General features: G+C 64.2%; 55 protein-coding genes and 1 pseudogene (1 of these 56 only partly in view). 36 read left to right on the plus strand and 20 right to left on the minus strand.

Annotated features, from left to right (window positions below; translation table 11 throughout):
- Positions 1-171: the 3' end of an aspartate/glutamate racemase family protein gene (locus JQ604_RS05730; RefSeq protein WP_212354176.1), read on the plus strand. 573 nt of this gene lie to the left of the window's left edge; the window shows 171 of its 744 coding nt (coding positions 574-744); its start codon lies off the left edge, out of view; it ends in the stop codon at positions 169-171.
- A 98-nt stretch (positions 172-269) separates the two neighbouring features.
- Positions 270-959 carry a GntR family transcriptional regulator gene (locus tag JQ604_RS05735; RefSeq protein ID WP_349631057.1) on the plus strand — a complete coding sequence of 230 codons (690 nt, stop codon included), beginning with the start codon at positions 270-272 and terminating at the stop codon, positions 957-959.
- Positions 960-1,085: 126 nt separating this feature from the next.
- Here JQ604_RS05735 and JQ604_RS05740 read toward each other — a convergent pair whose 3' ends face one another.
- Both JQ604_RS05740 and JQ604_RS05745 read right to left on the minus strand, forming a co-directional pair.
- Positions 1,086-1,844: a hypothetical protein gene (locus JQ604_RS05740; protein ID WP_212354180.1), complete on the minus strand. Its 759-nt coding sequence runs from the start codon at positions 1,842-1,844 to the stop codon at positions 1,086-1,088.
- 1,066 nt (positions 1,845-2,910) lie between these two features.
- Positions 2,911-3,888, minus strand: coding sequence for an NADPH:quinone oxidoreductase family protein (locus JQ604_RS05745; protein ID WP_212354182.1), 978 nt, complete (start codon positions 3,886-3,888; stop codon positions 2,911-2,913).
- 273 nt (positions 3,889-4,161) lie between these two features.
- On the opposite strand from JQ604_RS05745, the gene JQ604_RS05750 reads away from it, so the two are divergent.
- From JQ604_RS05750 to JQ604_RS05785, 8 genes are all read left to right on the plus strand, one after another.
- Complete coding sequence (locus tag JQ604_RS05750) at positions 4,162-4,935, plus strand: motility protein A (protein ID WP_212354184.1); 774 nt, start codon at positions 4,162-4,164, stop codon at positions 4,933-4,935.
- 29 nt (positions 4,936-4,964) lie between these two features.
- Entirely contained in the window at positions 4,965-5,795 is an 831-nt protein-coding gene (locus JQ604_RS05755) for an OmpA/MotB family protein (RefSeq protein WP_212354186.1), read from the plus strand.
- 164 nt (positions 5,796-5,959) lie between these two features.
- Positions 5,960-7,858, plus strand: a complete 1,899-nt coding sequence (locus tag JQ604_RS05760; RefSeq protein ID WP_212354195.1) for a potassium transporter Kup — start codon at positions 5,960-5,962, stop codon at positions 7,856-7,858.
- A gap of 154 nt (positions 7,859-8,012) precedes the next feature.
- Positions 8,013-9,944 (plus strand): potassium transporter Kup, encoded by a 1,932-nt coding sequence (locus tag JQ604_RS05765; RefSeq protein WP_212354197.1) that lies wholly within the window; start codon positions 8,013-8,015, stop codon positions 9,942-9,944.
- Positions 9,945-9,994: 50 nt separating this feature from the next.
- Positions 9,995-10,420: a GNAT family N-acetyltransferase gene (locus JQ604_RS05770; RefSeq protein WP_212354199.1), complete on the plus strand. Its 426-nt coding sequence runs from the start codon at positions 9,995-9,997 to the stop codon at positions 10,418-10,420.
- A gap of 153 nt (positions 10,421-10,573) precedes the next feature.
- Positions 10,574-10,903, plus strand: a complete 330-nt coding sequence (locus JQ604_RS05775; protein ID WP_212354201.1) for a rhodanese-like domain-containing protein — start codon at positions 10,574-10,576, stop codon at positions 10,901-10,903.
- Positions 10,904-10,910: 7 nt separating this feature from the next.
- The gene (locus tag JQ604_RS05780; protein WP_212354203.1) at positions 10,911-12,080 is read left to right on the plus strand and encodes an aminotransferase; all 1,170 of its coding nucleotides are present in this window, start codon (positions 10,911-10,913) and stop codon (positions 12,078-12,080) included.
- 7 nt (positions 12,081-12,087) lie between these two features.
- Entirely contained in the window at positions 12,088-13,197 is a 1,110-nt protein-coding gene (locus tag JQ604_RS05785) for a polyamine ABC transporter substrate-binding protein (protein WP_212354205.1), read from the plus strand.
- A gap of 123 nt (positions 13,198-13,320) precedes the next feature.
- Here the strand turns inward: JQ604_RS05785 and JQ604_RS05790 are convergent, their stop codons facing one another.
- The 6 genes from JQ604_RS05790 to JQ604_RS05815 form a co-directional block, all read right to left on the minus strand.
- Positions 13,321-14,256, minus strand: a complete 936-nt coding sequence (locus tag JQ604_RS05790) for a lipid A biosynthesis lauroyl acyltransferase (RefSeq protein WP_212354206.1) — start codon at positions 14,254-14,256, stop codon at positions 13,321-13,323.
- 19 nt (positions 14,257-14,275) lie between these two features.
- Positions 14,276-15,553 (minus strand): beta-ketoacyl-ACP synthase, encoded by a 1,278-nt coding sequence (locus tag JQ604_RS05795; RefSeq protein WP_212354208.1) that lies wholly within the window; start codon positions 15,551-15,553, stop codon positions 14,276-14,278.
- A 27-nt stretch (positions 15,554-15,580) separates the two neighbouring features.
- Entirely contained in the window at positions 15,581-16,768 is a 1,188-nt protein-coding gene (locus JQ604_RS05800; RefSeq protein ID WP_212354210.1) for a beta-ketoacyl-ACP synthase, read from the minus strand.
- Positions 16,761-17,234 carry a 3-hydroxyacyl-ACP dehydratase FabZ family protein gene (locus JQ604_RS05805; protein WP_212354212.1) on the minus strand — a complete coding sequence of 158 codons (474 nt, stop codon included), beginning with the start codon at positions 17,232-17,234 and terminating at the stop codon, positions 16,761-16,763. Before JQ604_RS05805 ends, JQ604_RS05800 begins: the two co-directional genes overlap by 8 nt.
- Before the next feature lie 9 nt (positions 17,235-17,243).
- Complete coding sequence (locus tag JQ604_RS05810) at positions 17,244-17,543, minus strand: acyl carrier protein (protein WP_212354214.1); 300 nt, start codon at positions 17,541-17,543, stop codon at positions 17,244-17,246.
- 189 nt (positions 17,544-17,732) lie between these two features.
- Positions 17,733-18,074 (minus strand): hypothetical protein, encoded by a 342-nt coding sequence (locus tag JQ604_RS05815; RefSeq protein WP_212354661.1) that lies wholly within the window; start codon positions 18,072-18,074, stop codon positions 17,733-17,735.
- A 310-nt stretch (positions 18,075-18,384) separates the two neighbouring features.
- On the opposite strand from JQ604_RS05815, the gene JQ604_RS05820 reads away from it, so the two are divergent.
- A complete protein-coding gene (locus JQ604_RS05820; protein ID WP_212354216.1) occupies positions 18,385-19,008 on the plus strand; it encodes a ParB-like protein in 624 nt (207 codons plus the stop codon).
- Here the strand turns inward: JQ604_RS05820 and JQ604_RS05825 are convergent.
- The 3 genes from JQ604_RS05825 to JQ604_RS05835 all read right to left on the minus strand — a co-directional run bounded on the left by JQ604_RS05825 (position 18,969) and on the right by JQ604_RS05835 (position 21,908).
- A complete protein-coding gene (locus JQ604_RS05825; protein WP_212354218.1) occupies positions 18,969-19,475 on the minus strand; it encodes an MgtC/SapB family protein in 507 nt (168 codons plus the stop codon). The genes JQ604_RS05820 and JQ604_RS05825 overlap by 40 nt on opposite strands.
- A gap of 9 nt (positions 19,476-19,484) precedes the next feature.
- Positions 19,485-20,063 (minus strand): peroxidase-related enzyme, encoded by a 579-nt coding sequence (locus tag JQ604_RS05830; protein ID WP_212354221.1) that lies wholly within the window; start codon positions 20,061-20,063, stop codon positions 19,485-19,487.
- A 96-nt stretch (positions 20,064-20,159) separates the two neighbouring features.
- Positions 20,160-21,908 carry an ATP-binding protein gene (locus tag JQ604_RS05835; protein ID WP_212354223.1) on the minus strand — a complete coding sequence of 583 codons (1,749 nt, stop codon included), beginning with the start codon at positions 21,906-21,908 and terminating at the stop codon, positions 20,160-20,162.
- A 547-nt stretch (positions 21,909-22,455) separates the two neighbouring features.
- Here JQ604_RS05835 and JQ604_RS05840 point away from each other — a divergent pair.
- From JQ604_RS05840 to JQ604_RS05850, 3 genes and pseudogenes are all read left to right on the plus strand, one after another.
- Positions 22,456-24,213, plus strand: a pseudogene (locus JQ604_RS05840) (putative bifunctional diguanylate cyclase/phosphodiesterase); the annotation flags it as partial.
- A gap of 95 nt (positions 24,214-24,308) precedes the next feature.
- Entirely contained in the window at positions 24,309-24,500 is a 192-nt protein-coding gene (locus JQ604_RS05845; RefSeq protein ID WP_212354225.1) for a hypothetical protein, read from the plus strand.
- Between the two features lie 214 nt (positions 24,501-24,714).
- A complete protein-coding gene (locus JQ604_RS05850) occupies positions 24,715-25,671 on the plus strand; it encodes a catechol 2,3-dioxygenase (protein ID WP_212354227.1) in 957 nt (318 codons plus the stop codon).
- Positions 25,672-25,673: 2 nt separating this feature from the next.
- Here the strand turns inward: JQ604_RS05850 and JQ604_RS05855 are convergent, their stop codons facing one another.
- The gene (locus JQ604_RS05855; protein ID WP_212354229.1) at positions 25,674-26,351 is read right to left on the minus strand and encodes a formyltransferase family protein; all 678 of its coding nucleotides are present in this window, start codon (positions 26,349-26,351) and stop codon (positions 25,674-25,676) included.
- Positions 26,352-26,500: 149 nt separating this feature from the next.
- Between JQ604_RS05855 and JQ604_RS05860 the strand changes: the two genes are divergently transcribed.
- From JQ604_RS05860 to JQ604_RS05870, 3 genes are all read left to right on the plus strand, one after another.
- Complete coding sequence (locus JQ604_RS05860) at positions 26,501-27,709, plus strand: cytochrome P450 (protein ID WP_212354231.1); 1,209 nt, start codon at positions 26,501-26,503, stop codon at positions 27,707-27,709.
- 87 nt (positions 27,710-27,796) lie between these two features.
- Positions 27,797-29,074, plus strand: a complete 1,278-nt coding sequence (gene soxC / locus JQ604_RS05865) for a sulfite dehydrogenase (RefSeq protein ID WP_212354233.1) — start codon at positions 27,797-27,799, stop codon at positions 29,072-29,074.
- Positions 29,061-29,600 (plus strand): c-type cytochrome, encoded by a 540-nt coding sequence (locus JQ604_RS05870; RefSeq protein ID WP_212354235.1) that lies wholly within the window; start codon positions 29,061-29,063, stop codon positions 29,598-29,600. The genes soxC and JQ604_RS05870 overlap by 14 nt, the downstream gene beginning before the upstream one ends.
- On the opposite strand, the gene JQ604_RS05875 is transcribed toward JQ604_RS05870, so the two are convergent.
- Positions 29,539-30,855 (minus strand): acyltransferase family protein, encoded by a 1,317-nt coding sequence (locus tag JQ604_RS05875; protein WP_212354237.1) that lies wholly within the window; start codon positions 30,853-30,855, stop codon positions 29,539-29,541. The two genes, JQ604_RS05870 and JQ604_RS05875, sit on opposite strands and share 62 nt — an antisense overlap.
- A gap of 141 nt (positions 30,856-30,996) precedes the next feature.
- On the opposite strand from JQ604_RS05875, the gene JQ604_RS05880 reads away from it, so the two are divergent.
- A complete protein-coding gene (locus JQ604_RS05880; protein WP_212354239.1) occupies positions 30,997-31,458 on the plus strand; it encodes a hypothetical protein in 462 nt (153 codons plus the stop codon).
- Here the strand turns inward: JQ604_RS05880 and glgA are convergent, their stop codons facing one another.
- Positions 31,459-32,907 (minus strand): glycogen synthase GlgA, encoded by a 1,449-nt coding sequence (gene glgA / locus JQ604_RS05885; RefSeq protein ID WP_212354241.1) that lies wholly within the window; start codon positions 32,905-32,907, stop codon positions 31,459-31,461.
- Positions 32,904-34,166, minus strand: coding sequence for a glucose-1-phosphate adenylyltransferase (glgC, locus tag JQ604_RS05890; RefSeq protein ID WP_212354243.1), 1,263 nt, complete (start codon positions 34,164-34,166; stop codon positions 32,904-32,906). The genes glgA and glgC overlap by 4 nt, the downstream gene beginning before the upstream one ends.
- A gap of 436 nt (positions 34,167-34,602) precedes the next feature.
- Here glgC and JQ604_RS05895 point away from each other — a divergent pair, with 436 nt between their 5' ends.
- Both JQ604_RS05895 and JQ604_RS05900 read left to right on the plus strand, forming a co-directional pair.
- The gene (locus tag JQ604_RS05895) at positions 34,603-35,172 is read left to right on the plus strand and encodes a TetR/AcrR family transcriptional regulator (RefSeq protein ID WP_212354245.1); all 570 of its coding nucleotides are present in this window, start codon (positions 34,603-34,605) and stop codon (positions 35,170-35,172) included.
- A 53-nt stretch (positions 35,173-35,225) separates the two neighbouring features.
- On the plus strand, positions 35,226-35,684 hold the full coding sequence (locus tag JQ604_RS05900; protein WP_212354247.1) for a nuclear transport factor 2 family protein: 459 nt from the start codon (positions 35,226-35,228) through the stop codon (positions 35,682-35,684).
- A gap of 104 nt (positions 35,685-35,788) precedes the next feature.
- Here JQ604_RS05900 and JQ604_RS05905 read toward each other — a convergent pair whose 3' ends face one another.
- On the minus strand, positions 35,789-36,772 hold the full coding sequence (locus JQ604_RS05905; RefSeq protein WP_212354249.1) for a phosphotransferase enzyme family protein: 984 nt from the start codon (positions 36,770-36,772) through the stop codon (positions 35,789-35,791).
- A 73-nt stretch (positions 36,773-36,845) separates the two neighbouring features.
- Between JQ604_RS05905 and JQ604_RS05910 the strand changes: the two genes are divergently transcribed.
- Positions 36,846-37,241: a nuclear transport factor 2 family protein gene (locus tag JQ604_RS05910; RefSeq protein ID WP_212354251.1), complete on the plus strand. Its 396-nt coding sequence runs from the start codon at positions 36,846-36,848 to the stop codon at positions 37,239-37,241.
- A 212-nt stretch (positions 37,242-37,453) separates the two neighbouring features.
- Complete coding sequence (locus JQ604_RS05915) at positions 37,454-39,946, plus strand: penicillin-binding protein 1A (protein ID WP_212354253.1); 2,493 nt, start codon at positions 37,454-37,456, stop codon at positions 39,944-39,946.
- 35 nt (positions 39,947-39,981) lie between these two features.
- Here the strand turns inward: JQ604_RS05915 and JQ604_RS05920 are convergent, their stop codons facing one another.
- Positions 39,982-40,206, minus strand: a complete 225-nt coding sequence (locus JQ604_RS05920) for a hypothetical protein (RefSeq protein WP_212354255.1) — start codon at positions 40,204-40,206, stop codon at positions 39,982-39,984.
- A gap of 125 nt (positions 40,207-40,331) precedes the next feature.
- On the opposite strand from JQ604_RS05920, the gene JQ604_RS05925 reads away from it, so the two are divergent.
- The 3 genes from JQ604_RS05925 (at position 40,332) to JQ604_RS05935 (ending at position 43,454) form a co-directional block, all read left to right on the plus strand.
- Complete coding sequence (locus JQ604_RS05925; RefSeq protein ID WP_212354257.1) at positions 40,332-40,829, plus strand: hypothetical protein; 498 nt, start codon at positions 40,332-40,334, stop codon at positions 40,827-40,829.
- 50 nt (positions 40,830-40,879) lie between these two features.
- A complete protein-coding gene (locus JQ604_RS05930; RefSeq protein ID WP_212354258.1) occupies positions 40,880-41,953 on the plus strand; it encodes a helix-turn-helix domain-containing protein in 1,074 nt (357 codons plus the stop codon).
- A gap of 124 nt (positions 41,954-42,077) precedes the next feature.
- On the plus strand, positions 42,078-43,454 hold the full coding sequence (locus tag JQ604_RS05935) for a serine hydrolase domain-containing protein (RefSeq protein ID WP_212354260.1): 1,377 nt from the start codon (positions 42,078-42,080) through the stop codon (positions 43,452-43,454).
- 9 nt (positions 43,455-43,463) lie between these two features.
- Here JQ604_RS05935 and JQ604_RS05940 read toward each other — a convergent pair whose 3' ends face one another.
- From JQ604_RS05940 to JQ604_RS05950, 3 genes are read right to left on the minus strand one after another with little or no spacing between them, the layout of a single operon-like run.
- Positions 43,464-44,351, minus strand: a complete 888-nt coding sequence (locus JQ604_RS05940; RefSeq protein ID WP_212354263.1) for an SMP-30/gluconolactonase/LRE family protein — start codon at positions 44,349-44,351, stop codon at positions 43,464-43,466.
- Positions 44,348-45,520 (minus strand): M24 family metallopeptidase, encoded by a 1,173-nt coding sequence (locus JQ604_RS05945; RefSeq protein ID WP_212354265.1) that lies wholly within the window; start codon positions 45,518-45,520, stop codon positions 44,348-44,350. The genes JQ604_RS05940 and JQ604_RS05945 overlap by 4 nt, the downstream gene beginning before the upstream one ends.
- 50 nt (positions 45,521-45,570) lie before the next feature.
- Positions 45,571-46,239, minus strand: a complete 669-nt coding sequence (locus JQ604_RS05950) for a GntR family transcriptional regulator (RefSeq protein ID WP_212354267.1) — start codon at positions 46,237-46,239, stop codon at positions 45,571-45,573.
- A gap of 226 nt (positions 46,240-46,465) precedes the next feature.
- Here JQ604_RS05950 and JQ604_RS05955 point away from each other — a divergent pair, with 226 nt between their 5' ends.
- From JQ604_RS05955 to JQ604_RS06005, 11 genes are all read left to right on the plus strand, one after another.
- The gene (locus JQ604_RS05955; RefSeq protein WP_212354270.1) at positions 46,466-47,485 is read left to right on the plus strand and encodes a TRAP transporter substrate-binding protein; all 1,020 of its coding nucleotides are present in this window, start codon (positions 46,466-46,468) and stop codon (positions 47,483-47,485) included.
- Between the two features lie 72 nt (positions 47,486-47,557).
- Positions 47,558-48,067: a TRAP transporter small permease gene (locus JQ604_RS05960; protein ID WP_212354272.1), complete on the plus strand. Its 510-nt coding sequence runs from the start codon at positions 47,558-47,560 to the stop codon at positions 48,065-48,067.
- A 46-nt stretch (positions 48,068-48,113) separates the two neighbouring features.
- The gene (locus JQ604_RS05965) at positions 48,114-49,394 is read left to right on the plus strand and encodes a TRAP transporter large permease subunit (protein ID WP_212354274.1); all 1,281 of its coding nucleotides are present in this window, start codon (positions 48,114-48,116) and stop codon (positions 49,392-49,394) included.
- Positions 49,395-49,411: 17 nt separating this feature from the next.
- A complete protein-coding gene (locus JQ604_RS05970) occupies positions 49,412-49,909 on the plus strand; it encodes a type II 3-dehydroquinate dehydratase (protein WP_212354277.1) in 498 nt (165 codons plus the stop codon).
- Between the two features lie 10 nt (positions 49,910-49,919).
- Positions 49,920-50,576, plus strand: a complete 657-nt coding sequence (locus tag JQ604_RS05975; RefSeq protein WP_212354279.1) for a hypothetical protein — start codon at positions 49,920-49,922, stop codon at positions 50,574-50,576.
- A gap of 245 nt (positions 50,577-50,821) precedes the next feature.
- A complete protein-coding gene (locus JQ604_RS05980; RefSeq protein WP_212354281.1) occupies positions 50,822-51,775 on the plus strand; it encodes a sugar-binding protein in 954 nt (317 codons plus the stop codon).
- 14 nt (positions 51,776-51,789) lie between these two features.
- On the plus strand, positions 51,790-53,289 hold the full coding sequence (locus JQ604_RS05985) for a sugar ABC transporter ATP-binding protein (protein WP_212354283.1): 1,500 nt from the start codon (positions 51,790-51,792) through the stop codon (positions 53,287-53,289).
- Positions 53,290-53,301: 12 nt separating this feature from the next.
- A complete protein-coding gene (locus JQ604_RS05990; protein WP_212354285.1) occupies positions 53,302-54,279 on the plus strand; it encodes an ABC transporter permease in 978 nt (325 codons plus the stop codon).
- A 206-nt stretch (positions 54,280-54,485) separates the two neighbouring features.
- Positions 54,486-55,325: a hypothetical protein gene (locus JQ604_RS05995; protein WP_212354287.1), complete on the plus strand. Its 840-nt coding sequence runs from the start codon at positions 54,486-54,488 to the stop codon at positions 55,323-55,325.
- A 38-nt stretch (positions 55,326-55,363) separates the two neighbouring features.
- Positions 55,364-55,585 (plus strand): hypothetical protein, encoded by a 222-nt coding sequence (locus JQ604_RS06000; protein ID WP_212354289.1) that lies wholly within the window; start codon positions 55,364-55,366, stop codon positions 55,583-55,585.
- 25 nt (positions 55,586-55,610) lie between these two features.
- A complete protein-coding gene (locus tag JQ604_RS06005) occupies positions 55,611-56,027 on the plus strand; it encodes a hypothetical protein (RefSeq protein WP_249158047.1) in 417 nt (138 codons plus the stop codon).
- Positions 56,028-56,171: the final 144 nt, after the last annotated feature.

Genomic DNA, 56,171 nt, shown 5'->3' on the forward strand with positions numbered 1-56,171 from the left:
GGCAAGGAACTGGTGGCGCGCCATCCGGATGTCGGCGCCATCGTGCTCGAATGCACCAACATGCCGCCATACGCGGCCGCGCTGCAGGCCGAGGTCGGGCTGCCCGTCTACGACATCTACTCCATGATCACCTGGTTTCACGCCGGCCTGCGCCCGCGTGTGTTCGGCTGAAAAGGCGCTGAACAACGGCGCCGGTCGCGTTGCCAGCGGGAGCAGGGCGTCGATATATTGAGCTGTGTTCGCCAATGCATGCAATCGCGAAGGGTCCCGTGGAACTGAACTCCGACAGCATCGTCGACCGCGTCTATGAGCAGCTCAAGGCGATGGCGATCAGCTATGAGTTCAAGCCCGGCGAACGGCTGAACGAGGGCGAGCTGGCCAAGCGGCTCGGCGTCAGCCGCACGCCGCTGCGCGAGGCGCTGAACCGCCTCAACACCGAAGGCTTCCTGCGCTTCACCCCGGGCAAGGGCTTCTTCTGCCGCGAGCTCGACGCCCACGAGATCTTCGATCTCTACGAGCTGCGCAAGTCGATCGAGATCGCCTCCATCCGCCTCGCGATCAAGCGCGCCAGGGACGAGGACATCGACGCGCTGCTGGCGTTCCTGCAGGCGACCGGCCCCGATCCCGGCGAGCGCTCTTCCGTCGAACTGGTCGAGCTCGACGAAACCTTCCACGAGCGGCTGATGGGCATGTCGGGGAATACCGAGATGCTGCGCGTGCTGCGCAACGTCAACGCCCGCATCCGCTTCGTGCGCTGGATCGACATGGACCGGATCAACCGCTCCAACACCCAGGCCGAGCACCGCGCCGTCGTCGAAGGCCTCAAGGCGCGCGACGAGGAGAGGTGCGTCTCCGTGCTGGAGAAGCACATCGACCGAAGGCTCGACCGCATCACGTCAGCCATCAAGGAAGGCTACGCGCAGATCTACATGCCGGCCGCGCGCGCCGGCGCGAATTGACGATTGGTACTTGAGTACAGCGAAGGGCGGATTAGCGCAGCGTAATCCGCCGTTCTTCGCCGTAGATGCCGCGGCGGATTACGCCTCCGGCTAATCCGCCCTACAGCTACGTCGCGTTAGATTCCTTCAATGACGGTCGAGTGCGTCTGCCTCCTCCACCCCGTCCGCAGGTGCCGCGGTTTTTGGCCGTGCGAACAGGAAACGGGATGCCGCGGATATTTGTGCGCCGGCGCTGCCATCCTGGCCAATGAGGGCTAGTCCCGCTCCACCATTGGCTACGTTCAGGATGACAGGCTCGCCCGTCCAGGTCCTGATTGGCTTCATTGCGACGATGAGAAATTCACCGATCGGCTGATCAAAATATTGCAGCCTCAGCTGCGGACCGACCTCCGCTTCCGCAAGTCCAAAACCCAACTGTTGAGCGCGCGCATAAATGTCCGCCAGCGATGCGGTATCGGTCTGAAGGCCGAGTTCGGCCGCCGACACTGAAAAAAGATCCAGTCTGGTTCTCGTGGAGCGGAGGGTAAAGGCCGGTCGAGCCAGAATTTCCGCAGCCGAACCCCCGACGCTGCAACCCACTGCATCGAGCGCGTTACGGAGGGCGAGCGAATTTGCAAAAGTCCCGATTGTGATCGTCTTCCACACCGACACATCGGCAGCGGATGTGATTGCAATTTGCGGCGCACGAGCTGACGGAGTTTTCTTCAGCCTCAGCTGGTTCTGCAAACTGTCTCGCGCCGTGCATTGAGCCTCGGCGCCGGTCGCGAACAGAAGGATGCCCGCGGCGCTGATCATGGCAACAGCGAGACTGCGGCCACGACGCCATCCCATCGAATAATGCGGTATGGCGCGGCAATCGACGTCCTTGTCAGCGGTTCGGTCCATAGCAATCTCTCACGCGTGCTATGGTGTATGCTGAATAGAATTCGACAAATCGGCCCAGGCGAATCGCGCCTTCGCCGTATGTGGTCTGGTCAACATCCGCAGAAAAGTTGCCTTGCCGAGATGTCGCCTGTTGACCCGATCAATTGATGGAGCTTGGTCTGTTCAGCAGTTGATTCAAGACAGTGGCGCTGTCGGGTCGTGCAATTTTGGGTCGATTGTCGAGTACTGGTATGCGCCGATGATTGAATAGTGCTGTTTGCTGCGGGGCGGGCGCGGCCAAGGCGGTGCCGTAGCCCGGAGCTCGCAGAGCGAAGGCGGAAACGACATTCCGGGGACAGCGGTCCGCATATCGCGGGATACGGGCCTGCGAGCATCCGTCGTTCCACGGATCGAATATTTTTCAGAAATGCTCTTCTGATTCGACGAATAATGCTTGACGTGCGACCCAAATCAGGTGTCTAATGTGTCCGTCTCACCCGATACGAGGGGCGTTTCGCGAACGTCACGGACGTGGGTGCAGATGCGGTGGCCGCCGAGCGTGCAATTGACGTGTGTGCGCAAGGCGGACGGCGAAGTCGTGTGGGCCTGCCGCCCCGATGTTGGTGGTAAGCACGCGAAAGGTCCAAAGCCGATCGCGGATGATGGTGGCACAAAAGCAGAGTCTCACCAGGGCGAGCACGTATAAGCCGTAAAGCCATCGCGCAGGGAAGGCCGGCGTGCCTCCGCTGCATTTGTATGCTCGTGTGCGCCACTTTCTACCCATTGCACACGGGACCGCGGGTGCAGCGTGCACCCGGCTTTCCCTGCGCCCTCGATCTAGAGAGAGGGCGAAACGAAATGAAAGACTCGGGCAAATCATGTCGCGAGAATGCGAAACCATGTCGAACTGCCGTAGGGTGGGCAAAGCGACCCCGTCTGCCGTAGCTCAACGAACGAAGGCGGAAGCGTGCCCACCATCACGAGCGCGCCGAGGATGGTGGGCACGGCGCGAGGGCGCCTTTGCCCACCCTACGGCAGTCGTGATCGCTGATGGTGCGCAACACATTCGCCAACACGACGGAAAGAGCTACCCAATCCGCACCACCATCTTCCCCAACGCCGCGCGTGTCTGCATCGTCTTGAACGCCTCGCGAAAATCGGTGAACGCGAACACCTTGCCGACCACCGGCTTGAGCTGTCCGTCGCGCAGCCACGCCGACAGTTGCGTCAGCACCCGCGCCTGGGCCTCCGGCTCGCGCTTAGCGATTTGCGCGACGTCGACGCCGATCAGAATGCCGCCTTTGAGCAAGGGCAAATTGAACGGCAAGGCCGGAATGCTGCCGGCGGCGAAGCCGACCACGAGATGACGGCCGTTCCAGGCGATCGAGCGGAAGGCCTGCACCGACACCTCGCCGCCGACGGGGTCGAAGATCACGTCGGCGCCATCGCCGCCGGTGAGATCCTTCAGCGCGTCGCGCCAGTCGGCGCGCGTGTAGTCGATGACATCGTCGGCGCCAAAGCTTCTGGCGAACGCGCGCTTCTCTTCCGTCGACGCAGCGGCGGTGACGCGCGCGCCGAGCAGCTTGCCGACCTGGATCGCCGCGATGCCGGTGCCGCCGGCGGCGCCGAGCACGAGCAGATGCTCGCCGGCGCGCAGCGTGCCGCGCTCGCCGAGCGCATAGAGCGCGGTGAGATAGTTGGTGCGGAAGGCAGCACCAGCCTCCGGCGCAAGTCCCTCGGGCATGATTTCGACCGCGGCGGCCGGCACCACGATGTATTCGGCAAGCGCACCCGAGCGCGCCATGCCCAGCACCGGCGTACCGGGTGCGAAGCCCGTCACGTCGCCCGCGGCTTCATCCACGATGCCGGCGAATTCCGCGCCGGGCGTGAAGGGCAGCGAATCCCTGGTCTGGTAGCGGCCTTCGACCTTCAGCCCGTCGACAAAGCCGATGCTCGCGGCCTGCACCTTGATGCGGAGCTGGCCGGCGCCGACAGCGGGCACCGCGATCTCCTTCAGCGCGATCTGATCGATCGGCGCATACTGCTCGACGACAACGGCTTTCATCTGATCCTGCTCGCTGCTGCGTTTCCTCAAGGGTCTATCCCACATCCGTTCTACTACGGGGAGGGTTTTTGCCGCTTCGGCGCCGGCGGCCGGCGGGGAAATCGAGCATCTTCAACGACATCGTCCGCCGTCGTTCGTTTACCTGTTGTTATCCCTACCGAATTCGGTAACCCGTCCTTAATCGCATCAACCTTAAGGTCTTCCCAACGCGGTCCGTCTCGGGCCGTGCGCCGTCCAGGACAGGCGGGGGTCGCGTATGCGTTGGAGTGCTCCATGGATATCATGACAGGCGCGGGGCTGGTGGCCGGCGTCGCCGTTATCGCGTTGATGATGTTCATGGGCGGCGACCTGCACATGTTCATCTCCGAGCACGCCATGATCATCATCTTCGGCGGTTCGATCTCGGCGACCATGATCCGTTTTCCGCTCGGCGTGATGCTGCACGGCCTGCCGCTCGGCTTGAAATTCGCTTTCACGATGAGCCGGCTGTCGGCCCGCGACCTCGTCGACGAGCTCGCCCGTATTGCCGAGATCGCCCGCAAGCAGGGCCCGGTCGGGCTCGAAAAGGTCGAGACCAACGAGCCGTTCCTGGCCAAGGGCATCCGTTACGTCGCCGACGGCTACGACCTCGAATTCATCCGCGACAATCTCGAGCGCGACCGCGACAACTTCCTGATGCATCTCGACGAGGGCAGCAAGATCTACCGCGCGATCGGCGACTGCGCCCCGGCGTTCGGCATGATCGGCACGCTGATCGGCATGGTGCAGATGTTCGCCAACATGACCGACCCCTCGAAGCTCGGCCCGTTCATGGCGACCGCGCTGCTCGCCACGCTGTACGGCGCGCTGGTCGCCAACCTGTTCTGTCTGCCGATCGCCGACAAGCTGCACGGCAAGCTGCTCGACGAAGAGACCAACCGCACGCTGATCATCGACGGCATTCTGATGATCCGCGATTCCAAGAGCCCGGCGCTGGTGCGCGAGATGCTGCTGGCCTATCTGCCGGAGAAGCATCGTCACGAGGAAGGCGAGCCGGTCCCGGCCTGACGGTCGCGGCGCGTTCGGAAGTTTAGGCGATGGCCAAGAAAAAGCGCGGCGATGCACATGGCGGCGGTCACGGCTGGTTCGTGACCTTCGCCGATCTCATGGGCCTGATGATGAGCTTCTTCGTGATGCTCGTCGCGTTTTCGACCATGGACAACAACAAGCTGAAGATCGTCGCCGGCTCGATGCGCGACGCCTTCGGCGTGCAGACCAATGTGCGCTATTCCGGCATCATCGAATCCGACGGCCTGCCGACCCGGCCGAAGCTGAAGAACGTCGAGCACATCTCGCCGGAGGAATCCTCCGCCAATCCGACGCCGGACGAGCAGGAGCGCAGCCAGGTCAACGGCGCGCGGCTGAAGATCGATCGCGAATTCGCGCTGGCGTCCGCATCGTTGCGGCAGGCGCTGCAGGACATGCCGGAGCTGACCGAGATGTCCAAGCACATCATGTTCGAGGAGACCAAGGAAGGCCTCAACCTCGAGATCGTCGACCAGGACGGCCGCTCGATGTTCGCCGACGGCTCCAAGGTGCCGTATGACCGCACCCGCCGGCTGATCCAGAAGCTCGCCGCGCCGCTCAAGGCGACGCCGCTGCGGGTCGCGATCATGGGGCATACCGCCGCGGGCTTCGTGCCGACGCGCAGCGACTACGGCGCGTACGATCTCTCGGCCGACCGCGCCAATGCGGTCCGGCAGATTCTGGAGCGGGAGGGGCTGCCGGCCTCCCACATCTTCTCGGTCGGCGGCAAGGCCGATGGCCAGCCGCTGTTTCCTGACGATCCGACCTTGCCGGCCAATCGTCGCGTCACCATCACATTGATGCGCGAAAATCCGCCGCTGCCGCCGGATCTCAAGCCGTAAGCAATTGAAGTTACGATATTACCACCTCATCGTCCTGTGGTGAACCGGCGCAGTCCGGGGCCTCTCGCCGCATGCAATGATATGATGGTTTGGTTGACAGGCCGCGCGGAAGCGACGATCACCGCGCGGATCAAAATCAACCGTGAGAGCGTTCCACCTTCGCCATGGCTGTCAGCGTCTCAACCAGTGAAGCCCACGAAGGTCAGGCGTCCTCGAGCTTCTGGGCCCTGACGCTCGGGAGCATCGGCGTCGTGTTCGGCGATATCGGCACCTCGCCGTTGTACGCCTTCCGCGAAGCCGTCACCCACGCAGCCCATGGCGAGGAGGTCACGCGCACCATCGTGCTCGGCGTGCTCTCGCTGATCCTGTGGTCGCTGTTCATCGTCGTCACCGTCAAATATGTGCTGCTGCTGCTCCGCGCCGACAACAACGGCGAGGGCGGCACGCTCTCCTTGATGGCATTGGGGCAGCGGGCGCTCGGCCACCGAAGCTGGGTGTTGCTGGCGCTCGGCGTGGTCGGCGCCTCGATGTTCATCGGCGATTCCATGATCACGCCGGCCATCTCGGTGCTCTCGGCGGTCGAAGGCCTCAAGCTGGTCACCCCGGCGTTTGAGCATTATGTGGTGCCGCTGACCATCTTCATCCTCGTCGTGCTGTTTTCGGTCCAGAGCAGCGGCACCGCGCGCGTCGCCTCGGCCTTCGGGCCGGTGATGGTGGTCTGGTTCGCGACATTGGCGACGCTGGGGCTCATTCATATCAGCGACGATCCCACCGTGCTGGCGGCGATCAATCCCTGGTACGCGATCCAGTTCATGCTGTCCCACGGGACCATCGGCCTGGTGACGATGGGCCTGGTGTTTCTGGCGGTGACCGGCGGTGAGGCGCTCTATGCGGACCTCGGTCATTTCGGACGCAAGCCGATCCAGGTCGGCTGGCTCTATTTCGTGATGCCGGCGCTGCTGATCAATTATTTCGGGCAGGGCGCGCTGGTGCTGTCCGATCCGGCGGCGATCGAAAATCCGTTCTACCGGCTGGTTCCCGGGGTGCTGCTGTTGCCGATGGTCGTGCTCGCCACTGCCGCAACCGTCATCGCGAGCCAGGCGGTGATCACAGGCGCGTTTTCGCTGATCCGCCAGGCGGTGCAACTCGGTCTCCTGCCGCGCTTCGAGGTGCGCTATACGTCGGAGACGCATGCCGGCCAGATCTACCTGCCGCGCGTCAATCGGCTGCTGCTGGTCGGGGTCGTGCTGCTGGTGCTGTTGTTCCGCACCTCGAGCGGCCTTGCATCCGCCTATGGCATCGCCGTCTCCACCACCATGGTGGTCGACGGCATCATGGGCTTCGTCGTGATCTGGAAGCTGTGGAACTGGCGCGCGGCCACCGCGGCGGCCCTCGTCCTGCCGCTCGTTGTGGTCGACACCAGCTTCTTCGCCGCCAACCTGCTCAAATTGTTCGAAGGCGCCTGGGTGCCGCTGCTGTTCGGCGTGGCGGTGGCGGTGATGATCTGGACGTGGCGCCGGGGGGCTGCGATCCTGACTGCGAAGACCCGGCGCATCGAGGTGCCGCTGGCGGACCTGATCAAGAGCCTGGAGAAGCGTCCGCCGCACATCGTCAAGGGCACCGCGGTGTTCCTGACCAGCGATCCCGGCTTCGTGCCGACGGCGCTGCTGCACAATCTCAAGCACAACAAGGTGCTGCACGAGCACAACGTGATCATCACCATCGAAACCGCGCAGACGCCGCGCGTCGATCCCTCCGATCGCGTGCAGATGGAGAGCATCAGCGACAAATTCTCCAAGGTGCGGCTGCGCTTCGGTTTCATGGAGTCGCCGAACGTCCCGAAGGCGCTCGCGATCGCGCGCAAGCTCGGCTGGCAGTTCGACATCATGGCGACGTCGTTCTTCGTGTCGCGCCGCTCGTTGAAGCCCTCCGCGCAATCGGGCATGCCGCAATGGCAGGATCATCTGTTCATCGCGATGAGCCGGTCCGCGAACGATGCCACCGATTATTTCCAGATCCCGACGGGGCGGGTGGTGGAGGTCGGTACTCAGGTAACTATCTGATCCGTCTGCGGGATTCGGCAGCTAGCGGGCGTGAAGATATGCGCTCGTTGCATACCTGAGGCCAAAATCCGCGCTAACCTATGCATTCGCGGTAGGAGTATAGCCCTGCAACCCCGCATTGTGCAGCGCGGTAGAAGATAGAGGCGCGTCTTCCATGTCATCCGAGAGTGCGATCACCGCGGCGGAAACGCCCGCGGCCAATGGTCATGGCGAGGCGCATTCCACCGCGGGCTTCAAAGCGCTCCTGATCGGCAGCATCGGCGTCGTCTACGGCGACATCGGCACCAGCCCGCTCTACGCGCTGCGCGAAGCCGTCGTTGCCGCGAGCGGCCCCGATGGTGGCACCGCAACGGCGGCGGCGGTGCTTGGCGTGCTCTCGCTGATCCTGTGGGCGCTGATCGTCGTCGTCACGCTGAAATACGTCGTGATCCTGCTCCGCGCCGACAACAATGGCGAGGGCGGCACGCTAGCGCTGATGGCGCTGGCGCAGCGCGCCGTGAGCTGGGGCGGCGGCACGATCGTGCTGCTCGGCATCATCAGCGGCGCGCTGTTCTATGGCGACGCCGTGATCACGCCTGCGCTGTCGGTGCTGTCGGCGATCGAAGGCATCAAGCTCGTCACGGCGACCTTCGACCCCTACGTTGTCCCGATCACGGTGGTGATCCTGGTCGCGTTGTTCGCCGTACAGTCGCGCGGCACCGCGCGCGTCGCTGCATTCTTCGGCCCGATCATGTGCCTGTGGTTCGCGATCATCGCGGTCGCGGGCATTCCCCAGATCATCGCGCATCCCGAGGTGCTGCAGGCGTTCAATCCGCTCTACGCCGTGTCGTTCATGCTTCATCACGGCATTATCGGCTTTGTGACGCTCGGTGCCGTGTTCCTGGCGGTGACCGGCGCGGAAGCCCTCTATGCCGACCTCGGTCATTTCGGCAAGCGCCCGATCCAGACCGCATGGCTGTTCATCGTGCTGCCGTCGCTGGCGCTGAATTACATGGGGCAGGCGGCCCTGGTGCTGTCCGATCCGAAGGCGATCGAGAACCCGTTCTTCCTGCTGTTTCCGCCGGGCTGGCCGCTGATCGCGATGGTCATCCTCGCCGCGATCGCCACCGTGATCGCGAGCCAGGCGGTGATCACCGGCGCCTATTCGCTGACGCGGCAGGCGATCCAGCTCGGCCTGATGCCGCGCTTCGAGATCCGTCACACGTCGGAAGCGCATTCGGGGCAGATCTACATTCCCCGCATCAACCGCATGCTGCTGATCGCGGTGATCCTGCTCGTTCTGCTATTCCGCTCGTCCAGCGCGCTCGCCTCGGCCTACGGCATCTCGGTCACCGGCACGATGGTCGTCACCGCCATGATGGGCTTTGTGGTGATCTGGCGCGTGTGGAAGTGGTCGCCGATCGCGGCTGGTGCACTAATCGCACCGTTCCTGTTCCTCGACCTGACCTTCCTGTCGGCCAACCTGCTCAAGGTGTTCGAAGGCGGCTGGGTGCCGCTCGCGCTCGGCGCGGCCATGATCATCCTGATGTACACGTGGCGCCGCGGCAGCCGGCTGTTGTTCGAGAAGTCGCGCAAGCTGGAGTTCCCGCTCGCCGATCTCGTGGCCATGCTGGAGAAGCGGCCGCCGCAGCGGGTCTCCGGCACGGCCGTGTTCCTGACCAGCGATCCGCTGAGCGCGCCGACCGCGCTGATGCACAGCCTGAAGCACTACAAGGTGCTGCATGAGAAGAACGTCATCCTGACCATTGAGACCGCGCCGACGCCGCGCATCGATCCGTCGGAGCGGGTGCGGATGGAGCAGATCAGCCCGACCTTCTCCAGGGTGACGCTGAAGTTCGGCTTCATGGAGTCCCCGAACGTGCCGAAGACGCTGGCGATCGCCCGCAAGCTCGGCTGGCAGTTCGACATCATGTCGACCTCGTTCTTCCTGTCCCGTCGTGCCCTCAAACCCGCCGCGCATTCCGGCATGCCGCGCTGGCAGGACCATCTGTTCATCGCGCTGACCCGCTCGTCCAACGACGCCACCGACTATTTCCAGATCCCGACCGGCCGTGTGGTCGAGGTCGGCACGCAGGTCACGATCTGATGGAACGGCCCTCTCAGGAGGGCAGGGATCGAATGAGGGCTATTCATCGCTTGGCCACGCCGGCCGATGCGAAGCGCCTGTTCGAGATCAGGCGCACGTCGATCCTCGGGCTGGCGCCGAGCGGAATGTCGGTCGAGGCGGTCGAGCTCTGGGCGACCTCACTGACCCTCATCGGGATGAAGCGAAAGCTGCGCGACCTCGAGATCTGGGTGGCCGAGCATGACGGCACGACCGCGGGGTGGGGCGCTATCCGTGGCGACACTTTGGAGGGGCTGTACACCGCTCCCGAATGTGCCGGTCGCGGCGTTGGCGCTGGTCTGCTTGCCATGCTCGAGGACCAGATGCGCAAGCGCGGCGTCGCGGCGGTCTGCGCCGAAGCCAGCTCGAACGCGCTCAATTTCTACCTCCGGCGGGGCTATCGGGCGAATGGACCGCAAACTCCGGAAGGGGCGTGGCCGATCGTCAAGCAGCTCTGATTACTGCCGTTCCAGTGCAGGCGATTGAGGCTTTGGTGGAAGATTCAGACCGCGCTATAAGCCGCTCTCAGTCCTTGATTTTCCCCGCGCGAGAGGCGACTTTGCGCACCGGCTGGCGGGGCTCAGGCTAAGCCCATCTGGGAGGATTTTTCCGTGGCGGACCACAAGGTGCAAGATTTGTTTCCGGACGAGGTGTCGAAGGGAATAGCCGATGGGCGCTATCTTCTGGTCGATGTCCGCGAGCCCAATGAGGTCGCAGCCGAGGCCTATCCCGACAGCGTCGTGGTGCCGTTGTCGACATTCGACCCGGCCGCGATTCCGGATCCGCAGGGCAGGCAGGTGGTGTTCGCCTGCCGCTCCGGCAAGCGTTCGGTGACGGCGTCGCTGGCGGCGCAGGCCGCGGGCCTGCCTTACGACAAGCATCTGGCGGGCGGCATCATCGGCTGGAAGGCGGCGGGCATGCCGACCAAGGTGGGCGGCTGATCCTTCCATGACCTCCATGAACAAGGTCTTCGCGGACCTTCCCGTCACCATCTTCGAGGCGATGTCGCAGGCCGCGCGCGACAACAACGCCATCAATCTCGGCCAGGGTTTTCCGGACGATCCCGGACCGGAAGATATCCGCCGCGCGGCCGCGGAGGCCTCGGTGAACGGATACAATCAGTACCCGTCGATGATGGGCATTCCGGAACTGCGGCAGGCGATCGCCACGCATTACGGACACTGGCACGGGCTCAAGCTCGACCCGATGACCGAAGTGATGGTCACCTCCGGGGGTACCGAGGCGCTGACGTCCTCGATCCTGGCCATGGTCGAGCCGGGCGACGAGGTCGTGTGCTTCCAGCCGGTCTATGATTCCTATCTGCCGATCATCCGCCAAGCCGGCGGCATTCCGCGCCTGCTGCGGCTTGAGCCGCCGGAGTGGCGGCTGAACGAGGAGATGCTGCGCAGCGTCTTCAACCACAAGACCAAGGCGGTGCTGTTCAACAATCCGCTCAATCCGGCCGCTGTGGTCTATCCGCGCGAGGACCTCGAACTGCTGGCGCGGTTCTGCCAGGAGTTCGACGTTGTCGCGATCTGCGACGAGGTCTGGGAACACGTCACCTTCGACGGCCGCGAGCACATTCCGCTGATCACGATTCCCGGCATGCGCGACCGCACCATCAAGATCGGCAGCGCCGGCAAGATCTTTTCGCTGACGGGCTGGAAAATCGGCTTCGTCTGCGCCGCGCCGCCGCTGCTGCGGGTCGCGGCCAAGGTCCATCAGTTCCTGACCTTCACCACTGCGCCGAATTTGCAGGCCGCGGTGGCCTATGGTCTCGGCAAGCCCGACGACTATTTCCTCACGATGCGCCAGGACATGGCGCGCAGCCGCGATCGCCTCACCAAGGGGCTGGAGAGCCTCGGCTTCCCCGTGCTGAAATCGCAGGGCACCTACTTCCTCACCGTCGACCTGTCGCCGCTCGGACTCAACGAGAGCGATACGGATTTCTGCTGGCGCATCGTCCGGGATTACAAGGTCGCGGCGATTCCGGTGTCGGCGTTCTACGAAAAGGATCCCGTGACGTCGGTCGTTCGTTTCTGTTTCTCCAAGAAGGATGCCACGCTGGACACCGCGCTCGAGCGTCTGTCCGACGCGATCCATCGCCGCAAGAGGTAAGAGACACATGCATCTGCAGAGCCGTCGTCACGTCAGTTTCATCGGCGCGATCGCCGCGGTTCTGCTGCTCTCGTCATCCGCGCAGGCGGAAGAGCGCACGGTCAATTTCTACAATTGGTCGAACTATATGGCGCCGGATGTCCTTGAGGACTTCACCAAGGAGACCGGCATCAAGGTGGTCTACGACACCTTCGACGCCAACGAGACGCTGGAGACGCGGCTGCTCGCCGGCAAGTCCGGCTACGACGTCGTGGTGCCCACCGGTTATTTCCTCCAGCGCCAGATCACCGCAAAAGTCTTCCTGAAGCTCGACAAGTCGAAGCTGCCGAACCTCGCCAACGCCTGGCCGGTGGTCGCCAAGGAGCTTGCCACCTACGATCCCGGCAACAATTACGGCGCCAACTACATGTGGGGCACCACCGGCATCGGCTACAACGTCAAGATGGCGCAGCAGATCCTCGGCGCTGACGCGAAGATCGACAGCTGGGACATCGTCTTCAAGCCGGAGAATCTCGCGAAGTTCAAGGACTGCGGCATCCACATGCTGGACTCCGCCGACGACATCCTGCCGGCGGCGCTGAGCTATCTCGGCATCGATCCGAACTCGACCAAGCAGGCCGACCTGGAGAAGGCTGCCGATCTCGTCATGAAGATCAGGCCTTACGTGCGCAAGTTTCATTCATCCGAATATCTGAGCGCGCTGGCGTCGGGCGAGATCTGCTTCGTGGTCGGCTGGTCCGGCGACGTCATGCAGGCGCGCAGCCGCGCGGCGGAAGCCAAGAGCGGCGTCGAGATCGGCTACACGATCCCGAAAGAGGGCGCGCAGATGTTCTTCGACAATCTCGCGATCCCCGCCGACGCCAAGAACGTCACCGAGGCCTATGCGCTGATCAACTATCTCTACCGCCCGGACGTCGCTGCCAAGAACTCCAGCTTCCTGTCCTACGCCAACGGCAATCTGGCGAGCCAGAAGCTGATCGATCCGAAGATTCTGGGCGACAAGAACATCTATCCGGACGAGGCGACGCAGAAGAAGCTGTTCGTGATCACCGCGCGCGATCCGGCCACGCAGCGGATCATCAACAGGCTGTGGACTCGGGTGAAGACGGGGAAGTAATTCCATCCGTCATTGCCTGCAACAAGCGCAAGGCGCTTGTGCAAGGGAGCAAAGCGACGAAGCAATCCATAGCTCCGCAAGCTGAGGGATGGATTGCTTCGCTTCGCTCGCAATGACGACGCGCTACCGCCACCTGCGGTGCAGCCACAGCCACTGATCCGGATACTCGCGCACCCAGCTTTCGACCACGTCGGTGACCGCCTGCATCGTGCCCTGCACGTCGATCTGGCCGGAGGCGTCGAACACCGGCTTCACTTCCTCCGACAGTTCTGCACGGAAGCGGCCATCGGGCAGGCGGATGATGCGGGTGCCGTGGATCGGGCAATCGACCTGGCGGCGCAGCCGCGCCAGCATCGGATTGGCGGTGGTCTTGCGGCCGAAGAAGGTGACGGGGACGCCGTTGGTCAGATACTGATCGACCAGCATCGCGACATGCTGGCCGTTCTGCAGCGCCTGTCCGAGCTTGAGCGGCGCGTCGCGGCCGGCTGGCACCAGCGTGCCCATCTTGACCTTGCGGATGCGCTCGATCGCGCGGTCGGCGGATTCGATGTTGGGGCGGCGGAACAGGATCGCGGCATCGAGCCCGTGCGCGACGGCGCCGAGCGCAGGCAGTTCCCAATTGCCGAGATGGGCGGCAAAGAACAGCGCCGGCTTGCCGTCGTCGCGAAGCTGGTCGAACAGCACCTTGGTGCGCGGCGAGAACTCGATGCGGCTCGGCCGCTCCGGATGATCGGGGTCGTAGTCCCAGATGTGGTCGAGATGGGCGAACTCGGCACCGAGGCGACCGAGATTGTTCCAGACGCCGGTGAGGATCTCCTCGATCTCTTCGGGCGACTTCTCGGGGAAGGCGGCCTTGAGGTTCTCGCGCCCGATCCGATCCTCGCGCAACCGGCGGCCGATGAAATGCGCGGCACGGCCGAAGAACTTTGCGGTCTTGTCCGGATCGAAATAGCGCGTGGTGCGCAGCATGCCGACCGTCAGCGCGCCGATCGCGGCTTCCGCCGCAGGCTTGGTGGCGTCGCGCAGGCGCGCCTTGGCGCGGAGGAACAGGCGGCTCATGACGAGGGCAGGGGCCGGCTTATGCCGGCTCGCGCGTCAGGATCAGCGAGGCGTTCTGCCCGCCGAAGCCGAACGAGTTCGACATCACGGCCGTGACGCGGGCGTCGCGCGCCTTGTTGCCGACCACGTCGAACGGGATCGCCGGATCCGGCACCTCGTAATTGAGGGTCGGTGGAATCCGCTGATGCTCCAGCGTGAGCAGCGAGTAGATCGCCTCGACCGCGCCGGCCGCCGAGATGGTGTGCCCGACCGCGGACTTGTTCGACGATACCGGAATCTTCGAGGTGTGATCGCCGAACACGGCAGAGGTCGCCAGATATTCCATCTTGTCGTTTTCCGGCGTCGAGGTGCCGTGGGCGTTGATGTGGTCGATCTGCTCCGGCTCCATGCCGGCGTCCGCCAGCGTCTTGCGCACGCAACCAATCGCGGGCTTGCCGTCCGGGGCCGATCGGGTGCGGTGGAAGGAGTCGGTGAGCTCGCCGCAACCGGCGACGACCCCGAGGATGCGCGCGCCACGCGCCATCGCCGCGTCATAGCTTTCCAGCACCAGCGCGCCGGCGCCTTCGGCCATCACAAAACCGTCGCGGTTCTTGGAGAACGGCTTTGAGGCGGCCTGCGGCGGATCATTCTGCGTCGACAATGCCGACAGCAGCGAGAAGCGCACCATGGCTTCGGGATTGACCGAGCCGTCGGTGGCGACACAGAGTGCCGCATCGGTTTCGCCGCGGCGGATGGCCTCGACGCCGAGCTGGATCGCGGTCGCGCCGGAGGCGCAGGCCGTCGACAGCGAGATCGGCGAGCCCTTGGTGCCAAAGCTGTCGGCGAGATTGTTGGCGACTGAGCCGAACATGAAGCGGTGATGGTTGTCCGCGAACCGTCCGCCGCCGCTGGCGCGCAGCACGTCCATGGTGGTGAAGTCAGGCCGGCCGATCGTGCGGCCGACCTCCAGCCGCTGCGGCCATTCGGTTTCGACTGGCGCGACCGCGAGGAACAGCGGCCCCGGGAAATCGCCCTTGCTGCCGATGCCGGATTGATCCAGCGCTTCCTCGATCGCCAGCACTGCAAGACGCTCGGACAGGCCGGTGGAGGAGAACGGATCGACCTTCACGAAATCGATCGCGCCGGCCATCGTGGTCTTCAGCCCGTCGATCGGAAAGCGCGTCACCGTCTTGATGCCGGACTCGCCGGCGGTCAGCCGGGTCCAGTTGTCGGTCTTGCCCGCGCCGAGCGAGGTCAAAATCCCCATGCCGGTCACGACAACGATCGGCCGGCCGGATTTATCGCGTGGTGCTGCCATGGTTTCCCCGTCGGTGTTGCGCCGGAATTATTTCACAGCCTCGACCAGGGCCAAGCCTTCGCCCTGCCAGTGACCGGCCCCCATCACGACAATCTGGGTCGGCGCGTCGGCCTTTTCAACCTCGAGCCCGGTCGGGTCGTTGGCCGGGTACAGCGCGCCGCGCGACAGCGACAGTGCCGCGAGCGCGAGCCCGAGTGTGAACTGCGCTTCCATCGTATGGCCGAACGTGGTGCCGGTGGCGCGTACGGCCAACCCGGGATGCTGGGCGAGGAACGCGCGCTCGTCCGACGTCACGGGCTCGGCACCGGTGGTGCCGGTGATCAGCGCGGCCTTGTCGTCGCTGACGCCGAGCTTCGGCCACATCGCCTGCAGCGAGTTCGTCACCGCGCCCGGTTGCTTGCGCCGCGCCAGATCGGCGACGACCTTGGTCAGCTTGGCGTAAGGCTTTGCGCCACGCGCCTCGGCGTGCTCGCGGGACTCCATCACCAGGAACGCGCCAGCGGAGCCGAGCGCGAAGCCGGGCTTGTCCTTGCGTTGCCACACCGGAGCGTATTGGCCGGTCAGGTTGAAGTCGCCGAATTCGTAGAGGATCAAGAGATCGGGACGCTCGCCATTGTGCGCAGCGCCAACCAGCGCGATGTCGCTCTGGCCGGCCTCGATGCGGGCGACCGCGATCCGCGCGGCGTCGATGCTGGAGGCTTCCTCGCCCATGAAGGTGCGCGAGGTGCCGCACACGCCGTGAACGATCGCGATATTGCCGGCGAGCAGATTGGAGAGTTGCGCCAGGAACAGCGTCGGACGCAGTTCGTTCATCAGCTTCTCGTTGAGGAAGCCGGGCTGCGAATTACCCGCCGCATCGGCGGTCAGGATATTGATATCGACATTGAGATCGCGCTCGCCGCCGCCGGCCGCGACAATCATGTCCATCCGCGACAGGATTTCCTGGTTGCCCTTCAAGCCGGCGGAATCCAGCGCAAGGCCGGCCGCATAGGTGCCGATGCGCTGCCAGGCTTCCATCTGGCGCTGATCGCCCTTCTTGGGGATCTGGGCATCGAAGCTGACGGGCGCGAGCGGATGAACGATGTACGGCGCGAAGCGCTGCTCGTCGACATTGACGCGCTTGGCGCTGAGCGCATCCCAATGCGCATCAAGGCCTTCGCCGAGCGACGAGATCAGGCCGATGCCGGTGATCCAGACTTCCTTCGGCTCAGCCATTGCTCACTGCCTGCAGGGGGAAACCGATCTTTTTGGCCATCTCGTCCATGTAGACGCGGAAGTTCGGATCGGGGAAAGGGGACAGGCCGAAGGTGATCTCGGCGCTGCACTTGAGCTCCTTGCCGACGCGGCCCTTGGCCTTGGTGACGGCAAAGCCGGAACCTTCGTGCTCGAGCTTGGCCTCGATGGTCAGCAACTGGCCGGGGCTGACGAAGCCGCGCATCTTGGCTTCCTTGACGATCGCGAGGAACGGCATGCGCTCGAACTTCAGGAGGCCGAGCAGCAGCCAGCCCGAGCTCTGCGCCATGGCCTCGGTGAGCAGCACGCCAGGCATGATCGGGAAGCCCGGAAAATGCCCCTCGAAGATCGTGTGCGCCGCCGGAACCTGGGCCTCAACGACAATCGTCTTGGCGTCCAGATTGAGGTCGACGATGCGGTCGATCAGCCGAAAGTAATTGATGTCCATGGTGGGCGATTACGAGCCCGTGCCCGCACCCGCGTTCTTGGCTGCAACCAGTTCGTCGATCCGGTCGGCGAGGTTCTTCAGCACGAAGTACTGCTCGGTGGTTGCCTTGCCGTCGTTGACCTCCTGGGTCCACTTTTCGAGCGGCATCTTGATCCCAAAGGCCTTGTCGATGGCAAAGGCGATGTCCAGGAAGTCGAGGCTGTCGATCCCGAGATCGTCGATCGCATGGCTCTCCGGCTTGATCGTGTCGCGCGGGATGTCGCAGGTCTCCGCGATAATATTGGCGATCTGATCGTAGGTGGAAGACATCATTAAGCCTTTGATATATTGGAGATAAATCCGGGACGGCTTGGAGGAGGCGGGCGCGTCGCCCCGGAATGCCCAATTCCCCCTGCCGGAGTCGTGTGCCCGTATATCGGAGCATGGCGGTTAGTTCAATGGAGCTTGGCCAGCCGGCCGGGGACGGTTTTTGGGGCAGGTTCCGGGGGGAGTTCGGGCTTAAGTTCGCGGCATCACCGAAATCTTGGCGCAATCGCGCCGACCCATCAGCACGCAGTCCTGGGTCTTGCGGAGGTCGGCGATGCTCATCGCGAGCCAGATCCCGATCGCGGTCAGCGCCACCGTGAAGGCGAAGGCCGCGACATTGGCGAGCATGCGCTGGCGGAAGTCGTCCGGCTCCTCGCGCGGCTTCTCGTAGCGGGAGAGATCGTTGGCGGCCGGGGCGGGGCGCGTGGCGCGGATGGATTCGCGGGGGTGACCGGGTGGCTCGGCCGATGTGCGCGGCCGGAATTTGAGCACAACGTGCTCGTCATCCGAGGGAATTGGCCGCTGGGTCTTCACTGCTGTCAGTCCAATCGCGTCGCGCTCTTTGTTTAGCATGTTCGCCGCGCTTCACACGTAAATTGTTGGTGCGCGCAGAGGTGGTATTCAGGTTTTGAAAGCGCGTGAGGAACTTCTCCGCAGTCGCAAGTCGACCGCGACCGCAGGCGATGTGTGCGCCGCAGCGGGGGATCGCCGATATGCTTGCAAGCCAACGCGCGGGGGCGCGCGATGCCTGCAGTTTGCGATGACCAAGCTATGCTTTTACACCTGCGACATTCTGTCATAATGGAACCCATTCCGGAGCGCCGGTCAAACGGGAGCAAGTCTGATGGGCAACACGCGCGAACCCTATGTCAAACCGATCCCGATCCTGTCGCTGCGCCCGACCCAGATGACGGTCGGCATGCGCGAGGTGAAGGAGAAGCGCAAGCGCTGGCGTGAGGTGAAGAAGGAGAAGCGCGCCGAGCAACTCGGCAAGCACATGATTCCCGTCGTGCACGGTCCGGACGACCGCTACTACGTGGTCGATCACCATCATCTGGCGCGCGCGCTGCATGATGAAGGCGTCAAGGATATCCTGGTGACCGTGATCGGCGATCTCAGGATGGTCGAGCGCGATGCGTTCTGGGGCGTGATGGACAACAAGCGTTGGGTCTATCCGTACGATTCCAAGGGCGAGCGCCGGCACTTCAAGGACATCCCGAAATCGATCGCCAACCTGAAGGACGATCCCTATCGCAGCCTCGCCGGCGAGATGCGCCGCGCCGGAGGCTTCGCCAAGGACACGACGCCGTTCAGCGAATTCCTGTGGGCCGATTTCCTGCGCCGCCACATCCCGCGCAAGACCGTCGAGGACAATTTCGCAAAAGCCCTTGAAAAGGGCCTGGCCGTCGGCCGCAGCAAGGATGCGGTCTATCTGCCCGGTTGGTGCGGGCCGGCATCCGACGACTGATCGTTCTCTGGCGCGTGCGCATCGTCCTTGCCGCCGAGCAGGCGGTGCAGCCCGCGTTCGATGCGTTGACCGAACGTCAGCAGCACCAGCGCCATCACCAGCGCGGTGCCGACGATCGGCCATTGTCCGGCGCCGCAGAGGATTCCGACGACTGCGGCAAAGAACGCACAGGCGGCGCTGGTCAGACCATGAACCCGTGCCCGGTCGCCACGTCGCACGATCACGCCGGCGCCGATGAAGCCGATGCCGGTGAGAATGCCCTGGATGACGCGGCTCGCCGGGTCGCCGAGCTTGCCGGCGTCGGCGTATTGAACGGCTAACAGGACGACGGTTGCGGTGGACAGGCTGACCAGGCCGAGCGTCTTCAGTCCGATCGGCTTGCCGCGCAAGTCGCGGTCGAGGCCGATCAGGCCGCCCGCGAGTGTAGCGGCGCCAAGGCGCAGGATGATCTCGTACGAGTCGGCCAATTGCGCTCCTTACTTCGGCAGCCGCCCGAGCATGTAGAATTCGTCGTTCGGGCGCATCGCGGTGACATTGGCGAGCCGGTTCGACAGCGCGAAGAACGCCGCGACCGCGGCGATGTCCCAGACGTCGTCGTCGCTGAAGCCATGGGCTGCCAGTGCTGCGAAGTCAGCCTCCGAGACTTCCTCGGCCGCGCGGCTGACCTTCATCGCGAAGTCGAGCATCGCGCGCTGGCGCGGCGTGATGTCGGCCTTGCGGTAATTGACCGCGATCTGGTCGGCAATCACTGGGTTCTTGGCGCGGATGCGCAGGATCGCGCCATGGGCGATCACGCAATATTGGCACTGGTTGGCCGCCGAGGTCGCCACCACGATCATCTCGCGCTCGGCCTTGGAGAGCCCCGAGTCCTTCTCCATCAGCGCGTCGTGATAGGCGAAGAAGGCGCGAAACTCGTCGGGACGATAGGCCAGCGTCAGAAAGACATTCGGCACGAAGCCGGATTTTTCCTGCACCGCGAGGATGCGGGTGCGGATGTCCTCCGGCAGCTTGTCGAGGGGCGGCGCGGCGAAGCGTTTTGCGGGCGATTGCGTCATGACGAGGTTCCGGCATGCCGCTTGATGCGGCGTTGGCGGAACCATAGTCCATGATGGAGGCAGTGCAAGGCGCCTTGGAAGCGCCTTGACCTGGCGTTAGCGCAGCGGCTTCTTGAGAAGCGAGAAGCGGTCGGGATCGAGGCCCATCGAGGGCTGCAGCATCGGCGCTTCGACGGGCGTCATCGGGCGCTGCATTGGCCGCTCATTAATGCCGGGATCATTCGGAGCGGAATCGCGTTGCGAGGTTGCGCCGCGCCAGCGCTCCAGCACCGCGCTGACGAAATGCATGTCGTGGCCGGCCGAGACCGACGGCACGGTGGCGATGGTGGCTTCGCCGCGCGGCAATTGATGCGGCGGCACTTCCTTGAAGCGCAGGCGCGTCGGCAGCGCCACGCCTTCGCCGAACGCCAGCACCTCGCGGGTGCCGAGTGACGGCACAAAGGACAGCAGGTTCGCAGCCGCATCTGAGACCGCCGAGCGCAGCAGCGCCTGGTCGCGGTCGTTGGCGAGGCGCATCGTGAACAGCGTGTTGCACTGGGAAATGATGGTCGCGTCGAGCTCGGCCGGACGCTGGGTGATCAGGCCGAGATAGACGCCGTATTTGCGGCCTTCCTTGGCGATGCGCGACACCGCCTTGCGGGTCGGACCGAAGCCGATATTGCGGTCGGCGGAGGCGTAACGGTGGGCTTCCTCGCAGACGAACAGCATCGGCGAGACGCCGTCGCTCCACAGGCCGAAATCGAACGCCATGCGGCACAGCACCGACACCACGGAGTCGACGACTTCGGCCGGGAAGCCGGCGAGCTGCATGATGGTCATCGGCTTGCCGTTGGCCGGCAGGCGGAACAGATGGCTGATCACTTCCGCCATGGTGTCGCCGCCGACATTGGCGTTGTCGAACATGAAGGCGTAGCGCGGGTCGTTGCGCACCGCGTCGATGCGCGAGATCAGCTTGTGATAGATGATGCGCGAGGAGCGGTTCTCCAGCTTGCCCATGCGCTCGTCGATTAGCGAGAGCAGGTCGACCAGGCGGTACGGCACCGGCGTGTCGACGGTGTAGCCGATCTGCTTCGGGTCGATCCGCTTCAGTCCGAGGCCGACGCGGTCGGCGTTCTGGTACTGGGTGTAGATGCCCTTCGCCATCGGAATGACTTCGGCGAGGATGTCGAGCTCCTCGGCGACGCCGGGGCGGCCGGCGAACAGAACGTCGACGATCTCTTCGAAATTGAACAGCCAGAACGGCAGTTTCAGGTTGCGCGGGTTGAGCACCTGGGCGCGCTCGCCGAAGCAGCGGCCATATTCGTTATGGACGTCGAGCAGGAAGATGCGCAGGTTTGGGCGCGACTTCAGGATCTCGTTGAGCAGCAGCGAAACGCCGGTCGATTTGCCGACGCCGGTCGATCCGAGCACGGCGAAATGCTTCGACAGCATCTCCTCGACGTCGACATAGGCGATGATCGAACGGTCCTGTTGCAGGGTGCCGACGTTGATTTGGTCCGATCCCGACGGCGCATAGACCGTGCGCAGCTCCTGGCTGGTGATCAGCTCGACGGTGTCGCCGATGGTCGGATAATGGGTCACGCCGCGCTGGAATTTCGGCCGGTCGCCGCCCAGGATCTCGCCAAGCAGGTCGACGGATGCAGTTGCCGAGTATTGGTCCGATACCGGCAGGTTCTCGCACGTCACCTCGGTGATCATGGCCACGATGACCGAGGAGGCGCAGCGCAGGCTGACGAAGCGGCCGACGGTGGCGCGCATCTCCGCGAGTGGGATCTGGTTGGCCGCAAGGAGCCCAACCCTGGCTTGCGAGCCGCGCACGGAAATCACACGTCCAAAGGATGTCACGGATGTAAACCTGGCATGTCCTGAAATTCTGCTGGGCCTGATTTTCGGGGACGGGACTGGAGAAAGCGTTAAGTCGCCACGGTTCCGGTTTGGCTAAATCCGCGATATCTCCGTCAGGTTTTCGTTTACGATGCGGTCAAACCCGGCCTGGGGAACCGATTACGCTGGCTAATCGCCACTTTCCGGCGGCATGGCGTTTGTTTCGGGATATTTCGGTTAGGGATTGATTCACCATTTCCGACGACGGCGCTGCCGCGTCCTCGGCATCGCCCGCATCGTGGTACCGCGCTGCGCGCGATGGACGAGTCGGGTATCGGATAACCGTTCGCTAACCGCAAGTTGTAACGCCCTTTCCATCTGTGCTGCGTAACCATGCGGTGCGGGGGAGAAACAGCGCGTGAGCATCGAGCACGGCAAGCCATCGCGGGGGAATGCTGGGGAGCCGGCCGTCGAGGCGGGCGCCACGAGGGGGCTTGCGTTCTGCGCCGGCATCCTGGTCGGCAGCCTGCTTGGGACTGCGACATCAGGCTGGAGCTTTCGCGAAGGCATGCTGATGACCGGCATGGTCATCCTGGCCGTGATCGTCGTCCTGCTGTTGAAGCGCCATCAGATCTCCGACGAGAAGCTCGCCGCCGAGCGGCGTCACCTCGCGACCGCCGTCAACAACATCCCGCAGGGGCTCGTGCTCTACGACGCGCAGGCGCGGATCATCATCTGCAACCAGCCCTACATCGAGATGTTCGGCCTCTCTCCCGACGTGGCAAAGCAGGGCTGCACGATGCAGCGGCTGATCGCTCATCGCCAGGAGACCGGCTCGTTCGACGGCGACGTCGATGAGTTCTGCAACGCCATCATCCGCACCGTCTCGCTCGGCAAGGCGACGCGTCAGCTGACGGAGGCGCCCGGCGGGCGCGCCATCGAGATCGTCAACAAGCCGCTGAAGGTCGGCGGCTGGGTCGCGACCATCGAGGACATCACCGAGCGCACGCGGGCCGACGAGAAGATCGCGCATATGGCGCATTACGATGCGCTGACCACTCTGCCGAACCGCGTGCTGTTCCGCGAGCGGCTGGAGCAGGCGCTGAAGGCGATCCGGCCCGGCGAGCAGCTCGCCGTGATGTATATCGACATCGACGAGTTCAAGAGCGTCAACGACGCGCTCGGCCACCAGATCGGGGATGAGCTGCTCAAGAGCATCGCCGATCGCCTGCGCTCGTGTCTCAGGGAGACCGACGTCACGGCACGGCTTGGCGGTGACGAGTTTGCGGTGATCCAGACCGCCGTGCGCTCGCAGACCGAGACGATGCAATTGCTGGCCGCGATCTATCAGGCGATCCGTGAGCCGATGGAATGCGCTGGCCACTTGATCACCACCGACGCCAGCATCGGCATCGCGATGGCGCCGGGCGATGGCCTCGATCTCGACGAGCTGCTGCGCAATGCGGACCTCGCACTCTACGGCGCCAAGGGCGACGGCCGGCGCACCTACCGCTTCTTCGAGGCCGGGATGGATGCCCGCGCCAAGGCGCGGCGCAGCCTCGAGCTCGAGCTGCGCCAGGCGATCTCCGATGGCGGTTTCGAGCTGCACTATCAGCCGCTCCTGCACCTGGAGCACGACAGGATCAGCTGCTGCGAGGCGCTGCTGCGCTGGCGGCATCCGGAGCGCGGCATGATCTCGCCGGCCGATTTCATTCCTGTCGCCGAGGACACCGGCCTGATCAACGAGCTCGGCCACTGGGTGCTGAACACCGCCTGCGCCGAGGCCGTCAACTGGCCGGATCATGTTCATGTCGCCGTCAACGTCTCGCCGATCCAGTTCAAGAGCCGGACGCTCGCGCTGAACGTCGCCGCCGCGCTCGCGGTCTCCGGCCTCCCAGCCTCGCGGCTCGAGCTCGAGATCACGGAGGCCGTGCTGATCCGCGACGACGAGGCGGCGCTCGACATGCTCTATCAATTGCACGAGCTCGGCGTTCGCATCGCGCTGGATGATTTCGGGACCGGCTATTCCTCGCTCAGCTATCTGCAACGCTTCCCGTTCGACAAGATCAAGATCGATCGGTCCTTCATCAAGGACCTCGCGAGTGCCGGCGCCTCGTCCGCGATCGTGCAGGCCGTGGTCAATATCGCCGCCGCCAGCGACATGAGCACGACTGCGGAGGGTGTCGAGACCGAGCAGCAGCGCAACTGGCTGCGCATCCTCGGCTGCACCGAGATGCAGGGCTTTCTGTTCAGCCGTCCGATCCCGGCGTCCGACATTCGGCCGTTCCTGCTGTCGTACGGCAGGAAGGCCGCATCGGTCGCCTGAACGGCGCGAACCATCCATCATCAGTGTGACGTCGGCCACGGAGCCTGCCGGGGCCAGCTGCCAATCTTGTGCCCGTGCAACAAGAGGGCCTCGCCATGTACTTCCTGATCAACACGCTGCTCGTTCTTGCGATGGCGTTCTTCTTTTTCCTGCCGATGACGGATCAGCGCACCGCGCGGATGAAGCTCGGCATGGTCTGCGCGCTCGCCGTTGCGCTCACCGTCTCCGCCGTCTCGTCCCGCCCGCATGCGCCGGCGCCGATCACGGTGACGATGTCTCGGGGATAACCTTCGTCGTCCGAACCGCGAATTCCCGATGGCTGGTCTGCTCCACATTTTTGTTGACGTGACCTGATCTTTTGTACAGTAGTACAAATAGGTGCGCAGCCGTTGCGCGCCGCACATTTTCGCATGTCTCGCGTCTGGTATTCTGGCGCCGGTGCGCCGCACCGCGCCCTGGTGCGGCGCGAGTCCGCGCTTGTCGCGGAGAGGAGACAGCCAGATGCAGCCGGAACCGATCTTCGATCTCGCCCATCTCGGGCATATGGAATTGCTGACGCCCAAGCCCGACGAGAGCCTGAAGTTCTTCGTCGACGTCATGGGCATGACGGTCAGCGGCCAAAAGGGCGAGTCGGTCTATCTGCGCGGCTGGGACGACTATGAGCGCTACTCGCTGAAGCTCACGGCGTCGAACACCTCGGGCATGGAGCACATGGCGCTGCGCGCCCGCAGCCAGCAGGCGCTGGAGCGCCGTGTTGCTGCGCTGAAGGGCAGTGGCTTCGACATCGGCTGGGTCGACGGCGACATGGGGCAGGGCCCCGCGTTCCGCTGCCGCGATCCCGACGGCCATATCGTCGAGCTCTATTACGAGACCGAATGGTACCAGGCGCCGGCCGAGCTGAAGCCCGCGCTGAAGAATCAGGCGCAGCGCTTCCCGGCGCGCGGCGTCAACGTCCGCCGGCTCGACCACCTCAATTGCCTGGCCGTCGACATCAAGGCCAATCGCCTGTTCTTCGAGAACTACCTCGGCCTGCGCACCACCGAGCAGATCGTGCTCAACGACGGCACGGAGGCGGCGATGTGGATGACGATGTCGAACAAAAGCTACGACTTCGCCTACACCCGTGACCACTACGGGCAGAAGGGGCGCTTCCACCACATCACCTACGCGCTCGACAGCCGCGAAGAGATTCTTCGCGCGGCTGATATTTTCCTGGAGAACGGCATCCACATCGAGACCGGGCCGCACAAGCACGCGATCCAGCAGACTTTCTTCCTCTATGTCTACGAGCCCGGCGGCAACCGCGTCGAGGTCGCCAACGCCGGCGCGCGCCTGATTCTCGCGCCGGACTGGAAGCCGATCGTGTGGACGGAGGAGGAGCGCAAGAAGGGCCAGGCCTGGGGGCTGAAGACGATCGAATCGTTCCACACCCACGGCACACCGCCGTTCAAGGGCTGAGCTCAGGCGGCCTTTTCCGGCCTCACGGCGCGAAACTCGACGCCGTGCAGATGGATCGAGGGCGCGATGCCGAAATCGTTGCCGCCGAAGGCGTGCATGCGCCGGTGCAGTTCGTCGCGGGTGATGTTGAGCGGAATCTCGCAGATGTCGCGATAGGCCTGGCGCGAGTTGCGCTTGTTGCCCCAATAGACCGAGCGGCGCGGCAACGGCGTCGCCAGCGTCGCAAGCGTCGGGGCCATGTCCCAGAACAGCTTGACCAGATGGGTGTAGGTCAGGCTTTCAAGCGCAGCGACGTCGGTGCCTGCCGGAATCGGGAACGATGCCGTTTCGTTGATCGCGCCGGAATCGACGCGTTCGGCCATCTCGTGCAGCGTGATGCCGAACTGATCGATCTGGTCGTAGAGCGCAAAATGCGCGGGCGCCCAGCCCGGATATTGCGGTGGGCCGGGATGGAAATTGTAGGCGCCGTAGCCGAGCGCATTCAGCATCTGGCGCGGCACGACAACCGGCGTTGCGAAGCCGATCAGTCGCGCACGGTGCAGCGACGTCGGGCTGAGCTTGGCGAGATCCTCGGCGGTCTCGACCGCCGTGATCGCCAGGTCGGGACGGTGCCGGCGCAGCTTGGTCGTCAGCGGAGCTTGCTCCACTGCGCCCGTCAGCAGGATGATTGTGTCGAACATCGTTTCTCCGCCGTGCCCGATTCCGGCCTCGGCCGACCATGTCGCCACATTCGTTAATTTCTCGTTAACCATAACCGGCCGGCCCGAGGTCGACCTTGCGGGCAGCGCGGCGCGCCCCATCTTCCGGGAGCCAATACCGGGGACGGCGCATGCCCTTTCAGCCCGATTTCACCAGCGATGCCTTTTTTCGCGACCCTGCGGCCAGCATTGCCGCGCTGCGGGCCGAGGGGCCGCTGATCAAGACCCGGTTCCCGATCGTGGGCCGGGTCTGGATCACCACGACTTACGAGACGACCGCCGCCGTCCTGAAGGACGGCGCAACCTTCACGCTGCGCAAGGAGGGCGGCGCCGTCGCCGGGCTCAGCTGGTGGGTGCCGAGATCGTTCGCGGTGCTCGCCAACAACATGCTGACCATGGACGAGCCTGACCATGCCAGGCTGCGCGGCATCGTCGACGAGGCGTTCCGCCGCCGCGCGGTGCTCGACATGGAGCCGCACATCCGCGCCATCGCCGATCGGTTGGCCGACGACCTGTTTGCTGAAGGCAGTCCTGCCGATCTGGTGCAGCGCTATGCGCGCATCCTGCCGCTGTCTGTGATCTCCGAGCTGCTGGGCCTGCCGACCGAGGATCGACCCAAATTCATCGCCTGGGCCAATTCGATGTCGCAGCTGCGCAGCGCCTTCAGCCTGCTGCGCATGATCGGCAGCGTCAGGAAGATGCGCCGCTATTTCGAGGAGCGCCTGCGCATCGCGCGCGAGCAGGGCGGCGAGGGGCTGATCGCCGAGCTCGTGCAGGTCGAGAAGGAGCGCGGACGCATCAGCGCTGACGAGATGGTCTCGATGATATTCCTGCTGCTCGCCGCGGGATCGGAGACGACCACGCATCTGATCAGCGGCTCGGTCTATGAGCTGCTGAAGGACCCCGCGCGGCGCGACTGGCTGGCAGCGGATTGGGGACGCGTCGGGCTTGCGGTCGAGGAATTCTTGCGCTTCGTCTCGCCGGTGCAGTTTTCCAAGCCGCGCTACGTGCGGCGGGACATCGAGCTCGACGGTGTGCAACTGCGCAAGGGCGACCGCGTCATGGTGATGATCGCGGCCGCCAATCTCGATTCGCAGGCCCATGATCATCCCGGACGAATGGATCTCGAACGCAGGCCGAACCGGCACATCTCGTTCGGCACCGGCATCCATTTCTGCCTCGGCCATCAGCTCGCGCGCATCGAGGCCGCCTGCGCGCTGCAGGCGCTGTTCACGCGCTGGCCAAGATTGCAGCTCGCGGTCGATCCGTCGCAGATCCATTGGCGCGGCCGGCCAGGCATTCGCTCGATCGCCAAACTGCCCGTCGTCGCGGGCAATTGATCGCGGACAACGCGGCGGATCATTGCGGACGATCCGGCATTTGATGCTAGGCTCGGGCGCAATAATAAACGTCACGGGAAAACGTCGATGAGCGAACAGACGACGGACAAGCGCGTGCGAGAGGCGTCTCGCAGGCATTTCCTTCAGGCGGGTGCGGCACTGGCCGGCGGCTCTGCGGTGGCAGGGCTCGGTGGCACGACGGCGCTCGCTGACAACGGGGCCAACCTGCCGCCGAACGTCCCTGAATGGATGAAGACGCCCGGCGATCCCATGGGCAGCCAGCCCTATGGCGCGCCGTCGGCTTACGAGAAGGGCGTCGTCAAGAATATCTCCAAGACGCTGCCGCAATATATTTCCGCCTCGGGCCGCACGCCGCTGCAAGAGCTCGACGGCATCATCACGCCGAACGGCCTGTTCTACGAACGCCATCACGGCGGCGTGCCGACCATCGATCCGGCGCAGCACCGGCTGATGCTGCATGGGATGGTCGATCGTCCGCTGGTGTTCACCATGGAGGACATCCGCCGCTTTCCCTCGCAGTCGCGCATTCATTTCATCGAATGCTCCGGCAATCCCGTCTACACGAAGCCGTACGGCAAGACGGCCTCCGATCTGTGCGGGCTCGTCAGTTGCGCGGAATGGACCGGCGTGCCGTTGAAAACCGTGCTGAACGAGGCCGGGCTGCAGCCGGGCGCGAAATGGATCGTCGCCGAGGGCGCCGATGCAGCGGCGCTGACGCGGAGCATTCCGATCGAGAAATGCCTCGACGATGCCATGCTGGTCTACAGCCAGAACGGCGAGCGACTGCGGCCGCAGCAGGGCTATCCGCTGCGGCTGCTGCTGCCGGGCTTCGAAGGCAACATGAACGTGAAATGGCTGCGCCGCCTCAAGGTCGTCGCCGAGCCCGTCTATTCGCGCGAGGAGACGTCGAAATATACCGACCTGATGCCTGATGGTACGTCGCGTGAATTCACCTTCACCATGGAAGCCAAGTCGATCATCACGCGGCCCTCGGGCGGACAGAAGCTCGGCGCGCCCGGCTTTCACGAAATCACCGGCATCGCCTGGAGCGGACACGGTAAGATCAAGCGGGTGGAGGTGTCGGTCGACGAAGGTCGGAACTGGCAGAGTGCGGAGCTGCAGGAGCCGGTGCTGACGCGGGCGCTGACCCGCTTCCGCCTGCCGTGGCAGTGGGACGGCAAGCCGGCGCTGATCCAGAGCCGCGCCGTCGACGAAACCGGTTACGTGCAGCCGACCTTGGCGGAATTGCTGGCGGTGCGCGGCGCCAATCATTTCTACCACAACAACGCGATCTGGCCGTGGCGCATCGATGGCAGTGGCGAGGTGAGCAATGGCCAGGCGTGAGCTGCGGATCGCCGCACTTCTGATCGTGGCCGCAACGGTTGCTGCGCGGGCGGAGGAGCGCTTCGGCATCGGCCGCGCGGCGACGCCGGCCGAGATCGCCGGCTGGAACATCGACATCGGCCGCGACGGCGAGAATCTGCCGCCGGGCAGCGGTAGCGTCGCGCGGGGCCGCACAGTGTTCGCAGAGCAATGTGCCGCGTGTCACGGCGCCGAGGGGCAGGGCGCGGTGGGCGACCGGCTGGTCGGCGGGCAGGGCACGCTCGCCAGCGCCAAACCGGTGCGCACCGTCGGCAGCTACTGGCCCTACGCGCCGACGCTGTTCGACTACATCCGCCGCGCGATGCCGCAGAACGCGCCGCAATCGCTCAGCGACGACGACGTCTACGCCGTCTCTGCCTACATCCTCAATCTCAACGGCATCGTGGCAGCCGATGCCGTGCTCGATGCGAAAACGCTGGCCGGCATCAGGATGCCAAACCGCGCGAGCTTCGTCGCCGACCCGCGGCCGGATGTGCATAACCATTGAAGGCATCGCGGGTGAAGCGCAGCTCCGCTGCGGCGATCAGCGTCGCGCGGCGGCGCAGATAGGTGGCGCGCGCCAGCGCGGAACCGAGCCAGCCCGTCGGGCTGAGCGCGTTGGCCTGACCGGCCAGATAGCGCCGCCCGGCGTCGATCGCGGGCTTCTCGATCAGATGATAGGTGAGGGCGGCGAAGGGAATCACGAGCACGATCGAGATGATGATCGCAGGCCAGATTGCCTGCGTCGGCGTGCCCAGCAGCATCAGCTTCTCATTGTTGTGCCAGCCGACGAGATCGATGTGCAATTTGTGGCCGAGATAGGACGCGGCCATCTTCATCACCTGGAACAGGAAAGTGTGGATCATGTAGATCGCGTACGACCACAGCCCGAGCCGCTGCAGCGCCGTCGAGCGCAGCAGTACCGAGATCCGGCCCTGGTCGAATGAGAACACGTAGATCACGATCGCTGATAGCAGCGGGAAGATGTATTGCAGGCCGCCCTGCGGGATCGTCAGGAAGAATGCGGCGACCAGGATCACGCACCAGGCCTCCAGCATGTTCGGCGTTGCGAGCTTGCCTTTGGAGTGCATCCGCATCTCGTAGGTCAGGCAGCCCGCGAAGAACGAGAACATCGCCCGCAGCATGCCCCAGTCGGTCGAGACGAACAACGTGTGCGGCGAGCGCTCGAACAGCTGCATGCCTGCCGCAAGGCAAAGGCCGAGGAAGATCTCGCGGCGCCGGCGCGGGAACAGGATGACGATGCCGGCGAACAGCAGCGAGACGTAGAACTCGACCGCCGCGCTCCAGGCCGGGCCGTTCCAGGTCAGCCCGTCATGCAGGTTGAACGACTGCAGGAAAAACACATTGGTGATGACCTCCCACAGCGTGTGGCCGTCGCCGAACGGCTTTGAGTCCAGCGCCAGTGCGCCGTCGGCGCGCAGGAAGGCGAGCTTGACCACCTCGATCCCGACGAAGGCCAGCAGCATCACGATATGCAGCGGCCACAGCCGCGCGAACCGCGCTACGGCAAAGCGGACGCCGCCCTCGCTATCGCCGAGACGGTGGGCGTAGGCGTGGTAGAGCACGAAGCCGGAGAGGGCGAAAAACATGTCGACGCAGAACTGGAAGTTGGCGAACGCCGGCACGCCCTTCAGCGCATGGTAAATCGGGATGTGGAACATCACCACCAGCAGCGCGCAAAGGCCGCGCATGGCATCGAGTGCCTCAAATCGACCCGACCCCGGAACCATCTGTGCTGTCATGACACGCCTCGATCTCTGGTTGTATCCATGTGTTTCTTGGTGTGTCCGCTTCAGCAAGACGGAGGCCAACCAGGACGGGATCGAACCACGGGGTGTCAGCGTGCGACCAATCGGGAACCGGCGCTGAGCATGAGGGGCGATATGAACAGGGCTTTGATGATGGCGGCTGTGGCGCTCCTTGGCGTTGCGGCATCGGGCATGGGACGGGCGGCATCGCCCGATTATCTCGGCAGCTGGACGGTGCAGGGCTCGGAGCCAGCGCCGTGGGCCTCGCCCGCCGACAAGCCTGTCGCGTCCGACCTCAAGGCGCTGATCGGCAAGACCGTGGTGTTTCGCGCCGACCGGATCGAGGCACCGGCGCCGCTTGGATGCCGCAAGCCGCATTACGAGATCAAGCAGTATGACCCCGACATGCTGTTCCAGGGCAATCTGACCCGGCCGAAGGCGCAGGCGGCTACGCTTGGATTTGCCGGCAGCAAGGTTCCGACGCTCGAGACCGGCTGCGAGGGCGCGATCGATTTCCATTTCGCCGGTGATGCCGCGATGTTCGCGCTGAACAACCGCGTTTACAGGATGGTCCGCGCCAAGCCGGCCGGTCAGTAATTAACGTCGTGCGATCTCCCGATACAGCGCCGCGTAACGGCCGGCGCGGTTGCGCCAGGACACGTCGGTCGACATGCCGTTCTGCTGCAACGTTCGCCACGCCTGCTTGTCGTGATAGGCGATCGCGGCGCGGCGCAGCGCGCGGCCGAGATCGTCTGACGTGACAGGGCCGAACTTGAAGCCGGTGGCGGCATCGCCGCTGAGCGGCGTGCCCTCGAAATCGACCACGGTATCTTCGAGGCCACCGACCCGCGAGACGATCGGCACCGCGCCATAGCGCAGCGCGCAGAGCTGCGTCAGACCGCAGGGTTCGAAGCGCGAGGGCACGATCAGCGCGTCCGATCCGGCCTGGATCAGGTGCGCGAGCGTCTCGTCATAGCCGATCTTGACGCCGATCCGTCCGGGATTGGCTTCAGCCGTCGCGCGATAGCGATCCTGCAGGTCGGCATCACCGCTGCCGAGCAGCGCGAACTGCATGCCCTGGCCGAGGATGGTCGAGATATTGTCGAGCAGCAGGTCGAGTCCCTTCTGCCAGGACAGCCGGCTGATGACGCCGAGCAGCAGCGTGTCCGGCGCGGCATCGAGACCGAACTGCCGCTGCAGCGCCACCTTGTTGGCCGCACGCGCGGTGAGATCGCCAGCGCCGAACCGCGAGGCGATGGTGGAATCGGTCTCGGGATTCCAGACCGCGATGTCGATGCCGTTCAAGATCCCGCTCAGCACGCCCGTGCGCTCGCGCAAGAGGCCGCCGAGGCCCATGCCGCCATCGTCGGTCTGGATCTCCTGCGCATAGGTCGGCGACACCGTGGTGATGCGGTCGGCATATTGCAGGCCGGCCTTCAGGAAGCTGATCGTGCCGTAATACTCGACGCCGTGGAGGGCATAGGCCTCCGGCGGCAGGCCGAACCCCGCGAGCATCTCCGGCGAGAACTGGCCCTGATAGGCGAGATTGTGCACGGTCATCACGGTGCCCGGCCGCGGCCGTCGCCCGTAATAGAGATGCGCCGGCGCCAGCCCCGCCTGCCAGTCATGGGCGTGCACGATGTCGGGCACGAATGACGGGATCGCGCCGACGCCGATCTCCGCCGCCATGCGCGACAGCGCCGCGAAGCGGATGCCGTTGTCCGGCCAGTCGCGGCCGTCAGGCCCGACATAGGGATTACCCGGCCGCGCATAGAGATGCGGCGCGTCGAGCGCGAGCAGATCGAGGCTGGCATGGTGGCCGGCGAGCAGGCGGATCGGCCCGCCGTAAAATTCAGGCCATTGCAACAATGTCTCCGCCTGCGGCAGCGCCGCGAGCACGGCGGGATAGCCGGGCACCAGGGTCCGCGTCGCGATGCCGTGCTCGGTCAGCGCGCCCGGCAGCGCGCCGGCGACATCGGCCAGCCCACCGGTCTTGATGATCGGATAGATTTCCGACGTGACCGCAAGGACGCGGATCGAACTCATGCACCGAGCCTGTCGATCATCGCCTGTGTGATCAGCGAGATGCCGTTCTCGGTGGTGCGGAAACGCTTCGCGTCTTCGTCGCGATCCTCGCCGACCACCAGGCCCTCGGGAATGATGACGCCGCGGTCGACCACGGCGTTCTTCAGCCGCGCGCCGCGGCCGACATTCACATAGGGCATGATCACGGTGTTCTCGACACTGGCGTAGGAGTTGACGTGCACGCCGGTGAACAGCAGCGAGCGCTTCAGCGACGCGCCCGAGATGATGCAGCCGCCCGACACCAGCGACGACACCGCCTGTCCCCGCCGGTGCTCCTCGTCATGGACGAATTTGGCCGGCGGGGTGATCTCGGCATAGGTCCAGATCGGCCATTCGCGATCGTAGAGGTCGAGCTCGGGCACGACGTCGGTGAGATCGATATTGGCGGACCAATAGGCATCCACCGTTCCGACGTCGCGCCAATAGGCATGCGGCTCGCCGCCGGAGCGGACGCAGGAGGTCGAGAACTGGTGCGCGATGGCACGGCCGTGCTTGACGATATGGGGGATGATGTCCTTGCCGAAATCATGCGCCGAGTTCGGATCGGCGGCGTCGCGCTGCAATTCCTCGAACAGGAATTTGGAATCGAAGACATAGATGCCCATGCTGGCGAGTGATACGTCGGACTTGCCCGGCATCGGTGGCGGGTCCTTGGGCTTTTCCAGGAAGGATTTGATCAGCCCGTCCTCGTCGATATGCATGATGCCGAAGCCGGAGGATTCCGCGCGCGGCATCTCCAGGCAGCCGACCGTGACGTCGGCCTTGCTGTCGACATGCTGGCGCAGCATCAACTCGTAATCCATCTTGTAGATGTGATCGCCGGCCAGGATGACGATGAACTTGGCGCCGTGGGATTCGATGATGTCGATGTTCTGGTACACGGCATCCGCCGTGCCGACATACCACATCGATTCCGAGACACGCTGGCTGGCGGGCAGGATGTCAAAACTCTCGTTGCGCTCCGGGCGGAAGAAGTTCCAGCCCTGCTGCAGGTGTCGGATCAGGCTGTGCGCCTTGTATTGCGTCGCCACCGCGATGCGGCGGATGCCGGAATTGACGGCATTCGACAGCGCGAAATCGATGATGCGGGTCTTGCCGCCGAAATAGACGGCAGGCTTGGCCCGGCGGTCGGTCAGCTCCATCAGTCGGCTGCCGCGGCCGCCCGCCAGCACATAGGCGAGGGCATGTCGTGACAGCGGCTCATTCCGTATTGCGTTCATGGTCTCCTCCCGACATTTCCCAGCCGCGTTCTGGAGCAGGCTCTTGGGAACCAAATGCAGACTATTTGCGCGAGTTCCTCAAGCCCCTTTGTGACGAGGCAAGGCCCTTTGTGAGGTCAGGTTAATTGGACCTGACCGGACCTCGGCATCGTGGGCCTGCCTCAACTCGCGCAGTGTCATCTTGGTTTCGAGGCCGACGCAGGGCAGGGCTGCGGACATGGCGATAGGGTCTCGCGGTGCAAAGCGCCCGCGTTTTTCGTCTCGTTCCGCCGTCTCCTGGGTGCGAGGGCGCGGGGAAGACCGGGTGCAGCGATATGCGCGGGCAGGCCGACCGATCATCCGAGCTACGGATTCCTGACATCGATTCGCTCGGATGAGAGATTGACTCCCACAGTCTGCCCAGATATCTAATTCCGGACTAATCGGTCCGGAAAAGATGGCGCGGCTGAGAGAATTCGATTACGAGCAGGTCCTGGATGGCGCGCTTCAGCTATTTTGGCGCGGCGGCTATGAGGCAACGTCGCTCGATGGATTGCTGAGCGAAGTGGGCCTCAGCAAAAGCAGCTTCTACGGTGCATTCGGCAGCAAGCACGACATGCTGCTGGCGTCTCTCGACCGCTACATCGAGACTGTGCTGCAAGCCAACATCGACGATCTGCGGCGTGGATCGCCCCGCGCCGCTATCATCAGGAGCTTCGAAAAGATCCTCGGCTTTCAACCGACTTCCAAAACCTGCTTTCTTCAGGTTTGCGCGATCGAACGCGGCGGGCATGATCAGCTCGTGCGCATGCGCGTCCGGCGCGGGCTGGAACTCCTCGAAGAAGCCTACCGCGACGCGATCGTGCGGGGACAGGAGGCCGGGCAGTTCGCGGCCGATGCCGATGCGCGCGTATTGTCGACCTTTCTGGTCGCGAATCTCTATGGGCTGCAGGTTCTGGGCCGCGCCAATATGGCGGGAGATGCACGAAAGAAGTCGCTCGCAACGATCATGAAAGCCCTCGCATAATTTTTTTGTCAAATTATGGACCATTCGGTCCATAATAGCCAAGGGAGAGAAAGATGATGACTGATCGAAGAGCCTTCGGATTTGGCCTGGCAGCCGCAACAGCGGCCGGGGCCACGCCCGCGCACGCCGCAGACGATGTCCGGGAGGCCAACAAGCGGACTGTCCTGGCGTTCTACGATGCGGCCCTGAATCGGTCGAACATCGATGAGGCCGCGGCCTATCTCGGACCACATTTCATCCAGCATAATCCCAGGAGCAAGGATGGGGTTGAAGGATTTCGTGCGTTGTTTCAGGACCTGAAGACGCAATTCCCCGGAGTTCGCGCCGATGTCAAACGCGCCTTCTCCGACGGTGACTTTGTGGTCCTCCATGTCCACGCCAAGCTTCAGCCGGAAGATTTGGGGTTGGCGATCGTGGACATGTTCCGGCTTGAAGGCGGCAAGATCGTCGAACATTGGGACGTGCGCCAAGCGATCCCCGAAACCGCCGCCAATGCGAACGGGATGTTTTAGCGAGGCGACATGTAGGGCGGGTTAGCGGAGCGTAACCCGCCACTCGTTATCCGCGGTGAGAATGGCGGATCACGCTGCGCTAATCCGCCCTACGATTCGTACCCTCAAAACAACCTCGTCCCCAGCCGATCCACTTCCCATCCCTTCAGAAAATCCACCTCGCGGCCGATCCAGCTGATCGGCTCGGTGCCCCATTCGCCGACACGGCTGCCGTATTCGCCCATCACCCAGAGATGCCTGACGATGACGAAGGCGTGCGCGGCTTCGAGATCGTCGGGCTTGATCGGGCGGATGGTGCGGTAGCCCTCGATGAAGGCATCCCAGATCGTGTGCAGCTTGCGGCCGAAGGAGATTTTTGCCCACAGGAAGACGCCCAGATCATAGCCGAGGTAGCCACGGCCGCCATCGTCGAAGTCGAAGAAGGCGGCTTCGCCGTTTGTCATGATGCGCGCGTTGAAGCCGTGGCAGTCGCCGTGGCAATGCGTCCAGGTCAGATCGTCGAACGCTTCGATGCTCGCGGCGGTGCGCGCGGCGAGGCCTTCGAGCTCGGCGAGCGCGCCGGGTTTGTCGACCACACCGCTGCCCTGGATCCGCGCCATCGGGCGGTGCAGGAGATGATCGAGGTCGAGCCGGTAGAGCGGGGCGGTTAGCACGAAGGTCTCGGCGGCATTGTGCATCTTCGCCAGCGTGATGCCATTGGCGCGCGCGTCCGCGGCCGAGTTCAGTTCGGGCATCCGACCGTCGAGCGCCCCGAACAGCACGCCTTCGCGCATCCCTTCGGCCGCGCGCCCGCGCGCGAACAGTGCACCGTCGCGGGTCGGGACCGGAGATGCGACCGGCACGCCCGATCGCGCCAGATGGGTGATGAACTCCGTCTCGGTCCGGACATCGGCCGGCCCGCGCGCACGATGATGCGACAGGCGAAACATGTAACGGGTGCCGTCGGTGGCGGTGAGGGCATAGGTGTCGTTGAAGCCGCGGTTCACCATTCGGCAATCGAGCGGAAGCGGCAGCGGGTAATGCGCGGTGACGAATTGCGCCACCGATTCCATCCGTGTCGTTGAGTAGATTGGCTCGAGATCGCCCAAGCGGGTGCCCACAAGACTGAAGACGAGGATATGATACGACCCGGCGGGCGCGCGGAAAAGGACGGAGATCGCGATGGATAATCAAGCCAGGTTGATCGCCCTGCGGCGCCATTGGGATGCGTCGGATGCCAATGATTTCGAGGCCGAGCATGACATCTATCGCGAGGATGCCGTGCTCGATTATCCGCAATCGGGCGAGCGGATCCGCGGCCGGCGGAACATCCAGGAAAGCCGCTTCGTGCAGCCGAACAGGAAGCGCTTTGCGGTCCGGCGCATGATCGGGGGTGACGATCTCTGGATCACCGAATACGTCCTGACCTATGACGGCGTGCCGTCCTACGTCGTGAGCATCATGGAATTTCGCGAGGGCCTCGTGGCCCACGAGACCCAGTATTTCGGCGACCGCTTCGATCCGTCGCCCTCGCGGGCGCATCTTGTCGAGCGGGGAGATCAGATCTCGTCGGCATGAGCCCCGGTGGGCGCCATCCCGGACCAGACCGGGCTTCTACGGGCGTTGATTTGGCCGGCGCGTCAGGCGCTCTATGGCATAAGTTGGGCGCTAACCCCCTGATAATTCCTCGGTGTTGAATTGCGAGTGCCCCAATCGACCGCTATACCGGCGGTCGATTTGGCTGGCGGCCGGTTCGAATATGCCCATAGGTCCGCCATCGGGACCTGCTGATGCGATTACTGGTGCGATTTTTTGGTTTCCTGTTTACCGCAGGAACAGTCATTTTTCTGGTTGGCGTGGCCGCGGTTGCGGCCGGGATCTGGCATTTTTCCAAGGACCTGCCTGACTACACCCAGCTGCAGAACTATGAGCCGCCGGTGATGACCCGCGTGCACGCGGTCGACGGCTCGCTGCTCGGCGAGTTCGCCAAGGAACGCCGGCTGTATCTGCCGATCCAGGCGGTGCCGAAACTCGTGATCAACGCGTTCCTCGCCGCCGAGGACAAGAATTTCTACGAGCATGGCGGCATCGACTACACCGGCATGGCGCGCGCCGGCGTCGCCTACATCCAGAATTTCGGCTCCAACCGCCGTCCGCAGGGCGCGTCCACCATCACCCAGCAGGTCGCCAAGAACTTCCTTCTGACCAACGAGGTCTCCTTCACCCGCAAGATCAAGGAAGCCTTGGTGGCCATGAGGATCGAGAAGACCTACTCGAAGGACAAGATCCTCGAACTGTATCTGAACGAGATCTATCTCGGCCTCGGCGCCTACGGCATCGCGGCGGCCTCGCTGGTCTATTTCGACAAGCCGGTGGATGAGCTGACGATCGCCGAAGCCTCCTATCTCGCGGCGCTGCCGAAGATGCCGACCACGCTGCATCCGGTGCGCAACAAGGCGCGCGCCATCGAGCGGCGGAACTATGTGATCGACCGCCTGCAGGACAATGGCTGGATCAGCGCCGCGGACGCCGAGAAGGCGCGCAAGGAGCCGCTGGTCGTCACCAGCCGTTCCAATGGCGCGCACACCTTCTCGGGCGAATATTTCGCCGAGGAAGTCCGCCGCGACATCTTCGAGCGCTATGGCGAGAAGAAGCTCTATGAGGGCGGGCTGTCGGTGCGCACTACGCTCGATCCGAAGATCCAGGCGATGGCGCGCAAGGCGATGGTGGCCGGCCTCGTGAACTACGACGAGGCGCAGGGTTATCGCGGTGCGATCAGCAAGCTCGATCTGTCCGGCGACTGGGGCGTGACGCTCGCCGATGTCAAATCGCTCAACGACATCTCGCCGTGGCGGATGGCTGTTGTCCTCGAAGTCAACGATCAGTCGGCGCGGGTTGGATTTCAGCCGGGCCGCGAGCTCGGCGGCGCCATCTCCAAGCAGCGTGAGACCGGGCTGGTCTCGCTCGAGGGCGTGAAGTGGGCGAAGTCGGATGCCACCCGCGGCAAGCCGCCGACCTCGGTGGCGCAGGTGCTGCGCCCCGGCGACGTCATCTATGCCGACCCGCTGTTCGGCAAGGACGGCCAACGTGTCGAGGGCCAGTACCGGCTGCGCCAGATCCCGGAGATTTCCGGCGCGATGGTGGCGATGGATCCGCTGACCGGCCGCGTCAAGGCGATGGTCGGCGGCTTCTCCTTCGACCAGAGCCAGTTCAACCGCGCGACCCAGGCGTATCGGCAGCCGGGCTCGACCTTCAAGCCGATCGTCTATTCGGCGGCGATCGACAATGGTTATACCGGTTCGAGCGTGCTGGCCGACGCGCCGATCGAGATCGACCAGGGGCAGGGCGAGGTCTGGCGTCCGGAGAACTTCGACGTCGGCCGATACATGGGCCCGATGACGCTGCGCAACGCGCTGCGCCTGTCGCGCAACACCGTCACCGTGCGCCTCGCGCAGGAGATCGGCATGCCCTTGATCGGCGAATACGCCAAGCGCTACGGCGTCTATGACGACCTACCAAACTATCTGTCCTATTCGCTTGGCGCCGGCGAGACCACTGTCATGCGCATGGTGACGGCGTATTCGATGTTCGCCAATGGCGGCCGCCGGGTGAAGGCGACCTTGATCGACCGTATCCAGGATCGCTACGGCCGCACCATCTTCAAGCACGACCAGCGCGAATGCCGCGGTTGCGACGCGCCGGAAGGCTGGAAGAACCAGCCGGAGCCGCAACTGGTCGACCGCCGCGAGCAGGTGCTCGATCCCATGAGCGCCTACCAGATCACCGAGCTGATGGAAGGCGTCGTGCAGGCCGGCACCGCCACCGTGATCAAGGACGTCGGCAAGCCGATCGCCGGCAAGACCGGCACCTCCAACGAGGCGAAGGATCTGTGGTTCGTCGGCTTCTCGCCGGACCTCGTGGTCGGTCTCTATGTCGGCTACGACAAGCCGCGCAGCCTCGGCCGCAATGCGCAGGCCGGTCACACGGCAGCTCCCATCGCGCGCGACTTCCTCAAGCTCGCGCTCGCCGACAAGCCGGCGACGCCATTCAAGGTGCCGCCGGGCATTCGCCTGGTGCGCGTCGATTCCAAGTCCGGCCTGCGCGCTTCGCCCGGCCAGACCTCGGGCACCGTGCTGGAAGCCTTCAAGCCGGGCTCGACGCCGCCAGGCTTCGACGCCATGGCCGCCGCTGCCGCCGTCGATCCCAACGATCCGAACGCACAGGTGATTTCGCCTGATGCCGACAGGACGATCATGCGGTCGGGGACGGGCGGATTGTATTGAGATCGTAGAGATCGTAACCCGCATGAGCTTCCGGGCTACGAGACCTCCGATTGCTGATCCTGCCGAACCGGCGGCTTGCGGCGCTTGTTGATTTTCATGCACTGGTTGATAAAGGCGAGCGTCATGACGAAGCCGACGATGATGCCGGCGGCGACATAACCTGCCGCGAACAGCGCCGTGCAGGCCATCCAGCCCACAAACAGCAGCACGGTCCATAGCAGCACGAAGCGAAAGGTGGTTTTTCCAGTCGGGGTGCTCATCACGCTCTCCGGCGGCGGAGTATATGTGGGTCGTGCGCGCAACGCGAACCCTCACGGACGGTCGAGCCTTGCGGGTTCCCTTAGGAGATGATCAGCTTCGCGCGGGAACACGCTGGAGGCTGACGATGATACGAATTTTCTGGGCGACGCTGCTGCTCGCCGGTTTCATGAGTGGGTCGGCGCTCGCGCAGGCCACGGCCAAGGTCGGCGACTGGACGGTCGAGAAGCGCGAGAAGGACGATCACTGCAACGCGAGCCGCGATTACACCGACAAGGACGACGAGAACCGCAACTATGTCGTCGTGGTGAGCTATTCCAAGGACATCATCGTCGTCGCGATCATCTATGACGGCTGGGAATGGGAGAAGGTCGGCGAGATCCTCAAAGCCGACGTCGGCACCGACGACAAGGACCTCCTGAAAAAGGCCAAGTGGGAGGTCATGGACAAGACCGCCGTGCGCGGCGCCTTCCCGTTCGATCAATCGCTGCTGGACGGGCTGTCGAAGGCCAAGCGGCTGACGCTCGATTTCGAGGATGACGATGATGACAGCGTCGAGGTCCAGGTCTCGCGCATGGGCGAAGCGCTGGCGGCGCTGAAGTTTTGCGAGGAGAACCGGAAGTAAAGGCGAAGTCGTTTCGCCGCCGCGCGTGAGGCCGCCGTACCGTGAACCCGATGTCGTTCAGGGCTGTCGAGCTTGGCGTCCACGGCGCGGCGTGCGGATTGTTCCTGCTGCTCGCGGGCCTTGCCTGGCGCGACCGGCGCCAGACCAAGGGCGGGCTGTTGACGGCGGCGCTGATGGTCAGCACCGCCGCATCCATCATCAACTCGGTGCCAGGATTCCAACAGGCGGGCGTGCTCTGGCGCGCGCCCATGCTGGGGCTATCGGCCGGCGGCCCGGCCGTGTTCTGGCTGTGGGCGCGGGTGGTGTTCGACGATGATTTCGTGCCCAGGGCGCGGCATGCGGTGCCGTGGATGCTGCTCGTCGTCGGCATCTGGCTGAGCGCCTATGGTGACGGCATCCGGGAAGGGGTGGCACATGCCGCCGAGCGCCCGGTGCAGCTTGCGGCGATGTTGTTCGCCATACTCGCCGTCGCCCAGACCACAGCGACCTGGCGGAACGATCTGGTGCAGGGCCGGCGGCGTCTGCGTGTCGTGATCCTGCTCGCCGCCGTGCTCTTCATTGTCGTCAATACGATCTATGACATCGGCGGGTTTGCGGTGACGCCGGCCGTGATCGACACGATCAGGGCGACCGCCCAGATCGCGCTCGCGGTGCTGACGGCCTGGGCCATGCTGCAGGTGGCGCCGGTCGGCCCCGCTGCCGCGATGCTGCCGCCCGCGCGGGACGAGGCTGCGCTCGCCGTGGAGCCGAAGGCCTTGCCGCAGGGCGTCAACCCCGTGCTGCTGAAGCGGCTTGCGCAGGTGATGACGGAGGAGCGCATCTTCCGCCAGGAGCGGCTGACCATCGGCGCGCTGGCGTCGCGGCTCGCGGTTCCGGAGGAGCGGCTGCGGCGGGCCATCAACGAGGGGCTCGGCTATCGCAACTTCAACGCCTTCATCAACCACTACCGGCTCGAGGATGCCAAATCCGCGCTGTCGGACCCGAGCCAGAACGACGTGCCGGTGCTGACCATCGCGATGGATGCCGGCTTCCAGTCACTCGGCCCCTTCAACCGCGCCTTCAAGGCCGACACCGGCATGACGCCGACCGAGTACCGGCGGAAGGCGCTGGGCACCGCCGATTGAAGCCTTTTTCGGGGCAGACCGAAGATTCGGCTAGCCGAAGCCAGGAGTTCGGCGAGCCAAAGCGGGCGCTTCGGCTGCAATGTCGGGCGACGCAGCGCCTGCTGCCTGACGCCGGAGAGCACGAATGACCACGCACAAGGATCGACCGACTTATCGACGGAGACGTTTGCTGGAACTGTCCGCTGCGCTGACGCTGCTGGTGTCGGTGGCGGGGCCGGCGGCCGCCGATGATCTCGCCCAAGTGGCCGATCCGGCGGCGATCGGCTTCTCGGCCACGGGCCTGGCGCGGATCGCGCCGTCATATCAGGCACGCTTCGACTCCTTCCAGAAGGACATCGTGCCCGGCGCCGTCGTTGCCGTGGCCAAGGGCGGCAAGCTTGCTTATCTGCAACCGATCGGCTTTCAGGACCGCGCCAGGACGGTTCCGATGAAACCGGACTCGATCTTCTGGATCGCCTCGATGACGAAGCCGGTGACCAGCGTCGCAGCCATGATCCTGGTCGATGACGGCAAGCTCGAGCTCGACGCGCCGGTCGCAAAATATCTGCCCGAGATCGCCAACATGCGGGTCGCCTCCGAGACGGCGACCCCGGCCACGATGGCGGACCAACTCGAACCGCAGAAGCGCCCGATGACGGTTCGCGACCTGCTGCGCCATACCTCCGGCATCGCCTATCCCGAAATGGATTTTGCGTTTCCGGCTGATGGCGGCGCCGATGCCGACCAGAAGGCGCGGGTTGAGCATCTCCATATGCGTTACGCCTGGCTGGACGCGACCACGTGGCGGCGGGACAACACGATCGGGAATTTCGTATCCGCACTGTCGCTTCTGCCGCTCGCCCATCAGCCCGGCGAGGCCCATGAATATGGCTGGAGTGCCGACGTGCTCGGGCGCGTGATCGAGGTGGCCTCCGGCCAGCCCCTCGACCAGTTCCTGCAAAGCCGTCTGTTCACGCCGCTGCACATGGTCGACACCGGCTTCGACGTGCCGAAGGACAAGCTCGACCGCCTTGTTAACTCTCCGATGCCGCAACGGCCGCGGGTCTGGGACTTCACCAAACCCACCAAACTGTTCTCCGGTGGCGGCGGCCTCGTCTCCACCGCGCCCGATTATCTCCGCTTCTGCCAGATGCTGCTGAATGGCGGCGAACTCGATGGTGTGCGCGTGCTGTCGCAGCAGTCGGTGACGGCGATGACGACGAACGCGCTACCGCCGGATGTCAAGATCTACGGAGGAGACGAAGTCAGCGCCCGTGCGGGCACCACTTTCGGACTCGGCTTTGCCATCACAACCAATCCTGCGGGGAGCTGGATAGGCCGATCGCCCGGCAGCTTCGGCTGGGCCGGACACTGGGGCACTTATTTCTGGATTGATCCGACCGAGAAGCTGATCGGCATCCAGATGATCCAGGCCACGCCAGGCAGCAAGGCGCGCGCATCGATGCGGGCCGCAGGCATCCATCGTCTGGTCTACGGCGCATTGTCGCCCGGGTCGGAATAAGGCCGGCCGCTAGAGCGACATCGCGAAGCGATGTTCGGGCAGGCCCTGCGCGAGGCCGTGAATAGCGAGAACATGGCCTGCCTGGGGCTCGCTGCGCAGCTGCTCGTCGCTCAGGAATTTCCGCGCTGACGTGATGAACAGCGTCGTGAGATCGCGGCCTCCGAAGCAGACGCAGGTTGGATTGGTCACGGGCAGGTGGATGACCGTGTCGATCCGGCCGTCCGGGCGGTAGCGCACCACGCGGCGGCCGGAGAAGAACGCCTGCCAGATGCCGCCATCGACATCGACGCAGGCGCCGTCCGGCCGCTCGCCGGTGGCGCGATAGTCGGCAAACAGCCTTCGATTGGAGATGGCGCCGTCGTCGAGATCGAAATCGAATTGCCAGGTGCAGTAGCGCCGCGTGTCGGTGAAATAGAGCGTGCGGTTGTCGGGCGCAAACGCAATGCCGTTGGTGACGATGACGTCGCTGAACAGGCGCGTCACCTCGCCATCGCCGGTGACGCGATACAGCGCGCCGTTCGGCCGGTGCAGCTGATTGTCCATCGTGCCGATCCACAGCCGGCCCCGTGCATCGATGCGCCCGTCATTGAGGCGATTGTCGATCTCGCGTTCGACGTCGCAGATGTGGCGCACCGGGTCCTGGTGATGAAGGCCGAGGTCCAGCGCCAGCAGATGCGAGCCGGCGGATGTCAGGGCCTGGCTGCCGAGGAATTGGCCCTCGTGGGAATATGTCCGGTGCGCGCCGGTCGCGGGATCGAAGGACTGATGCAGCCGTCGATCGACATCGATCCACCACAGCTTCCGTGACCGGTCGCACCACAACGGCGTTTCGCCGAGCGCATCTTTGGCCGCAACGGCGGTCTCGACCTTGTCGGCAGGGATCGTGGCGATGCTCATTCGGGTATCTGATTCCAGCCGCGGGCGTGGTCGCCGAACGCGTCATATCCATTGGCAGTAACGGCGATCGTATCCTCGAGCTTGATGAAGCCGCGCTGCTTGTGGGGCAGGGTGGTCTCGATCGAGATCACCATGCCGGCCTCCAGCGAATGATCGGCGTCGTCGGCAGGATAGGGGATCGGACCATCAGCGGTCAGGCGCGGCGCCTCGTGGCTGACGATGCCCATGCCGTGGGCGACGAAATGCATCTGCTCGCGGTGTGGCGACCGTGCGAGCGCATCGCGCGCCGCCGTGTAGATGTCGCGGCCGAGCAGGCCGGCCTTGATCGGCGCCCGCGCTGCTTGTTGGACCCGATCGATCTCGCCGAGCAGATCGACCAGCTCCTGGTCGGGCGCGCCGTGCACGGCCATGCGGCAGAGATCGCCGATGTACCCGCGAAAATTGCCGCCGGAGTCGAGCGACACGACGTCACCGCGTTTCAGCCGCTGATCAGACGGGGCGCGATTGAAGCTCGTGCCCAATGTCACCAGCGCATATTCGAAGACCATGTCGCGGGAGAGTTCGGCCTGGCGCAGATGGCCGATGATCTCGCGCTTGCTCTGCCCAAGCCGCGTCAGCTTGACGGTATCCAGCATGGAATCGACGACGCGCTCGGAGGCTTCGCGGAGGATATCGAGCTCAGCGGGGCTCTTGATGGCGCGCAGTTTTTCGAGCGGACGCATCGCCTCCACGATCGGACAATCGCCAAGGCTCGCGCGCAGTGCGTCCGCCGCATCGGCGGGCAGGAACGACATCTCGACGCCGATACGGAGCGGGGAGGTCGCGACGGCCTTCACATGCTTCAGCGCCAGCGCCATCGCCTCGACGGAGGTGGACGACCCGAACAAGACTTGCGGCATCCAGTGTCCGGCGTCGATCCTGTTCTGGACGCTGTCGCGCTCGTTGCGGTTGGCGATGTAGGCGGATTTGTCGAGCGCGCCCTTCACATAGACGACGATTGGCAAGTAACGGCTGATGCCGATCGCCTCCATGTAATCGAACTGGAAGTGATAGTAGCCGCCGAGCAGGTACTGGATGTTATGCCGGGAAGTGACGAGCAGGACGTCGATGCCGGCCGCATCGAGCAAGCCGTCGAGCCTCGCCATGGAGAATGGACTATTGGGATGCATCGGCGATCCGTGGCGGCCTGCGCCGCTTCTTGTTTGACGTCCGTCCGGCGTTAAGCCGGTGACCCCTCTTTCCACGACGAGAGGGCGAAGGCGACGCAGTTGTTGATGTGGTCGGTCAGCACCGCCCTCGCGGTCTCGATGTCGCGCTTCAGCGCGCAGTCCAGCAGCGCCTTGTGCTGGTTGATGGTCTCGGTGCCGCGGTAGCGCAGCGCGTAGCGGAAATATTTGTCGAACACGACGGAGTGGGTCTGCATCAGCTCGCGCGAGCCGCAGCTCGAGATCAGCGCCTGGTGGAATTCGCCGTCATAGCGCTTGCGCAGCTCCGGATCGTCGCCGGCGGCGGCGATGGTGCGCTCGGTCGCCGCCAGCTTGTGATGGGCGGAGACGACGCGGCCTTCCCATTCCATATCGCCGGCGCGAAACGACTCGGCCATCGCGTGATGCTCAAGCAGGATGCGAAGGTCGGCGAGCTCGCGCAGGTTCTGGATCGATACGGGGGCGACCTCGAAGCCGCGCTGGCCTTCGGCCACCACAAATCCCTCGGACGCCAGGCGATTGAGGATCTCGCGCAGCGTCGAGATGCTGACGCCGTAGTCCTCCTTCATCGCGTCGAGCTTGAGCCGTCCCGACGGCGTCAGCACGCCGAAGATGATGTCGGAGCGAATCCGTTGATAGCCGCTGTCGCCCGCCGACAGGGGCCGTCCCTCCAGGAACGTCATGCCTTCAAATCCCGCTTTGCCGGATGCGCCGCCCATCGGCGGGGCTGAACCCTCAATGTTGCCAGCACTATAGCAGAGTCGACGCATCCTATGTCTACATGAATCTCATATGAAAACAATATCATCATTTGACATGATAATAAACGTATGATTTCAGATTGACCTGAAGGCGTGGAAAGCAAGGGCTTAAGCCCCGTTCGCGCCGCGGGCATTCAGGGAGGTCAAAATGAGCTTGTTGGTACGGGCGCTGTCGGCGACGGCGATCTGCGTTGCGCTGACAGTGGGGGCATCCGCCGCCGACGACATTCAGGAGCGGACGATCAGGTGGGGACACCTGAACAATACCGATCACCCCGTCAGCATGGGCGTGCAGAAGTTCGCCGAGATCCTGCTTAGGAAGAGCGGGGGCAAGATGAAGATCCGCGAGTTCGCGGCCTCGCAGCTCGGCAACGAGCTGCAGCAGCAATCGGCGCTGCGCGGCGGCACCCAGGAAATGCTGTCGGCCTCGACGACGTCGCTTGCGACCGTCGTGCCGGAGTTCGGGCTGCTCGACTTCCCCTTCATCGTGAACACGGTCGAGCAGGCCGATGCGCTCGGCACCGGCGCGTTTGGCAAGGCGATGATCGACACGCTGCCGTCAAAGGGACTGATCGGCCTCGGCTACTGGGGCCTCGGCTTCCGCAACGTCACCAACAGCACCCGTCCCATCACCAAGCTCGAGGATTTCAGCGGGCTCAAGCTGCGCGTGATCCCGAACCCGGTTTACCTCGAGACCTTCGGCTCATTCAAAGCCAACCCGGTGCCGATGGCGTTCGGCGAGCTATATTCGGCGCTGGAGACGCGCACCGTCGACGGCGAAGAGAATCCGTTCACGGTGATCCTCTCCAACAAGTTCTACGAGGTGCAGAAATACGTCTCGGCCACCAACCACACCTTCACGCTGAACATCATCCTCGTCAGCAAGGCGTTCTGGGACAAGCTGTCGCCGACCGAGCAGCGCCTGATGCGCGAGGCCTATGAGGAGAGCCGCGGCTACCAGAAGGAGCAGACCAAGGCTCAGACCGAGAAGGCGCTGACGGAATTGCAGGCCAAGGGCATGCAGTACAACACGGTCGCGCCGGAAGAGCTCGACCGCATGCGCAAGACCGCGCAGCCGGTGGTCGACAAGATCTCCGCCAACCTCAAGCCGGAGGCGGTGAAGCTTTTCAACTCGGAGCTCGAGCGCGTCCGCAAGGACGTGAAGTAATCGACCGAACATGCAGGCGGCAGAGCCGGCCGCGTGGCCGGCTCTCGGATTCCCTTTGCCCGGATGTTACCCATGGCGCGAGCTCTCGATCTCTATTGTGCGTTCCTGAAGGCCGTCATCGCCGCCTGTCTGGTGGTGATGGTGGTGCTGGTGTTCGGCAACGTCGTCCTGCGCTACGGCTTCAACTCCGGCATCACGATCTCGGAGGAACTGTCGCGCTGGCTGCTGGTCTGGCTGACCTTTCTCGGTGCCATCGTCGCGATGCGCGAGCACGCCCATCTCGGCGTCGATACGCTGGTGCGGATGCTGCCGGCCATGGGCAAGCGCGTCTGTTTCGTCATCAATTACGGCCTGATGCTGTTTGCCGACTGGCTGCTGCTCACGGGCAGCTGGCGCCAGACCATGATCAACATCGACGATCGCGCGCCGGCCACCGGCCTGTCGATGGCGATCTTCTACGCGGTCGGCGTGATCTTCGCCGTCTCGACCGGGATCATCCTGCTCTACGACCTCACCCGGGTGATCACCGGGCAGGCCAGCGAGGAAGACATGGTCGCAGTACGGGAGTCGGAGGAGCAGTGATGTCCTCTCGTCGCAACCGCTCCCTCCGAGCCAGCGGGTTCACCTCATGACGATCGCGGTCTTCACCTTTTCGCTGCTGGGTGCGATGGCGCTGGGCATGCCGATCGCGTTTGCGCTGCTGATCTGCGGCGTAGCGCTGATGAGCACGATCGACATGTTCGATTCCCAGATCGTGGCGCAGAACGTCATCAACGGCGCGGACAGCTTTCCGCTGATGGCGATTCCCTTCTTCATGCTCGCCGGCGAGATCATGAACAAGGGTGGCCTCGCCAAGCGCATCGTCAACGTTGCGCTGGTGGCGGTCGGGCATTTCCGCGGCGGGCTCGGCTATGTGACGATCCTGGCCGCCTGCATCCTGTCGTCGCTGTCGGGATCGGCCGCTGCAGACGCCGCAGCGCTTGCCGCGCTGCTGGTGCCGATGATGGTGGCGGCCGGCCACAAGAAGACCTACGCGGCCGGACTTGTCGCCGCCGGCGGCGTCATCGGTCCCGTGATTCCGCCGAGCATCGGCTTTGTCGTGTTCGGCGTCGCTGCCAACGTCTCGATCTCAAAGCTGTTTCTCGCCGGCATCTTTCCCGGCCTGCTGCTCGGACTGGGCCTCTGCATCGCCTGGTGGTGGGTGGTGCGCGCGGAAGATCTGACGCCGCCGCCGCGCGCCTCTTTCCGTGAGGTCGCTCACGCCATCATGGACGGCTTCTGGGCGCTGATGCTGCCGGGGATCATCATCGTGGGCCTGCGCTTCGGCATCTTCACGCCGACCGAGGCGGGCGTGGTCGTAGCGGTCTATTCGCTGTTTGTCGCGACCTGCATCTATCGCGAGCTGAAATGGTCGGAGCTCTACGCCGTCATCGTGTCATCGGCGGTGACGACCAGCGTCGTGATGTTCCTGGTCGCGGCCGCGCTGGTGTCGTCCTGGCTGATCACGGTCTCCGAGATCTCGATGCAGGTCGTCGATCTCCTCAAACCCTTCATGGGCAACAACACGCTCCTGATGCTGGCGATCATGGTCGTCGTCGTGATCGTGGGCACGGCGCTCGACATGACGCCGACCATCCTGATCCTGACGCCGATCCTGATGCCGATCGTCAAGGCCGCCGGCATCGACCCCGTCTATTTCGGCGTGCTGTTCATCATCAACAATTCGATCGGCCTGATCACGCCGCCGGTCGGCATCGTGCTCAACGTCGTCTGCGGCGTCTCCAGGATCAGCATGGAGGACGTCATCAAGGGCGTCTGGCCCTTCATGATCGCGCAGCTGGTCGTGCTATTCGTGATGGTGCTATTCCCGGGGCTCGTGACGATCCCGGCGAAATGGTTCGGCGGCTAGAACAGGGAAGGACGCACATGACAATCCGGATCATGATCCTCAACGGACCCAATCTGAATTTCCTGGGGATCCGCGAGCCCCACATCTACGGCGCGACGACCTTGCAGGAGATCGAGGCGAGCTGCCAGGCGCTTGCCGATTATCTGGGCATCTCGATCTCGTTCCACCAGTCGAACATGGAGGGTGAGCTGGTCAATCTGATCCAGTCGGCGCATGGGGGCAAGGCCGACGCGATCATCATGAACCCGGCGGCCTATTCCTTCACCTCGATCGCGCTGATCGATGCGCTGAAGATCTTTGAGGGTCCGAAGATCGAGGTGCATATCTCGAACATCCATGCGCGGGACGAACTGCACCGACACTCCATCACATCGAGCGCCTGTACGGCTGTGATCTGCGGCCTCGGTCCTTATGGCTACCTCGCGGCGATGCTGGCGGCCGTGCAGCGACTCGGAAAATTGCCTGACACGGTTCCAGCGGCCCTGCACGGGCTCGCGACCAGCGGCAAGGCGTAAGGAGATCAGGATGCGCGGCACGGGATTTCTCGCGATCTGGAGCGACGTCGAGGCTGACGATCTCGTCGATTACCGGCACTGGCTCACCCGTGAGCACACGACCGAGCGGGTGACGACCAGGGGGTTTCTGGCCTCGCGGGTGTTCCGCGCTGCACGGGACGACATCAACCGCTTCTTTATTCTCTATGAGCTGGAAACGCCGGAGGTGCTCGATGGTCCGGCCTACATGGCGCGGCTCAATGCGCCGTCGCCATGGTCGCAGCGCATCATGCCGAAGCTTGGCAATTTCATCCGGGGCGGCGGCGTCATGGTGGCCCGCGGCGGACGCGGCGAGGGGGCGACCGTGATGGCCTTGCGGGTCGAGAAAATGCCGGCCGATCCCGCGCGGCTGGTCCAGGCGCTGGTTGCGTGCGACGGCGTTGCCGCAGTGCAAATCGGCGCGACCGATGCGGCCCGCACCTCCGTCCAGACGACGGAAAAGGGCATGCGGAAAAATGAGGGGTTTTTTGAGGGGTTGCTGATCATCGAAGCGCTCGACCTGGCGTCGGCGCAAAATGCGTTGTGGAAGGCGGAAGAGATCGCGCCGGACGTGCTCCGCAGGGCCAGCGATCCCGAAATCTATCTGGGCATGTTCGCGCTCGATGCGCGCATTGCCGACTTCGGTTGACCTGGAACTGTTTCTGATTGTGTTGACCGGCGGTGACGCGACGCCGGGCGGTTGAGCAGTTGCAAAAACTCGCTTTCGGTTGCACGCGTGAATCTTTCTGATAGCCTGTCGTCGGGCGCATTTTTTTCATCCCTTGCGAAACTCAGGCAGATGCTGCGTCTTCGCGAGCGCGGACAAGAATTGCGTTCTGCATGACGACAAGAGCTGGCCCTTAAGATGGCCAGCCACATTCAGGGAGAGAATAGATGCAGCGCCTCTTGGTTGCGGGTGTTTCGGCTGCGTTGGCGATGGCGCTCGGGATGAGCGCTGCGAACGCCGCGGACAAGAAAGTCCTGGCCTTCGTCGTCAACGGCGCGTCCGACTTCTGGAAGATTGCGGAAGCCGGCGTGAAGAAGGCGCAGGGCGAGCTTCCGAAATACGATTTGCAGTTCAAATATCCGGAACAGGCTGCCGCTGCTGTGCAGCAGCGCGTGATGGAGGATCTGGTCGCGGCGGGCGCCGCCGGCATCATGGTCAGCTCCGTCGACCCGAAGAACCAGACCGCGCAACTCGACAAGGTCGCTTCGCAGACGGTGCTGTTCACCACCGATAGCGACGCCCCGCAGTCGAAGCGGGTCGCCTATATCGGCTCGTCCAACGTCGATCTCGGCAAGGACGCGGGCAAGTTGATGCTCAAGGCGCTGCCGAACGGCGGCAAGTGCGTCGGCTTCGTTGGCCTGCCCGGCGCCGACAATGCGCGCGAGCGCATCGAAGGCGTCAAGGAGACCATCAAGGGCTCCAAGGTCGAGCTGGTCGACGTCCGCGGCGACGAGATCGACCAGACCCGCGCCAAGCGCAATGTCGAGGACATCCTCGCTGCGATGCCCGACGTCAGCTGCCTGGTCGGCTTCTACTCCTACAACACGCCGCGCATTTATGAAGTGCTGAAGGAGGCCGGCAAGCTCAACAAGATCCAGATCATCGGCTTCGACGAGGATCCGATCACGCTCGGCGGCGTCAAGGAAGGCTCGATCGCCGGCACCGTCGTGCAGCAGCCGTTCGAGTGGGGCTATCAGGGCATGAAGCTGATGGCCAAATACATCGAGGGCGACAAGTCGGGCATTCCGCCGAAGGGCATCATCATCGTTCCCGGCAAGGTCATCGACAAGTCGAATGTCGACGACTTCATGGCCTCGATGAAGGCGATGCTGAAGAAGTAAAGGCTCAGCGCGGCGTGCCTGGGCCGTTCCTCGAACTATCAGATATCCGCAAGGAGTATCCCGGCGTGGTCGCACTCGACCACGTCGGGCTGTCTGTTTCGCCCGGCGAGGTGATTGCGCTGATCGGCGAGAACGGCGCCGGCAAGTCGACGCTGATGCGCGTGCTCGGCGGCGTGGTCGAGCCGAGCGGCGGGGTCATCAAGGTCGATGGCACCGAACGCACATCGCTGACGGTGGCGGACGCGATCAAGGCCGGCATCGCCTTCGTGCATCAGGAACTCAATCTCTTCGACAATCTCGACGTCGCCGGCAACGTCTATATCGGCCGCGAGCCGGTCTATGGCGGGCCGCTGAAGCTGATCGACCGCAAACAGATGTATGCCTGGATGCGGCCGCTGCTGGAGCGGCTCGGCGCCGATTTCGAACCCGATGCGTCGCTGGCCGAGCTGTCGCTGGCGCAGCGTCAGCTCGTGGAGATCATGAAGGCGCTATCGCTCGATGCGCGCCTCGTGATCATGGACGAGCCGACCTCGAGCCTGACCCTGACCGAGACCGACCGCCTGATGCGGGTGATCGCCGGCCTCAAGGCCGAGGGCGTCAGCATCATCTTCATCACCCACCGTCTCAACGAGGTGATGCAATGCGCCGACCGCGCGGTGGTGCTGCGCGACGGCCGCATGGTCGGTGCGCTCAGCCGTGCCGAACTGTCGCCAGGTGCGATGATCAAGCTGATGATCGGGCGCGACCTCAAATCGCTCTACGTGCCGCCGGCCGCGCCACCCGGCGACGGCGTGCTCGACATCGTCGAAGCCGTCACCGATACCTATCCGGATCGCGCGGTGAGTTTGACGGTACGTCGGGGCGAAATCCTTGGTCTCGCCGGATTGGTCGGCTCCGGCCGCACCGAGTTGGCACGCGCCATCTTCGGCGTCGATTCCTTGCGCGGCGGTGCCATCAAGCTCAACGGCGTGCCGATCCAGGTGGCGACGCCGCGCGCAGCGATCGAGCACGGCATCTATCTTGTCCCCGAGGACCGCAAGAGCTCGGGGCTGCTGCTCGACGGCTCGATCGCGGAAAACATTTCGCTGCCGGATCTCGCGTCTTACTTGCGCTTCTTTCTGGTCGACAGGGCCCGTGAGACCAAGAACGCGCACCATCAGCGCGAACGGTTGAAGATCAGGACGCCTGATGTGACGACGACCGTCGGCTCATTGTCCGGCGGCAACCAGCAGAAGGTCGTGCTCGCCAAATGGCTCTCGATGCGGCCGAAGGTGCTGATCTTCGACGAGCCCACGCGGGGCATCGACGTCGGCGCCAAGCAGGAGATCTACGACATGCTGCGCGGCCTCGCGGACGCCGGCGTCGCGATCCTGATGATCTCGAGCGACATGGAAGAGGTGATCGGCGTCAGCGACCGCATCGCCGTGATGCATGAGGGCGCGATCTCGGGCTTCCTTGATCGCAGCCAGTTCAGCGAGCACAATGTGCTCGAGCTGGCGGTTGGACATACTTGAAGTGAGGGGACCTTGCACAAGAAAGACCTGAGCCTGCTGGTCCTGATTCTCGTGGTCGGCACCGTCGTCGCCTTGATCAACCCGCGCTTCCTGCTGGTCGGCAACCTCTCCAATACGCTGAACCAGGTCGGGCTGTTCGGCATCTTCTCGATCGCGGAAGCGTTTGTGATCATCATCGGCGGCATCGAGCTGTCGGTCGGCTCGGTGATCGCGTTGCTCGGCGTGCTCTTCATCGACCTCATCGTCAATCACGACGTCAACTGGGTGCTGGCCTTTGCCATCATTATCGCGGCCGGGCTCGTGATTGGCCTCGTGCACGGCACGCTGGTGACGCGGATGAAGATCCAGCCCTTCGTCGTGACGCTGTGCGGGCTTCTGATCTACCGCGGCGCCGCGCGCTACTACACCGAGGATTCCACCGCCGGCTTCGGCTTCGGCGCGAGCTTCCCGACACTGGAATGGCTGACCGCGGGCCGCACCAACGTGCTGGGCTTTCCGCTGCCGCACAGCGTGGTGGCGCTGGTCGTGGTCGCCGCGATCGCCTGGGTCGTGCTGCACCGTTCGGTGTTCGGCCGCTATCTCTACGCCGTCGGCAAGAACGAGGAGGCGGCGCGCTATTCCGGTATCCGTGCCAACCGCGTGATGATCTCCGCCTACATCATCTGCGGCGGGCTGACGGCGTTCTCGGCGATCCTGATCGCGATGTACACAAGATCGATCTCGCCGGCCGTGCACGGCTCGTTCTACGAGCTCTACGCCATCGCCGCCGCCGTGCTCGGCGGCTGCTCGCTGCGCGGCGGCGAGGGCTCGATCGTCGGCGTCGTGCTCGGCACCGTGCTGCTGCAGGTGCTGCAGAACCTCGTCAATCTCTTGGGCATTCCGAGCTCGCTCAACTTCGCGGTGATGGGCACCGTGATCCTGATCGGCGTGCTAGCCGATCAGTACATCTCCCAGCGCGGCCGGCACGGGGCGGCGAAGGGGCGCGTTTAGGCGAAGCGTGCACTCGCCTTTTCGGGCTGGCCGCGGAACCTGGACGCCTTTCGGGACCTCAGTCCATAGGAACTTTGCGCAAGTCCTCCGATTGTCACGCCGACGATAATTTGGAGGTTTCCATGAACCAGCTCATTTATCTGGTCGGTCTGATCGTGGTCGTTCTGGCGATCCTGTCGTTCTTCGGACTGCGATAGGCCGCCGCCATGGACAACGACAATGTGCCTGCCGGGCGCGTCAGCTTCTATTGGCTGCAATGGAGTCCGGTGTTCGCTGGCGCACTCTTCGCTGCAGCGCTCTCGCTCGTTCTCATCAGTTTTGCTGCCACGATCGGCCTCGGCGTCAGCTCCAGTTCGCCGACCTGGCGTGACGCATCAGCCGCGCTGGCATTATTGTCCGGGCTGTATCTGATCCTGCAAGCGGTGGTGAGCTTCGGCGTCGGCGGCTATATCGCCGGCCGTTCGCAGCGCACGGACGCGGCCCGGCCTGCAGAATTGGTCGAGACCAGCGATGGCCTGCACGGGCTGACCTCGTGGGCGCTGGCTGTGCTGATCGGCGCCATCGTGCTCGCGCTGGTCGGGTGGTCGACGGCGCAACGCCCGGCCAGCGAGCGGCCGTCGTTGAATTCGGCCGAGCCCCTGTTGAGCTATGAGCTGGATCGCCTGTTCCGATCGGCGCGCCGTCCCGCGAATATCGACATTGGCTTACCGCGTGCGGAGGCCGGGCGGATCCTGCTGACCGGCTCTGGCCATAGCGGCGTCAGCACCGATGACCGCAATTATCTGATCCAGCAGGTCGCGGCGATGACCGGCGCGCCCGCGGCCGATGCCGAGAAGCGCGTCGACGTTGCGATCGCGGATTCCAGGACCTCGATCGCGCAGTTGCGCCGCAGCTCGACCATCCTGGCGTTTTCGATCGCCGCCGCCTTGCTGTTCGGTGCTGTTGCCGCGTGGGCAGCGGCTGCCGTCGGCGGCCGGCACCGTGATGGCGCGACAATGCCACATTGGATGGTGCATCGGTCGACCACGGCCGAACCTGTGATCTGAATTTGGAGTGCAACGTCTGACGCATCAAGGAGACAATGATGGCTACGTTCGTGGTGATGGATCATACCGGTGACTCCCGTCAGTATTTCCAGGCGGATGACAGCGAGGCGCTGGCGTTGGCGGAGGCGCGGTTCAAGGAGCTGACCTCGCACGGCTATACGGCCGCGACGAGAACCGGTGCCGGTGAAGCCTTGATCGTGAAGTCGTTCGATCCCACCGCGGAAGAGACGTTGTTCTATCCGCGTTTGGTCGGCGGCTGACGCGCATTCACACGGGTGATCCCTCATGCCGGTTGCCGTGCAACGCGCGATGGATTGGCTGCGTACCGGGCTGCTCCGGATACGCGACCGGTGGCTGAGCCGGGAGGAGGCCGAGAGCAGGGCGCTTGCGCTCTTGCTCTCCTGGCTCTCGCCGGCGCAACGCGCGCAGTTCGGAGCCTTCCGGTATTTCGACGTCACGGGATCCGACACCGGCCGGCACTATCGCATCCGCTACGGCACCGCGACCAACGTCTATGAGCTCGACCAACACGGGCGCATCCACGTCGGCTGGTGTTTCCGGCCCGTCGGTCGCCTGTCGGCCGGAGACGTCATGCTCGCGCAGAAGATCGCGCTCGAGACCGACGAGCCTGGCGCGCTTGCCGTTGCCAACAAATTTCCCGGCGGCCTGCCGCCGCGGTCCAATCAGATTCCATTCGGCTAGGCGCGGCTTGCCGAGATGCGATGAGATTGTGGGCGAAGTCGCCATGTGGCGGTTCAAGTGACGGACGAAGGTTGAAAGCGACGCGGCCGCGGCCCGGCGTGCGGCCACAATGAGACAGGGGCTTTTTCGAGCTGGCTGGGGAAC

Origin of the sequence: Bradyrhizobium jicamae (genome assembly GCF_018130695.1) — a bacterium.
GTDB lineage: Bacteria > Pseudomonadota > Alphaproteobacteria > Rhizobiales > Xanthobacteraceae > Bradyrhizobium > Bradyrhizobium jicamae_B.

What these genes read in the sequence shown, in the direction of transcription:
- JQ604_RS05980 (WP_212354281.1), top strand. Translation starts at nt 50,822, where the DNA reads ATGCAGCGCCTCTTGGTTGCGGGTGTTTCGGCTGCGTTGGCGATGGCG.
- soxC (WP_212354233.1), top strand. Translation starts at nt 27,797, where the DNA reads ATGAGCGAACAGACGACGGACAAGCGCGTGCGAGAGGCGTCTCGCAGG.
- JQ604_RS05900 (WP_212354247.1), top strand. Translation starts at nt 35,226, where the DNA reads ATGATGACTGATCGAAGAGCCTTCGGATTTGGCCTGGCAGCCGCAACA.
- JQ604_RS05805 (WP_212354212.1), bottom strand. Translation starts at nt 17,234, where the DNA reads ATGGACATCAATTACTTTCGGCTGATCGACCGCATCGTCGACCTCAAT.
- glgA (WP_212354241.1), bottom strand. Translation starts at nt 32,907, where the DNA reads ATGAGTTCGATCCGCGTCCTTGCGGTCACGTCGGAAATCTATCCGATC.
- JQ604_RS06000 (WP_212354289.1), top strand. Translation starts at nt 55,364, where the DNA reads ATGGCTACGTTCGTGGTGATGGATCATACCGGTGACTCCCGTCAGTAT.
- JQ604_RS05925 (WP_212354257.1), top strand. Translation starts at nt 40,332, where the DNA reads ATGATACGAATTTTCTGGGCGACGCTGCTGCTCGCCGGTTTCATGAGT.
- JQ604_RS05965 (WP_212354274.1), top strand. Translation starts at nt 48,114, where the DNA reads ATGACGATCGCGGTCTTCACCTTTTCGCTGCTGGGTGCGATGGCGCTG.
- JQ604_RS05955 (WP_212354270.1), top strand. Translation starts at nt 46,466, where the DNA reads ATGAGCTTGTTGGTACGGGCGCTGTCGGCGACGGCGATCTGCGTTGCG.
- JQ604_RS05995 (WP_212354287.1), top strand. Translation starts at nt 54,486, where the DNA reads ATGGACAACGACAATGTGCCTGCCGGGCGCGTCAGCTTCTATTGGCTG.
- JQ604_RS05760 (WP_212354195.1), top strand. Translation starts at nt 5,960, where the DNA reads ATGGCTGTCAGCGTCTCAACCAGTGAAGCCCACGAAGGTCAGGCGTCC.
- JQ604_RS05960 (WP_212354272.1), top strand. Translation starts at nt 47,558, where the DNA reads ATGGCGCGAGCTCTCGATCTCTATTGTGCGTTCCTGAAGGCCGTCATC.
- JQ604_RS05950 (WP_212354267.1), bottom strand. Translation starts at nt 46,239, where the DNA reads ATGACGTTCCTGGAGGGACGGCCCCTGTCGGCGGGCGACAGCGGCTAT.
- glgC (WP_212354243.1), bottom strand. Translation starts at nt 34,166, where the DNA reads ATGAACGCAATACGGAATGAGCCGCTGTCACGACATGCCCTCGCCTAT.
- JQ604_RS05830 (WP_212354221.1), bottom strand. Translation starts at nt 20,063, where the DNA reads ATGACGCAATCGCCCGCAAAACGCTTCGCCGCGCCGCCCCTCGACAAG.
- JQ604_RS05930 (WP_212354258.1), top strand. Translation starts at nt 40,880, where the DNA reads ATGTCGTTCAGGGCTGTCGAGCTTGGCGTCCACGGCGCGGCGTGCGGA.
- JQ604_RS05750 (WP_212354184.1), top strand. Translation starts at nt 4,162, where the DNA reads ATGGATATCATGACAGGCGCGGGGCTGGTGGCCGGCGTCGCCGTTATC.
- JQ604_RS05970 (WP_212354277.1), top strand. Translation starts at nt 49,412, where the DNA reads ATGACAATCCGGATCATGATCCTCAACGGACCCAATCTGAATTTCCTG.
- JQ604_RS05855 (WP_212354229.1), bottom strand. Translation starts at nt 26,351, where the DNA reads ATGTTCGACACAATCATCCTGCTGACGGGCGCAGTGGAGCAAGCTCCG.
- JQ604_RS05910 (WP_212354251.1), top strand. Translation starts at nt 36,846, where the DNA reads ATGGATAATCAAGCCAGGTTGATCGCCCTGCGGCGCCATTGGGATGCG.
- JQ604_RS05800 (WP_212354210.1), bottom strand. Translation starts at nt 16,768, where the DNA reads ATGGCTGAGCCGAAGGAAGTCTGGATCACCGGCATCGGCCTGATCTCG.
- JQ604_RS05785 (WP_212354205.1), top strand. Translation starts at nt 12,088, where the DNA reads ATGCATCTGCAGAGCCGTCGTCACGTCAGTTTCATCGGCGCGATCGCC.
- JQ604_RS05740 (WP_212354180.1), bottom strand. Translation starts at nt 1,844, where the DNA reads ATGGACCGAACCGCTGACAAGGACGTCGATTGCCGCGCCATACCGCAT.
- JQ604_RS05975 (WP_212354279.1), top strand. Translation starts at nt 49,920, where the DNA reads ATGCGCGGCACGGGATTTCTCGCGATCTGGAGCGACGTCGAGGCTGAC.
- JQ604_RS05875 (WP_212354237.1), bottom strand. Translation starts at nt 30,855, where the DNA reads ATGACAGCACAGATGGTTCCGGGGTCGGGTCGATTTGAGGCACTCGAT.
- JQ604_RS05880 (WP_212354239.1), top strand. Translation starts at nt 30,997, where the DNA reads ATGAACAGGGCTTTGATGATGGCGGCTGTGGCGCTCCTTGGCGTTGCG.
- JQ604_RS05765 (WP_212354197.1), top strand. Translation starts at nt 8,013, where the DNA reads ATGTCATCCGAGAGTGCGATCACCGCGGCGGAAACGCCCGCGGCCAAT.
- JQ604_RS05870 (WP_212354235.1), top strand. Translation starts at nt 29,061, where the DNA reads ATGGCCAGGCGTGAGCTGCGGATCGCCGCACTTCTGATCGTGGCCGCA.
- JQ604_RS05755 (WP_212354186.1), top strand. Translation starts at nt 4,965, where the DNA reads ATGGCCAAGAAAAAGCGCGGCGATGCACATGGCGGCGGTCACGGCTGG.
- JQ604_RS05940 (WP_212354263.1), bottom strand. Translation starts at nt 44,351, where the DNA reads ATGAGCATCGCCACGATCCCTGCCGACAAGGTCGAGACCGCCGTTGCG.
- JQ604_RS05860 (WP_212354231.1), top strand. Translation starts at nt 26,501, where the DNA reads ATGCCCTTTCAGCCCGATTTCACCAGCGATGCCTTTTTTCGCGACCCT.
- JQ604_RS05850 (WP_212354227.1), top strand. Translation starts at nt 24,715, where the DNA reads ATGCAGCCGGAACCGATCTTCGATCTCGCCCATCTCGGGCATATGGAA.
- JQ604_RS05795 (WP_212354208.1), bottom strand. Translation starts at nt 15,553, where the DNA reads ATGGCAGCACCACGCGATAAATCCGGCCGGCCGATCGTTGTCGTGACC.
- JQ604_RS05935 (WP_212354260.1), top strand. Translation starts at nt 42,078, where the DNA reads ATGACCACGCACAAGGATCGACCGACTTATCGACGGAGACGTTTGCTG.
- JQ604_RS05790 (WP_212354206.1), bottom strand. Translation starts at nt 14,256, where the DNA reads ATGAGCCGCCTGTTCCTCCGCGCCAAGGCGCGCCTGCGCGACGCCACC.
- JQ604_RS05895 (WP_212354245.1), top strand. Translation starts at nt 34,603, where the DNA reads ATGGCGCGGCTGAGAGAATTCGATTACGAGCAGGTCCTGGATGGCGCG.
- JQ604_RS05780 (WP_212354203.1), top strand. Translation starts at nt 10,911, where the DNA reads ATGACCTCCATGAACAAGGTCTTCGCGGACCTTCCCGTCACCATCTTC.
- JQ604_RS05810 (WP_212354214.1), bottom strand. Translation starts at nt 17,543, where the DNA reads ATGTCTTCCACCTACGATCAGATCGCCAATATTATCGCGGAGACCTGC.
- JQ604_RS05745 (WP_212354182.1), bottom strand. Translation starts at nt 3,888, where the DNA reads ATGAAAGCCGTTGTCGTCGAGCAGTATGCGCCGATCGATCAGATCGCG.
- JQ604_RS05920 (WP_212354255.1), bottom strand. Translation starts at nt 40,206, where the DNA reads ATGAGCACCCCGACTGGAAAAACCACCTTTCGCTTCGTGCTGCTATGG.
- JQ604_RS05915 (WP_212354253.1), top strand. Translation starts at nt 37,454, where the DNA reads ATGCGATTACTGGTGCGATTTTTTGGTTTCCTGTTTACCGCAGGAACA.
- JQ604_RS06005 (WP_249158047.1), top strand. Translation starts at nt 55,611, where the DNA reads ATGCCGGTTGCCGTGCAACGCGCGATGGATTGGCTGCGTACCGGGCTG.
- JQ604_RS05820 (WP_212354216.1), top strand. Translation starts at nt 18,385, where the DNA reads ATGGGCAACACGCGCGAACCCTATGTCAAACCGATCCCGATCCTGTCG.
- JQ604_RS05845 (WP_212354225.1), top strand. Translation starts at nt 24,309, where the DNA reads ATGTACTTCCTGATCAACACGCTGCTCGTTCTTGCGATGGCGTTCTTC.
- JQ604_RS05945 (WP_212354265.1), bottom strand. Translation starts at nt 45,520, where the DNA reads ATGCATCCCAATAGTCCATTCTCCATGGCGAGGCTCGACGGCTTGCTC.